The organism is Cellulophaga omnivescoria, assembly GCF_001999725.1.
GTDB classification, from domain to species: Bacteria; Bacteroidota; Bacteroidia; order Flavobacteriales; family Flavobacteriaceae; genus Cellulophaga; species Cellulophaga omnivescoria.
This window is the reverse complement of the sequence record NZ_MDDP01000014.1, coordinates 1-57,671: the sequence shown is the minus strand read 5'-3', so window position 1 is coordinate 57,671 and position 57,671 is coordinate 1. Positions and strand designations below refer to the sequence as shown.

Below are 57,671 nucleotides of genomic sequence, written 5' to 3'. Positions count from 1 at the left end.
AGAGTTACTATCGCAGTTAATTAAGTATAAAGAACCAGGTTTAGATGGTAGCAATGGCAGTGCTTACATTTTAGAATAATAAAGTTTGTTAGTTTCTGTAGGCACCAAAAAAAGATCGTATTTCTTTTTTTGGTGCTTTTTTGTATTTAGTAGTTATTATACGTAGAACTACAAACTATTTATTAAGGAGCACACATTTTTTACTGTTTTTAATGAATTTTATTTTATTAAAACCAAATAAGATTATGCTTCAGCTTACAACTAACTTTAAATTTTTACTTCTGCCTGTTATTAGTGCTTTTCTGTTTTTTAGCACAACCGTATTTGGCCAATCTAAAAAAAACAAAAAGAAACCCAATATCATTTATATAATGGCAGATGATTTGGGTTATGGAGATTTAAGTACTTACGGTCAACAAAAAATTAAAACACCAAATATAGATGCCCTTGCTGCAAACGGAATAAAATTTACACAGCATTACAGCGGTTCTGCTGTTTGCGCACCATCTAGATCATCATTAATGACTGGGCAACATACAGGACACACATTTGTTCGTGGTAATAAAGAAGCGGGGAAAGATTTACAAGGTCAAATTCCGTTACCTGACAATGCTTTTACCATTGCAGAAATGTTGCAACAAGCAGGTTATAAAACGGGTATGTTTGGCAAATGGGGTTTAGGTTTTGGTACCGGCGATCCAAACAACCAAGGTTTTGATGAGTTTTATGGTTACAATGATCAAAAACTGGCGCACCGCTATTATCCTCCGTATTTAAATCACAATCAAGAAATAGATTTTTTAGTAGGTAACAACTGGATTAAAACACAAACCTACGCCCAAGACAAAATACAGGAAGCTACGCTTAATTTTATAGAGGATAATAAAGACAAACCTTTTTTTGCATACGTACCTTTTGTATTACCGCATGCAGAGCTAATATCGCCTAAAGATTCTATACTAGCTAAATACAAAGGTAAGTTTAAAGAGGTTCCTTATACGGCAGAAGACAAGTACTCGTCTGACTATGGTCCTGATATTGTAAAATACAAGTACTGTACACAAAAAACACCGTATGCTGTTTTTGCCTCTATGGTAGATAGGATGGATGTTTACGTTGGCCAAATTGTAGCTAAGGTAAAAGAGTTAGGGCTAGAAGAAAATACTATTATTATGTTCACAAGTGATAATGGTCCGCATGATGCTGGTGGGGCAAATCCAGAATTTTTTAACAGTGCAGCAGGTTTTAGAGGTATTAAAAGAGATTTGTATGAGGGTGGTATAAGAGCACCATTTATAGCTTATTGGCCAAATACAATAAAAAAAGGAACTGTTACCAACCATATTTCTGCATTTTGGGACGTAATGCCAACTTTAGCAGAAGTTGCAGCAGTGCCAACGCCAAGTACAACAGACGGAATTTCATTTTTACCAACTCTGTTAGCTAAAAAGAAACAAAAACAGCACCCTTATTTATACTGGGAGTTTAATATTAAAAACGGACGGAAAGCTGTTAGAAGAGGAGATTGGAAAGCAGTTGTGTATAATATTAATAAGGACGGAAAAATGGAACTTTATAATTTAGCATTAGATCCATCAGAAAGTAATGATATAGCTAGTAAACACCCAAAAATTGTAGCAGAAATGCAGCAGATAATGAAGGTTGCACACACAAATTCTACTGCTTTTCCTATCAACTAAAACAGATTATAAATACATCAAACTATACCAAACAAAACCAAAAATAATGAGTAAATTTTATTTTAATGAGGAACAAGATTTTTATGATGCTATTGTTGTAGGCACTGGAATTAGTGGTGGTTGGGCAGCAAAAGAACTTTGTGAAAACGGACTTAAAACACTAGTGCTAGAGCGTGGTAAAATGGTAGAGCATATTAAAGATTATACTACAGCACATTTAGATAGTTGGGATTTTCCTAACGGAGGAAAATTAACTAGAGAACAAAAAGCACAGCAATTAAAGCAAACTAGAACAGGGCGTGTTAATAACGCAGATGTAAATAATTGGTTTGTAAATGATATAAAACACCCGTATACAGAGACAAAACCTTTTGACTGGGTACGTGGTTACCACGTTGGTGGTAGATCTATAATGTGGGGTAGGCATAGTTACAGGTGGAGTGAGATTGATTTTGAAGCAAATGCTAAAGATGGTCACGGTGTAGATTGGCCTGTGCGTTATAAAGATATTGCTCCTTGGTATGATAAAGTAGAAACGTACATTGGTGTATCTGGAGAAAATTTAGGTTTAGAACAATTGCCAGACGGACAGTTTTTACCTATGATGGAACACAACTGTGTAGAACAACATTTTAGAGATGGTGTTGGTAAAAATATGGATGGTAGAGTGGTAACTGCCGGCAGAATAGCGCACATTACTGGAGATAAAAAATTTGAAGGTCGTACCAAGTGTCAGTTTAGAAATCGTTGTACACGTGGTTGCCCGTTTGGAGGATATTTTAGTAGTAACTCATCTACTTTACCAGCAGCAGAACGTACTGGGAATATGACTTTAAGACCAGATTCTATTGTGTCTGAGGTTATTTATGATGCAGATACAAAAAAGGCAACTGGTGTAAAAGTTATAGATAGGTTATCAAAAGAAGAATACATTTTTAAAGCTAAAGTAATTTTCTTGTGTGCATCTTCAATGGCAACGGCATCAATATTATTACAATCTAAATCAGATCGTTTTCCTAACGGATTAGGAAACGACTCTGACCAGGTAGGAAGAAACGTTATGGATCATCATTTAGGAACTGGTGCTAGTGGAACTATAGATGGTTTTGAAGATAAATATTATAAAGGAAGACGTCCTGGTGGTATTTACATTCCTAGATTTAAAAATTTAGGAGGTACATCTAACAGTAAAAATTTTATAAGGGGTTATGGTTACCAAGGTAGTGCTAGCCGTAAAAACTGGAAAGATGCTGTGGCAGAACTTACAATGGGAGCACCATTAAAGGATGCTATTTTAAAACCTGGAGGCTGGGTTATGGGTATTGGCGGTTTTGGAGAAATACTACCATACCAAGATAACCGTATGTTTTTAGATTATGATAAATTGGATGAATGGGGTTTACCAACAATAAATTTTGATGCAGAAATTAGAGATAACGAGCATAAAATGAGAGAAGATATGGTAAACCAAGCAGCAGATATGCTTAAAAAAGCAGGTTTTAAAGATATTAAAGCCAGAAATGGCAAGTATAATATGGGCCATGGTATACATGAAATGGGAACAGCCCGTATGGGAAAAGATCCAAAGACATCTGTAGTTAATGCACACAACCAAATACACGCTGTACCAAATGTATATATCACAGATGGTGCTTTTATGGCATCTGCAAGTTGTGTAAATCCGTCTTTAACTTATATGGCTTTTACAGCAAGAGCAGCAAACCACGCAGCACAAGAACTTAAAAAAGGAAATTTATAATGGACAGAAGAAAAGCGTTAATGCAAATGGGAATGTCTTTAGGCTATGTTGTAGCTGTACCAACTTTTGTAAGTGTATTACAGAGTTGTAAAGACAAGAAAAAAGAAGTTTGGACTCCAATATTTTTTACTAAAGAGCAAGGTGTAACCTTAATTGGTGTAGTAGATTCTATTTTGCCAAAAACCGATACACCTTCTGCATCGGAAGTTAACGTGCACGTATTTCTAGACAATTTTGCCGCTAATGTAATGGAAAAAAAGCAGCAAAAAGACTTTAAAGCTATACTAGATTTAATTTCAGAAAAGGCTTTAAAATCTTCAGAGAAAGACAACATAGTAGCACTTACAGAAAAAGATATAGCACCAATAGTGCTTATGTTTTTAAAGGATAAGGAAAAAGATAAAGCATTTGCCAAAAAAGTAAGAGAGTTAACTATTTGGGGCTACAAATGCAATGAGTATGTGGGAGAAAAAGTATTAGCCTATTTACCTGTACCAGGAGAATTTATAGCTTGTGATAGTGTAGAAAAGTTAACTAAAGGCAAAGCTTGGTCTATTTAATCAATGCAAATTAAACTTATATGAAAAGAAGAAACTTTATACAAAAGTCTGCCTTGTCTGCTAGTGCATTAACATTAGGGAGTTCTGTTGCTTACGCGGCAACTAAGCAGCAGAAGATAGTAAAACCTACTTTTAACTTAAAGTATGCGCCACACATAGGAATGTTTGAAAATAGTGCAGGTAAAGACCCAATAGATCAATTAAACTTTATTGCAGACCAAGGTTTTACGGCTTTTGAAGATAATACAATGCGTAAAAGAGATGTTGCCTTGCAAGAGAAAATGGCTAAAACAATGCAAAAAAGAGGCTTAGAAATGGGTGTTTTTGTAGCTGTTTTTTTAAAAGAAGGTAATGTAGCTTCTGGAGATAAAAATGCACAAGAAGCTTTTATAAAATACTGTAAAGAGTCTGTAGAGGTTGCAAAAAGGGTTAATGCTAAGTGGATGACAGTGGTTCCAGGAAATACAGCTAAAAAAGTAAAAGAAGGATATCAAGAAGCAAATGTAGTAGAGACCTTAAAACGTGCTTCTGCTATTTTTGAACCCCATAATTTAACAATGGTATTAGAGCCATTAAACTTTTTTAATCATCCAGGGGCATTTTTAACAGATTCTCCACAGGCATATAATATTTGTAAGGCAGTAGATTCTCCGTCTTGTAAAATTTTGTTTGACATTTACCATCAACAAATACAAGAAGGTAATTTAATACCAAATATGGAAGCTTGTTGGGATGAGATTGCATACCTGCAAATAGGAGATAATCCTGGGCGTAATGAGCCTACCACAGGAGAAATAAATTACACTAATGTGCTTAAGTTTATTAACGATAAAAAGTACAATGGTATTTTAGGTATGGAGCACCGAAATTCTAAACCCGGAAAAGAAGGCGAAAAAGCGGTAATAGAAGCTTACAAAAAAGTAGATAGTTTTAAGTAAAAAACAATATAAGATGAAGAGAAGAAACTTTTTACAGAAATCTGCACAAACAGGAGCTTTACTTACCTTGGGTAGTTTGTTACCTAACACAATGTTGGGAATGCCTTTTACCAACACGGACAAAGATTTGTTTTTTAAATTGTCTTTAGCAGAATGGTCTTTTCATAGGGCTATAAAATCTGGAGAAATGGATCATTTAGATTTTGCTGCCAAAGCGCAAAGTTTTGGTTGTACAGGTGTAGAGTACGTATCTAACTTATTTAAAACTAAAGCAAAAGATAAAGAGTACTTAAAGCAAATGAATTCTAGAGCAGCAGATGCTGGTGTAGAAAATGTTCTAATAATGATAGGTGGCGAAGGTGGTTTAGCTCATACAGAAACTAGAGTGCGATTAAAATCTATAGAAAAACATTATAAATGGGTAGATGCGGCTCATTTTTTAGGATGTAAAACGGTACGTGTAGACTTAAGAGGTGGAAACAATAAAAGTGATGCTGCAAAAGCATCTGCAGCTTCTTTAGCAACATTAGCAGATTTTGCCAAAGGTTCTAATATAAATGTGGTTGTAGAAAATCACGGAGGTTTTTCATCAGATGGTGTATGGCTCGCTAATGTAATAAAACAAGTAGGTTTGGCTAACTGCGGAACGTTACCAGATTTTGGTAATTTTTGTATAGAAAAAGATAAAGATAAAAATTGTTTATCATCTTATGATATGTATAAAGGGATGAAAGAGTTATTGCCCTTTGCAAAAGGTGTAAGTGCTAAAAGTAGAAATTTTGCTGCCGATGGTACAGAGGCTGATATAGATTTTTATAAAATAATGAAATTGGTTAAAGAATCTGGATATACTGGTTTTGTTGGTATAGAGTATGAAGGTACCTTATTACCGGAAGAAGAAGGAGTACAAAAAACAAAAGATTTGTTGCTAAAAGTAGCAAAACAACTGTAAGATTATTGTTTGTTTTAAGTTTAAAAAGAAGGCTAGATACCTGTTATTTAGTCTTCTTTTTTGTTCCTCTTAGTTTATGCGTAAAGCTTAAAATAATATAACGCCCTAGGCTTTCAGATTCTGTTTCTTCAAAGTAGTTTATAGTACTTCTTCTTTCTATATTAATATTTTTATCTAATAAATCTATCAGTACTAATTTTAATATATTGCTTTTATTTTTAGAAAAAGCATAAGATATAGTTGAGTTCCACAGAGGTAGTTTTTGGTTAGATTTAAATTTATCATCAACAAAAACAAGATAATCTAACTGTGTATTAAAGCTAAGCTTTTTGGTAAAATCCTTATCAAACATAACAAAGTACTGCTGTTTTGTAAATTTTCTGTCTAAGTTGTTTTCTATAGAAAAAGTGGTATTGTTAGTGCTGTATGTTGCACCAGCTTTAACATCTAAAGCACTTTTAGTATTGTTTTCTAAAAGTAGGCTAAGCATAATATCTGTAGACATTACTTTATTGGTTTGTAAATTAACAATAGAGTTGGCACTGGTGTAGGTGTTTTTGTTTTTAAAGGTATACCTAAGTCCAATATCTTTTAGTTTTTGACTAAAGCTTATGTTGCTATTAAAACGTTCTTTTTTGCCACTGTTTTGGTAACTAATAGTTCTTATATAATCGTCATCTATGGTAATACTCCTAATAATTGCATCTGCTGTGTTTTGGTAGTCAAACCGGGTGTTAAAACTTAAGTCAGATTTAAAGTTATGTACTACCGTATTTATGGTAAATGCGTTTGTTTTTTCTGCATTTAACTCAGGATTTCCTTTTCGTATATTATATGGGTTTATATCATTAATAACAGTAGAACTCTGAAAACTATTAGGGTTGCGCACCGTTTTTCTGTAATTCAGTCTATATTTTTGACCTCTAACTGGTTTGTAAACAATGTTTGCCATAGGGTTAACATACAATTTGCTAGAAACTATATCTACTTCTGTTAGTACACCAAACGTTCTGCTTAGTTCTTGTAATTCTATTGCAGCATAGGTATTTAATTTGCCTGGGCTGTAGCTGTGTGCCAGTCTTGTTTGCGTGCTATTTTCTATATGCTTGTACTTGTAAGCAAGCAACTCGTCTTTGGCAGTTGTACTTATTGTAGTTTTAGATTGATGGACATCTTCATTATTAGTTCTGTTTCTTAAATATGTTTCTAATTTTGCATAGTGGTTGTTGCCTAAGGGTTCTGTATATTTAAAGTTGAGGTTTACCATAGTGGTTGAAAAACCTTCATCTCTAATGGCATCAATATTGCTAGTAGTTGGGCTATTTGTATTTTGTTTTCTGGTAATTAATGTTGTTTGGTTATTTAACCTGTTAGAGTTGTTAGCCGTGGTTCTTAATCCAACATTAAAACTACGACCAAGTTTAGCCAAACGTTGGTAAAAATTAATAGTAACGTCTGCAAGGTTTTTATCTCTTTTATTATTAGACGCCAGTATATTAGAGGTAGCTAATTCATTTAACTCGTTAAAATAAAAACCATCTCTATTGGTTGTATAGTCAATATTATCTTTGGTAAACTTGCCTTTAACTAACAAGCTATTGTTTTTGTTAGACTTATTTTTATAATCAAAATTTAGATTGTAATTGTTAGAGCTGTTATTAAAAGTATTTTCTGTTCTAAAATCAAAATTAGAGTTATTAGAAAAATTTATTCGTTTAGTGTTAGAAACTCCTTCATTATCAGACAAGTTGTAAAAAAAATCTATGTTTAAAGATTCTTTGTCTTTAAACTCGTGACCAACATTTATGCCTGCAACACCAGTTTTTAAATACCCGCTCAAGCTTTTGTTTTGTTGGTTGTTATCTTCCTCATCATCAGATTCATCTGCAATACCATTTACATTCTTTAAAAAGCCCTGTATGTTAGAGCCTGTTACGTTTATATTATTAAGTTTGCCTATTACAGAAAACTGAGTTTTAGAAGTAAATTTATTGTAATTAAGGTTGCTAAAATACTTACTGTCTAAACCCATCCCGGCAGATACTTTGCCAAAACCATTATTCTTTTTTGTTTTTTTAAGCGTAAAATTTATTACCATTTGCTTGTTGCCATCATCTACACCTGTAAGTTCTGCCTCATCACTTTTTTTATCTATAATTTCTATATTGGCAATAGCATCTGCAGATAAATTTTTTAAAACAATAGATGGGTCACCACCAAAAAACTCTTTACCATCTACCATTATTTTGGCAACTTCATTACCTTGAGCATTAATATTTCCGTCTGCATCAATTTCTAATCCAGGTAGTTTGGTTAGTAGTTCTTCTAAATTATCATCAGGATTTGTTTTAAACGAGTTTGCGTTGTAGGCTATAGTGTCTTGTTTTATTTGTATGGGTACAACAGCAGTTAATGTTATACCGTCTAAAGCAAAGGACTCTTCTTTAAGTACAATTGTTTTAAGGTCTAGCAAATCTGTATTATAATTAATATTTTTAAAAAAAGATTCAAATCCCATAGATGAGATTTGTAAAATGTAGTTTCCTTCCTTTGCTTTATCTAAATTAAAATAACCAGTAGTATTTGTAATAGTATAATCTATATAAGTAGAATCTTTTGGGTTAAGTAATGTAACTGTTGCAGCTTCAATTGGTTGGTTGTTTTCTTCAAAAACTTTGCCTATTATTCCATTTTTAGTTTGTGCTAAGCTTACAAATGATATAAAAAGTAATAATAAAACAATAAATGCTTTGGTATAAAAGACGTTAATTGTCATAATTGTTTTTGGTTGTAATTATGGTAAGGTTTGGTCAAATATATAGTGTTGTATGTAACAAAATGTAGTTAAAGGTAAATAGTATGTCTCAGTTAATTATAGTTTAGTTAAACTATGTAGGTTATAAAATTACGATAAAATACAGTTTTTTTACTTGTGAGTACAATCTTACTAAATATTCAGTTTAGATTTGAGCAGTAATTAAACAACCTTAATTTTACTATGATGAAAAACAATAACAATGCAAACAAAAAATTAAATTTTAATGGTTTAAAAACAAACTACTTTATTTTAGGGCTTTTAGCAATAGCTCTAATTTCTTGCTCTAATGATGAAAAAGATACTTTTACAGACGAGTTAAGTATTTTAGAAGAGAACAGTACAGAGGTAAAAGTTTTAATGCTTAATGAGACTGATTTTTACACACCACCTAATAATTATGCTGTTACTAAAAACTTGGTACAGGATTATGGTGTTGATAAAATTTTTGCCACAGATGATAGTAAAAAACTACAAGAAGCAATAAATGATGTGTCCTCTAAAGGAGGAGGCAAATTACTTATACCTAAGGGAGAGTATACAGTATCGGAAATAAAACTAAAGTCTAACGTACATATAGTTGTAAATAGCGAAGCTGTTTTTAGACCGTCTACAAGGCCTGATAACAAAAATTATGCAATGTTTACGTTTGGCAAAGAATCTGCGGTTGTTAAAAATGTAAGCATATCAAGTTCTAACGGAGAAAAGTTTACTGTAGACCTAACCAAGGCTAATAACAGTAACGTAGCTGTATTTAACTTAAATAATATATCTAATTTTTTAATTTCAGATTTTAGGGTTAAAGATGCGCTTACAAAGTTTTCTGCGGTTACAATGGGTATTACCGAGTTTAACAATAAGTATATGTGGCCAACAAACGGTGTAGTAAAAAATGCAGTTACTTTAAACTCAGATTATGGGTATGGTTTGGTGCAAGTACAAGCTGCTAAAAATGTATTGTATAAAAATTTAAAAGGTACGGGTGGTGTAACGCTTCGTTTTGAAACTGGTTGGACATTTATGAACGACTTACAAATTGGTGGAGTACATGATATGTACGGTGAAAACATTTCATGTACAAATGGTAATGCAGCTGTAATGGTGTCTCCTCATGCTATGCATAATGGTAAAGTTTATGTAAATGGCATAACAGCAAACAGTTGTGGTTTTGCTGTACGTATAGAGGGAGGCTTTGTTTCTAAAAAATACAGTGCACCAGGTTTGGTAGATGGCACTTTTAGTAAAGTTACAATTAACAATGTTAATGCAACTTATGGTAATAAAGATGCTCAATTAAAACCAAAACATTACAAATTTATGCCGTGTGATTTAAGAGATTTAATAGATGAAAATCCAATTACAGCAGGAGGCGAGTCATACTGGGGGCCATCAATAAGTGCGGTACTAAATACACCAAATTACAAAGTTGTTTTAAATAAAAAGACTGTTTCTGGAACAGGATTTAAAAATGGTTTTATTGTACAAACAGAAGAAGATGCCGTGAGTGATACAGACTGTAACTAAATAACAATGTGCATTATAATTTACGGAAAAATACATTTTGTAAACCACCAGATACATTTACTGTACACATATTAAAGATATTTACATTAAACATTTTTAAATTTTGAAAAGAGCATACATTTACAAAAACTCATTACTTGCTGTAATGGGTTTTGTATTTGTTTTTACAGCATGTAAAAACAAACCAAAACAGACAGAAAATATAGTTGTTAAGCAACCAGAAATAACATCTAAAAAACCAAACATTGTATTGTTGTTTGTAGACGATTACGGTTGGTCTGATATTGGGTATAGAAATCAAACTTTTACTACACCTAACTTAGATAAATTTAAAAAAGAAAGTTTAGACTTTACAAGGGCATATATACCAACACCTACTTGCAGTCCAAGTAGGTTGTCTTTGCTTACCGGTAAAGAAGCCATTAGGCTTGGTATGCCTAGGCATATTTCATTAAATAAAGATAATCCAGAAGCAGAATATAACTTATGGCCTACAGACCCTGTACAAATGCCTTCTAGAAATTATTTGCCATTAAAAGAAATAACGTATGCAGAGTGTTTAAAAGAATTTGGGTATTATAACATGTTTATTGGTAAATGGCATTTAGGTCACCCAGGACGTTACCCAAAAGATCAAGGTTTTGATGCAGAATATGGTACAACCAATGCAGGACACCCCAAAAGCTATTACTACCCATTTTTTAAGGCAGAAGATGATCCAAGAGGGTTTTTAAAATCAGGAGTTAAAAAAGGAGATTATTTAACGGATGTGCTAACAGATGGTGCGGTTAACTTTATAAAAGAGTATGATAAAGACCAGCCTTTTATGCTATCTTTTTGGTATTATTCTGTTCACGGACCATCTATAGGTCGTAAAGACTTGCTAAAAAAATACCAAGATGCTGGCCTAAAAGGAAAATATGCGCACCACGCTGCAATGGTAGAGGCTATGGATGAGTCTGTTGGCCGTGTACGCAAAGCATTAGAAGATAAAGGAATTGCAAATAATACAGTAATTATAGTATTATCAGACCAAGGTGGCGCGTATACAAATGCACCTTTAAGTGGTGGTAAAAAAGGTGGTAATACGTTAGGTGAAGGTGGTGCACGTGTACCATTACTTATAAATTATCCTGGAGTAACCAAAGCCAACACAGAGACAAATGTACCAGTACAATCTATAGATATTTATCCTACTTTAATAGAAATAGCCTCTGGTAAAAAATGCGAAGACACTCAAATTAACGGTGTTAGTTTATTACCGGTTTTAAAAGGTGAAACTTTAGAAAAAAGAAATTTATACTTTTTTAGAAGTTATGAAGATCAATATGCTGCTGTAATGGCAGGCGATTATAAATTGATTAAATATCACAGTGGTACCTACCAATTATTTAATGTAGCTAAAGATATAAGCGAGCAAGATGATTTAATGGGTAAAGGTCTTCAAATAGAAGAAGAGCTTAAAAATGACCTTGCAAATTGGGAAAAGGAAGCTGTTCCTGTTTATGCAAATTTAAATATTAAGTGATATGAAAAATTGTATTTTATCAATATTACTGCTTGCATTTTGTATCTCTTGCAATACTAAAAATAAAAAAGATATTGCCTTAGTTGCTTCTAGTGAGCAAAAGGAAAAACCTCAAACTAAAAAGCCAAATATTATTTTTTTATTGGCAGATGATATGGGCTATGGAGAGCTGGGTTCATACGGACAAAAAGTAATTAAAACCCCGTTTTTAGATAGTTTGGCTTCTGTAGGTATGCGTTTTACAGAATTTTATGCGGGTACATCTGTATGTTCGCCTTCTAGAGCTGTATTAATGACAGGCTTACACACAGGCCACGTTAGTATTAGAGGTAATAAAGGAGAGTACCCTAACAAATATGATAGGGTTCCTTTAAAAAAATCAGAAAAAACTATTGGAGAAATGCTACAGCAATCTGGCTACCAAACAGCTATGATTGGTAAATGGCATTTGGGTGTACCAGAAGATGTATCTACCTGGGCAAAAGGCAGAGGGTTTACCTATGCTGTACAAGAACAATGGGGAGAAGATGCCAATGGTAATGAAATAGATGAGCGTGTACATTGGGTAAATAATAACCAAGATTCTATTTTTTACAACTATAATAATTACAGTTGTTTAGATGAGTTTAGAACCAATTTTGCACTAGAGTATTTAGATAAAAAGGATGCTAGTAAGCCGTTTTTCTTATACATGTCTTATAGAACGCCACACGCACACGAGTTCTTTTTAAGTAAAAATGATTTGTACAGTGATAAAATACAAGAGTGGCCAGAGATAGAGCGCAGACACGCAGCTCGCATTACAATGTTGGACACACAAATAAAGCGCTTATTTATTAAACTTAAAGAAAGCGGTGAGTTAGAAAATACGTTAATTGTATTTTCTAGTGATAACGGACCAACCAATGAAAACCATCATGATTATACTTTTTTTAATAGCTCTGGCAATTTACACGGTTACAAAAGAGATTTGTATGAAGGAGGCGTAAGAGTGCCAATGATAGCCTACTGGAAAGGAAAAATAAAAGGAGGAGTAACCACTAATCATCCCAGTACTTTTTATGATGTTATGCCAACATTTGCAGAAGTAGCAGATGCAAAAGTACCTAATAAAACAGACGGTATTTCTTTTTTACCAGAACTTTTAGGCAACAAACAACCTAAACATGATTTTTTATATTGGGAAATTCAGGAAGGTAAATCTGTAAAAGGATTTAAGCAGGCTACACGTTTTGGTCACTGGAAAGCAGTACGTTATAAAGATAATTACCAAACAGAATTGTACAATTTAGAAACAGATTTGTATGAGAAAGAAGATGTATCTACCAAGCATCCAGAAATAGTAGCCAAAGCAAATAAAATTTTAAAGGAGCAGAGTGTGCCAATAGCGCATTATCCATTTTCTGGAGGCGTATTTAAAAATTAAGATTATGATTAAAGTAAAAGAAATTTTATGGTGTATGGCCTTGGCTTTAATGCTAATGGCTTGTGGAGGTAAAACCGATAAAAAAGCAACTGCTGTAAAAACACCTACAGAAACTAAAAAGCCAAATATTATTTGGATTATGGCAGAAGATATGAGCACAGATTTAGCGTGCTATGGTATGCCAGATGTTAAAACTCCGTTTTTAGATAAAATGGCAAAAGAAGGTGTGCTTTTTACCAATGCCTTTGTTACAAACCCTATATGTTCTCCTAGTAGATCTGCTATGATGGTGGGTACACATCAACTAAAAACAAATACACACAATCACCGTAGTAATAGAGAAGTTCCTTTAAATGCACAGTTTACACCTTTTACTAAGTTGTTAAGAGATGCTGGCTATACAACCATTTTAGGTAATCATGCTGTTTTAAATAAAGGAAGAAAAATAGATGTAAATTTTAAGCATGAAGCTATTGGTGAGTGGGATGGAAAAACTCAATTTGGTTTGTTTGATAAATATGATACTATTAAAAAAACTGATGAACCATTTTTTGCTCAAATACAATTACAAGTAACACACAGAGGAGATTGGTGGGACCAAATAAGAGAAGAATCTAAACACCCAGTAAATCCAGAAACACTTACATTGCCTCCATATATGGCAGATCATCCTGCGGTAAGACTAGATTGGGCTAAATATTTAGACCAAATAGAGTATATGGATAATGAGGTGGGTATGTTGTTTAAAGAATTAGAGGATAAAGGTTTGGCAGACAATACTATTGTTATTTTTATTGGTGATAATGGGCGTTGCAATATTCGTGGTAAAGGGTATTTGCAAGATCCAGGTTTGCGTATTCCTTTGTTAGTGCATTACCCAGCTAAATTTAAAGGAAACCAAGTTAGAGAAGATGTTGTTAGCGCAACAGATATTACAGCTAGTATTGTAGATTTTGCAGGTATAGATGTGCCAAGTTATATGACAGGGAAACCTATTTTTAGTGAAAATTTTAATAGAGAATACAATTATGGTGCAAGAGATTTGTGGGATGAAATAGAGGAGAAATCTAGGTCTGTAACCACAACAGAATGGTCTTATATACGTAATGATATGCCAGAGGTTCCTTATGATGCTCACCAAGCATATTTAGAATTTTACAGACCAGCTGTACATGTTATGCGTACCCTTTATAAAGAGGGGAAATTAAACAAAAATCAGGCTCCGTTTTTTGCTCCTACAAAACCAAAAGAAGAGCTGTACAATTTAAAAGAAGATCCTTACGAATTGGTAAATTTAGCAGAAAACCCTAAGTACAAAGACGTATTGCAAAAGCTACGCAATAAAACAGCTCTTTTAGATGAAGAAATGAAACCAGTTAGTGACATCTACAATCCTGTTATTACTAATGGACCAGAACTAATAGAGTGGGTTAAAAAGGAAAAACCAGAAGAGTATAAAAAAATGCTTTCTGGTGTAGAAATAGGACATAGTAAATTAAATAAAGAGTATAAGCAGGCATTAAAAAAAGAAACTAATAAATAAGAAATACCAAAAATGAATTACCTGAAAACTAAAACAGCTTATACTTTTTTTATTTTAGTATTAAGTTTAACAATACAGTCTTATGCTCAAGATAAACCCACTACAATTAACATTAATAAAAATTGGAAATTTAAAATAGTAGACGAGTCTAAAGTTGCTACTAAAGAATTATTTACAGCAGATTTTAACGATAAAGATTGGCAAAATGTACAATTACCGCATACTGCAAACATAGAACCGTTGGTAGTTAACAACCAATGGCAAGGCATTTGTTGGTACAGAAAATTAGTAAACATTTCTAAAGCAGATGCTTCAAAAAAAGTATTTTTTGAGCTAGAGGCCGCTATGAATTTTTCAAAAATTTGGGTGAATGGAAAATTAGTTTCTGAGCATCATGGCGGTTATTTACCTATAGCATTAGATTTATCAAACTATATAAAAGCAGGTGAAAATACTATTGCTATTAGACTCGATAATACCGATAATGAAATTACAGGTCCAAAACCATTAAAAAGGTTAGACTTTAATATGTATGGTGGTTTGTATAGAAACGCTAAACTATTGGTTAAAGAAAACGTATATATTTCTGATGCTGTATTAGCAAATAAAGTAGCTGGTGGAGGTATTTTTATAACATATCCTAAGGTAAACAAAGAGCTATCTACAATTAAAATAAAAACAAATATTGCTAATGATAGCAAAAAGGAGCAGAATGTAACCATTGTACAAAACATTATCAATAATGGTAAGGTTATAAAAACGTACACCTCACCAATTCTAAAAATAGAAGCTACCAAAAATGTAGATAATATTGCAGAATTAAGTTTAAACAACCCTAATTTATGGTCGCCAAATACTCCTAATTTATATGTGTTAGAAACCAAAGTTGTACTAAACGGTAAAGATGTAGATGTACAAAAAACAAAGTTTGGTATTCGTGAGTTTAAGTTTACAGACAACCAGTTGTTTATAAACGGAGAAAAAACATTTTTACGTGGTGTAAACAGGCATCAAGAGTATCCGTTTATTGGTTATGCGTTATCTGATAATGCACAGTATCGTGATGCTAAAAAAATAAAGGAAGCAGGTTTTAATTATATAAGATTGTCACACTACCCACAATCACCAGCTTTTATGGATGCTTGTGATGAGCTTGGGTTAGTAGTTATTGATGCAATAATGGGCTGGCAATATTATAATGACACAGATGCTTTTAGAGAATATTGCTACCGTTCTGCATCAGAATTAATACGTAGAGATAGGAATAGACCTTCTGTTTTAGCATGGGAAGTATCGTTAAACGAAACTAAAATGCCTATCTTTTTTATGGAGGAATTACACAAAATAGTACATACAGAATATCCTGGAGACAATGTATATTCTTGTGGTTGGATGGATGATGTGTATGATATTTATTTACAAGCTCGCCAACACAGAATTTTACATCCGCATGAGTTAAAAAACAAACCATACTCTGTTTCAGAATACGGAGATTGGGAATATTACTCTAACAATGCAGGCTTAAATCAGCATAAATTACCAAAAGATATTAGACTAGAAAAAAGTAGTAGACAATTAAGAGCAGACGGAGAGGTTAGGTTGTTGCAACAAGCATATAATGTGCAAGAATCTCATAATGACAATTTAAATACTCCTGCATATTCAGATAGTTATTGGGTTATGTATGATTATAACCGCGGTTACCATGATAACATTGAAGCATCAGGAATAATGGATATTTTTAGATTGCCAAAATTTGCGTATTACTTTTATCAAAGTCAACAAAGTGCGGAGCAAAATAAGATACTAAAAATTGCAACTTATTGGAACCAAGATTCTCCTACAGACGTAACAATTTTTTCTAATGTAGATGAGGTAAAGTTATATGTAAACAATAAATTAATTGCAACTCAAAAACCAGACGTAAATAATATTTCTACTAATTTAAAACACCCACCTTTTACGTTTAAGTTAAATTCGTTTACACCCGGTAAGCTTGTAGCTAAAGGGTTTATTAACGGTAAACAAGTGGCCGAAGATGTAGTGAAAACTCCAGAGTCGGCTACTAAACTAAAGGTTTGGGTAGATGAAAGCGGAAAACCTGCTACCGCAAATGTAAACGATGTATTGTTTGTTTACATAGCTGCAGTAGATAAAAACGGTACTATAGATCCTAATTTTAAAGGAGAAATTGCCGTTAATTTGGGTAATGGCTTAGAGTTAGTAAATGTTGGTGCTGTTATTGCCGAAGCAGGTATTGCTACAGCAGTAGTAAGAGTTGGTAATGTACCTGGAACCGTACCAATTAAAGTAACCTCTGATAGTTTGCAAACCACTTACAATTTTAAGATAAAATAGACTGTTTGGGGAACAATCTGTTAACAAAAGACAGTTTCTATGGGCTTTAAAACCTAATAGAGGCTGTTTTTTTTTGTAGAAGTTTAAAGTTATTAAGGTTCTACTTATTTATAGTTGTTTTTTAAAGCCGTTTTCTGTTTTAAATAAACAAATTTTTAATCTTTTAACGTGTTTTATAGAACTTAAATATTATTAATGTATAATAATTTTAGAGTGTAAACAATTGTTTTTTAGGTGTTTATGTGTTGTTTTACGGTAAGATACATTTCTTTTACGCGTGTAGACAATACTATTGTATAGAATTATCAATTTTATAAAACATTTAACAAATTAATAGTAAATAATGAACAAGCATTCTAAAAATAATACAAGTCTTAGGTTAGCGCTACTTTTTATCTTAGTTACTTTTGTAACTAGTTTTAATTATGGGCAAGTAGGAGCATTAGACAAAGTACTATTTAAATTAGATATAGCTAAAGATGCAACACCAAATGTTTTAGCAAGAATTTTAAAGGCCGATAAATTACCAATATCAGAAATTAGTTTTGAAAAAGGTACATATCATTTTTATCCGGACCTAGGTTTAGAAAAATATGTACATATATCTAACCATAATGATGTAATTATAAAAACTGCTTTTCCTATCCAAAATTTTAAAAATTTAACAATAGATGGGCAAGGATCTACTTTTATTTTTCACGGAAGAATGATACCTTTTTTAATAGATAATTCTACAAATATTACAGTTAAAAATGTAACGGTAGACTGGGCAGTGCCCTTCCATAGTGAAGCTACTATAGTTGCTAATAATAAGGAAGAGCATACTTTTGATATTAAAATATCTGATGAGTATCCTTATGAAATTAGAAATCAGCAATTAATTTTTGTTAAAGAATATTATGAACATGATTTTGGACAAGCAATTTTGTTTGACCCAAAACGCAAAGCAATTTCTTTTAATACAGAAGCGTATACTTCTTTGGCATTGTATAAAAAGGTAAGTGTAAGTAGAAATTTAGATAAAATAAACTATAAATATCCTACAGATAAGTTAGATCCAGATAAAAGAATTATTAGTCGTGAGTCTAATTTAATTTTTAAAGAAATAAAACCGGGTATTGTACGCATTTACAACCATAGAAAGAAACTGCCAGAGGTTGGTAAAATTATAGTTAGTAAAGGAGAACAACAGCATAATAGATTAGCACCAGCATTTAGAGTGTCTAACGTTATCGGTTTTTTTGCTACTAATGTAAATGTACACCACGCTGGTGGTATGGGGTTAATTGCAGAAAACTCAGAAAACTTAATTTTAGATGGTTTTAATGTAACAGCTTCTAACGGGCGTATGGTATCTACAAGTGCAGATGCTACACATTTTGTAGGTTGTAGAGGTAAAGTGGTATTAAAAAATTCTACTTTTTCTAATCAGTTAGATGATGCTACAAATGTACACGGTACGTACCAAATTGTACAGGATATTAAAGATGAATATACTTTGGGTATTAGAATGGGACATTTTCAGCAGCAAGGTTTTGTAATAGGTAGAGCTAATGATAAAATAGGTTTTTTACGTTTAAGTAATTCTTTTTTCCCTTATGCAGAAAATTCTATAAAGAGTATTCAAAAAATAAATAGTAGGTATCAAATTATCACTTTTAATAAAAAATTACCAGAAAATCTTAACGTAGGAGATTTAATAGAAAATTTAGATGCGTATCCAGAGTTAACAGTAGAAAACTGTACAATAAAAAATAACAGAGCACGTGGTTTATTAATATCTACACCTAAAAAAACAGTTATAAAAAATAACTTTTTTAGTACAGAAATGGAAGCTGTTTTAATTCCTGTAGAAAGCGGACATTGGTATGAGTCTGGCAGTGCTAGTGATTTGTTAATTACAGGAAACACTTTTCAAGATTGCCAACACAGTGGTTTTAATAGAGGAGTAATTAGGTTTGATACAGATGATGATAACGCTAATATTGCTTTTAAAAATGTAACCATAGAAAACAATACTTTTAACCAGTTTGATAATTTAATACTTCAGGTTAAAAATACAGATGGGTTGTTGTTTACAAAAAACATAATTACCAATTCCGGTACTTTTCCTCAGTTGCACACAAATAATCCTGCAATACGTATAAGTCATTCAAAAAACATTCAGTTTAAAAAAAATATTTACAAGGGTAAAGCATCTAAAATATTAGAAACAGATGCATCTGTAGGTAAATTAACATTTAAATAAGTAGTAACTAAAACAAAAAAAATATGAAGTAAAAATGCATTGATAATAAAACTAACAAAACTAAAAAACTAAACTTAAAGGAAATGAAAAACAAAACAAAAACAATAAAACCAAGTAAGGCTTTTGGTTTAAAAATACTACCAACGGTATTGTTGTTGTTCTTCACATTTACAGCAATTGCACAAAATATTGAGGTAAAAGGAACAATTACAAGTTCTGATGATGGCTTACCAATTGCAGGAGTATCTGTAGTAGAAAAAGGAACTACTAATGGTGTAGCAGCAGATTTTGATGGTAATTATGTTATAAATACTAAAATAGGAGCCATTTTAGAATTTAGTTTTATAGGTATGGAGCCAAAATCTATAAAGGTAACCAGCAGTAAATTAAACGTTGTTTTAGACACAGATTTAGAAACTTTAGATGAAGTAGTTGTTATTGGCTACGGTACTGTTAAAAAGAAAGAACTTACTGGTGCTGTAGCACAAATAAAATCAGAAGCGGTAGAACAATTTATAACACCAGATTTAGCTTCTGCTTTACAAGGCCAAGTAGCAGGTGTTAATATTACTGCAAACTCTGGGGAACCAGGAGAACAGTCTAGCATACAAATTAGAGGTATAACATCTTTATCTGGTAGTAATACACCATTATTTGTAGTAGATGGTATACCACAACAAGGAGACCCTAGGTTAAGTGCTAATGAAATAGAAACTATAGATGTACTTAAAGATGCCGCTTCTGCCGCTGTTTACGGTACACGTGGTGCTGCAGGTGTAATATTAATTACAACTAAAAAAGGTAAAGAAGGTGCAATGCGTGTAGAGTTTAATCACTCTTACGGAATACAAGATTTAGGTAAAAACATACCGTTACTTAACACTAAAGAACAGGTGTATTTTGAAACTCAAATAAAAAGATACTATCCGCAAGCTTTTGATCCGGGACCAAACAGACCAGAATGGTTAAATAATGATAACGATTTAAGAGATATTGTATTAATAAATAATACAGAAAGTAAAACATACAATTTAAATATCTCTGGCGGTACAGATAAGTTTACGTACAACGTAGTAGGTGGTTATTTTGATGCCGATGGTGTTTTGGTAGGATCTTCTTTTAAAAGGTACAATGGTAGAGCAAATACTACATACAATACAAAAAACTGGAAAATAGATACAAGTATTGGTTACATTTTAGAGGACCGTAACAGAGCAACAAATAGTTTGTTAACCAATGCAATACGTTACAAACCCTATTTTCCTATAATAGATAGGGACTCTGATGTATTTTTTACAGAATCTGGACAAGGTGGTGTAGAAACACCGTTAAATACACTTGCACAAAACCTTAAAAGAAAGGATAACCAAAAAACAGATAAAATAAATGTAAGCTTAAGTGTAAACAGAAGAATTACAGACGAATTAGATTTTACTACTAGAATTGGTGCCAATATAAATAACTCTGTAAGAAACATTTTTAGACCTAGGTTTGAACTTTTTGATGTTACTACAGAGACTTCAGAAGTAGACCCATTAAAAAGTGGTGTATCTGCAGAATCATCTAGATTAAGCGTTTTTAGTTGGGATGGTAGTTTAAACTATAAAAAATCTTTTGGAGATCATACCGTAACTGCACTTGCAAGTACTTCTTTTGATGAAAGAAATTTTCAATCTTTTTTAGCATCAAGAAACGGTGTTATTTCTAATGAAGTAGAAGTTATAAATAACGCTGGGCAAGATCCATTAGCAGAATCTGGTATTAATTATGTTAGAAAAAACATAGGTTTAATAGGAAGGGTACAATACAATTACAAGGGCAAATACTTATTATCTGGTTTAATAAGACGAGATGGGTCTAGTAAGTTTGGAGAAAATTACCGTTGGGGTAACTTTCCTTCTATTTCTGGTGCTTGGAACGTTTCTAGTGAAAATTTTTGGAAATCTTTAAAGGCAACAGTTAACAATTTTAAAATAAGAGCCAGTCACGGTACCGTTGGTAATGATAGTTTTAACGATTACCAATTTGCATCTGTAATAGCAGGTGAAAGAGACTATATTTTTGATCCTAATGATGCGGTTGTAAACTTAGGTTCTGCTGTAGTTGCTTACTCTAATCCTCAAGTAAAGTGGGAAACATCAATATCAGACAATATTGGTATAGATTTAGGTTTCTTTAAAAATAAATTTACCTTATCTGCAGATTATTACGTTACAAAAAAGGAAGATATGTTGTTTCCTGTTAGGTTACCTGGTTCTACAGGTGTAGTATCTGGTCAACCACAAAATGTAATTTTAAATATTGGTAATATGACCAATAAAGGTTTAGAAATAGGAGCACAGTACAATGAGAAGATAGGAAAAAGTAAAATTACTATTGGCGCTACATTTACTAAAAACTCTAATGAAATTACACATATTGTAGATGGTGTAGATATTATTTACAATTCTAATTCACAAGTATTACTATCTCCAGTAACCGTTTTTAAGGTGGGTAGAGAAGCTGCCTCTTTTTGGCTGCACCAAACACAAGGAACTATTAAAACCGAAGAGCAATTATTGGCCTACCAAGAATTAGACGCTAATGCTAGACTGGGAGATTTAATTTACACAGACCAAAAAACTGTAGATACAGATAATGATGGTATTGCAGATGCTGGTGATGGCAAAATTACAGATGATGACAGAGTGTACTCTGGTAGTGGATTACCAGATTTTGAAGCTGGTTTAAATTTAACTTGGGCTTATAAAAACTTTGATTTTTCAATGAACTGGTATGCTTCTGTAGGTGCAGAAATTATTAACGGTACCAAAGCAGATGCTTTTACAAGAGGGCGTCATAGAGATTTGTATAATATGTGGACACCAGACAACCCTACGTCTAATATTCCTTTTTATATAGATCGTAATGGTAGGCACCCAAATTATGATGGTGATACAGATTTATGGGTAGAAAACGGAGATTATTTAAGACTAAAACAAGTTTCTTTAGGCTATAGCTTAGATAAAGATATGCTAATGAAAAATGGAATTTCTAAATTAAGACTTTATTTTTCTGCGCAAAACCCATTAACAATTACTGGTTATGATGGTTATGACCCCGAGGTAGGTGGGGGCAATGTAGCACAAAGAGGACTAGATTTATCTAGGTTTCCTTTAACGTCTTTGTATTCACTTGGTATTAATATAAGCTTCTAAACACAATATTATGAAAAAATATATAATTATAATCGTATTAATTGCGGCAGGACTTTTTCAATCTTGCTCAAATTACCTAGAAGAAACCAACCCTAACTTTTTGTCTTCAGATACTTATTGGAGAACATTAGAGGAATCAGAATCTAACCTAACATCAATATATGGCGGTATGTTAGATCATTATATATTAGATTTAGAAGAAGAGTTTTACCGTACAGATTTGGCACATCCAGGACCAAGAAACAACCCAACAGGAGCATATTTACCTTGGTACCAACACCGTTTAACTTTTGATAATCTTGTAGTGCAAAAACGTTGGGATTCTAAATACCGTATAATTTGGAGAGCTAACCAAGTTATAGAGGGTTTAAATTCTATGACAGATGATTTAAAGTCTAAACAAAGATGGACAGAACAAATGGCACAAGCGCGTTTTTTTAGAGGTTTAATGCATTTTTACCTGCACTCAACTTTTAATGAAGGAAAAATAATAATAAGAGAATCTGTTCCAAAATCTACGGCAGACTACTCTAAGCCTTTATCTACATCTGAAGAAGTAATAGCTTTTTTTACAGAAGATTTAGAATATGCCTACAATAATTTACCATTACAAATGGAGCCTAAATCTAGAGTAGATGCAGGTGCCGCAGCTACTATTTTAGGTACTAGTTATTTGTATAGAGGTGAGTATGACAAAGCCAGTACTTATTTTAATGATATTATTAATAATGTTAGAGGAGATTATGGGTATGAGTTAGAACAAGATGTATCTAAAATGTTTACAACAGCAGGTGAGTTTAACTCAGAGTCTATTTTTGAAATTAACTATGCTAATGACCAACAATTAGAAGATGGCTTTTTTGATGAAGAGTCTTTTGCAAACAGACTGGCTCGTAGATGTGCGCCAACTGCAAAACACGCAGAAGAAAAATTAGCAATAGGTGGACAAGCGCAGTTATTGCCATCTGCTTGGCTAACGTATGAGTATACTACAGAACCTATGGATACCCAAGATCCTAGAAATTATATAGATGGTGATATTACCGGGGAATTAAGAACTATACCATTAAGAGCAGCACAAACTATTGCTGTTGTTAATGATGAAATTTCTGAGTATTACAAATATACAGCACCACAAACTACAACGTTTGGTAACACAAGATTTTCTAATTATAAAAAATATACCAACCATATTGGGCATATAACCGAGTTTGAAACCTCTACATCTCCTTGGAAATCTGGAAGAAATGTAGTTGTTAATCGTCTCTCTGGCGTGTATTTAATGCAAGCCGAATGCTTTTTACAAGCCGGTAATGTAAGTGGAGCCTTAAAACTAATAAACCAAATACGTAGTCGTTGGGGATTGCAATTGTTAGGTATTCCAGATGGTAGCGCACACGATTTTGATGGTGTTACGTATTCATCATCATCTTTAATGGAGCATTTAATGTATAAAGAATATCCACTAGAGCTTTCCTTAGAAGGGTTTTCTACAAGAACTATAGATTTACGTCGTTGGGGAGTTACGTTAGAAAGATTTCAAGATTTAAGCACGCAAGTATTTTCTGTAGCAGATTATACGTATACTAGAACTAATGGAAAAGAGGGTGTGCGTAAGCAAAGCTTGTTACAAAAAGGGAATGGTCCTAAAAAGTTTTCTGAGTATATAGATGCAGCAGCAGCTTGGTCTGCTGGGCAAACGGGTTATTTTGATATTCCTCAAGGAGAAAGGTTAAATAACAATAGAATTGATGATTAATTTTTAAAACATAAATTAATGAAAAATATACAAAAAATAGTAAAAATTACTCTGTTACTAATGTTTTTTTGCTTGGCATTTAGCTGTTCAGAAGAAGATGATTATGAACCACCATACGGAGACTTTTCTAGTTTAACAGTTTGGACCTCTTTTGATCTTGATGAAGATGAACAAGAAAAAAGAGTTATCGGTTTAAATAAGTACGTTGCGTTTAACGACCTCTCTAGGGGCTTAGTTAGCCATCAATGGGAAATAGAAGACGGTATGCACTTTATAAGTGGTAATTTTACCGCTGCAGATACTTTAAATTATGCGCGTTTTATAAAACCCAACGCAGGTAAAATATCTACAGATAATTTAGTTTACGTATTATTTACAGAACTTGGAGAAAAAGATATAAAACTTGTAAATATCTTTAAAGACTCTGTGGCAGAATCTGTTAAAAGTGGTGATGTCTGGAAAGTAGATAAAACCATAACAGTTACAGTTTTAGAAGAGTAAATTACAAGAATTCCGTTTTAGTTTTATAGTAAAGTGGAATTCTTTTTTTTATGCCCCACAAATAAGTTTATTTAAAATTAGAACAATCACTTTATGAAAAAAATACTTAACCTAACAGTACTATTTCTTATACTAGTAAGCTTTAGTTGTAAAGAAAAACCTAAAGAAACCAAAGTCGTTGCAACTGCAGAAAAGGAAAATACTAAGCCCAATATTGTTGTCATTTATTTAGATGATTTAGGATACGGTGATATTAGTTCTTATGGAGCAACAGAATTAAACACCCCAAATATAGACGCCTTAGCCTCTGGAGGCTTAAAGTTTACAAATGGTTATGCAACTTCTGCAACCTGTACACCTAGTAGGTATGCGTTGCTAACAGGTGTGTATCCTTGGCGCAATAAAGATGCTAAAATACTGCCTGGTACAGCACCATTATTAATTAGTACAGAACAACAAACATTACCTAAAATGCTTAAAAGCCAAGGGTACCAAACTGCAATTGTTGGCAAGTGGCATTTAGGTTTGGGAACAGGAAATGTAAATTGGAATGAGCGTGTTTCTCCAGGTCCTAATGAGGTTGGTTTTGATGATGCTTATATACTTGCTGCAACGCAAGACCGCGTACCAACGGTATACATAGACAATGGTAATGTTGTAGGCTTAGATCCTAATGATCCTATAGAGGTAAACTATAAAACTAATTTTGTGGGCGAACCAACTGCTGTAGATAACCCAGAAATGGTAGATATGAAATGGCATCACGGGCATAACAATAGTATTGTAAATGGTATTGGTAGAATTGGGTATATGAAAGGTGGTGAGGCTGCTAAATGGAGTGATGTAGATATGGCAGATCATTTTTTAGCTAAAGCTAAGGACTATGTAAAAACACATAAAAACGCTCCGTTCTTTTTATATTATGCAATGCAACAGCCACACGTACCACGTACTCCGCACCCAAGGTTTGCAGGTAAATCTGGTTTAGGCCCAAGAGGTGATGTTATTTTAGAAGCAGATTGGTGTATTGGCGAGTTTGTAAAAACATTAAAGGAAGAAGGTATTTTAGAGAATACTTTAATAGTTTTCTCTAGTGATAATGGTCCAGTTTTAAACGATGGGTATCATGATGATGCTGTAGAGAAACTAGGAAATCACGATCCTAAAGGAGGCTTAAGAGGTGGTAAGTACAGTTTGTTTGAGGCTGGTACACGTGTTCCTTTTATAACGTATTGGAAAAATCATATTACGCCTGGGGAATCTGACGCTATTGTGTGCCAAGTAGATTTATTAGCTTCTATAGCAAATTTAGTAGGTACACAAGAAAGTTCTACAGATAGTAAAAATATTTTAAAAACATTTTTGGGTGAAGAAAAAACGGGAAGAGATAATTTAATTATAGAGGCAACCTCAAGAACAGCATTACGCAGTGGAGATTGGTTAATGATACCGCCTTACAAAGGCAAAGCATACCAAGAAAAAGTAGATATAGAAACAGGTAGTAGTCCAGATTTTCAGTTGTATAATTTAAAAGAAGATAAGGCACAACAAAATAATCTGGCAAAAGCTAAACCAGAAAAGTTACGGGAAATGATTACTGAGTTTGAGGCTATACGTGGTAAAAACTACAATAATATTCAGCAACTAAAACTTAGATAATTACAATAAACTTATTAAATTTTAATAAAATGAAATTGAATAAATTAAGCTATTCTAGTTTTGTTTTTGTGGCAACATTGCTTTTATTTTTAGCTTGTAAAGAGACCAAAAAGGAAGCCATATCTGCAGTTAATACAAACAAAAAAGAAAAAGTAAAACAAAGACCTAATATAATTTATATTCTTGCAGATGATTTAGGTTATGGTGACTTAAGTAGTTACGGTCAGGTAAATTTTAAAACACCAAACATAGATGCACTTGCTGCAAACGGAATAAAATTTACACAACATTATACAGGTTCTGCGGTTTGCGCACCGTCTAGATCTTCTTTAATGACAGGTCTGCATACTGGGCACACACCAATTAGAGGCAACAGAGAATTAAAGGATCAAGAAGGGCAGGAGCCCATACCAGCTTCTAGTGTTACTATAGCAGAAGTGTTAAAAGAAGCAGGCTATGTAAATGGAGCTTTTGGTAAATGGGGTTTGGGTTATATTGGTTCTACTGGAGATCCAACAAACCAAGGTTTTGATGAATTTTATGGTTACAATTGTCAAAGACAAGCACACCGTTATTACCCAACGCATTTATGGAAAAATGATAAAAAAGTGCTTTTAAAGGGTAATGATTATACCAATACCGTGACCTACGCACCAGATCTTATACAAGATGAAACTTTAAAGTTTATAGAAAAGAATAAGGATACAACTTTTTTTGTTTATGTACCACTGGTCCTTCCACACGCAGAGCTAATGGCACCTAAAGATTCTATTTTTAAAAAGTATGATGGTAAGTTTAAAGAAGTACCGCATACCACTAAAGAACGTTATACATCAGACTACGGACCACATATTAACCCAACAGAATATAGTTCTCAAAACAAACCATATGCAATGTATGCATCTATGGTAGATAGGTTAGATGTGTATGTAGGGCAAATTGTTGCAAAGGTTAAAGAATTAGGCATTGCAGATAATACTATTATAATGTTTGCTAGTGATAATGGTCCACATAAAGAAGGTGGCGCAAACCCTGCATATTTTAATAGTGGAGGCGGATTAAGAGGAGAAAAAAGAGATTTGTATGAGGGTGGTATACGTACACCATTTATAACAGTATGGCCTAACAAAATTAAAGCAGGTACAACCACAAATATGGTATCTGCTTTTTGGGATATTTTACCAACCGTAGCAGATATTACAGAAACTATAATTCCGGCTGAGGTAGATGGTGTTTCTTTAGTGCCAACATTATTAAACCAAGGAGAGCAAAAACAACATAAGTATTTGTATTGGGAATTTAATATACAAAAAGGGAGAAAAGCAGTAAGAAAAGGCGATTGGAAAGGTGTATGGTATAAAATAAATGCAGAAAAGCAAGGTAAGTTTGAGCTGTATAATTTAGCTACAGACCCTAAAGAAGAATACAATGTTGCTTCTACAAACTTAAATATAGTAGCAGAGTTAAAACAAATAATGAAAGATTCTCATACAGAGTCTAAGTTATTTCCGTTTAAGTAAACTTACTATTTTACTACATATAAAAGTCGTGCTACAAAGCACGACTTTTTGTATTTACAGCACTAAGTTTTTTTAGGACGATTCTCTAACAATAAGCTTAGCCTCTAATATCTTTTTATTTAATTGCTGTGTAGTTGTTTTTTGGTCAGCATATTCTAAAAAGGTTTGTGCAGCAATTTTGCCAATTTCAGCACTGTGTTGGTCTATTGTGGTAATAGTTGGTGTAACCATTGTGGTAAAGGGTTCGTTACCAAAACCAACAAGCGCAATAGTTTTAGGTACCGCTATTTTTTCTTCTTTTAAAACTTGCAAAGCACCCAATGCAGCATAATCACTAGCAGCATATACAGCATCTGGTGGGTTTTTAAGCGCTAACAATTTTTTCATTTGTGCTCTACCATCTTCAATAGTAAGGTTGCTTTCACTTACATAATCATCAAACAAAGTAAGCTTGTGTTTTTGCAACGCATCAATATAACCTCTAATTCTGTTATTAAAAATACGTGTGTGTTTAAATCCGCCTATATGAGCAATATTTTTACGACCTTCTTGTACCAAGTGGTTCACAATCATATGGCTACTATCATAATCGTTAATACCAATATAATCTACATTTAGGTTGTTTTCACCTCTATCAAACAAAATAAGTGGTATACCTTTAGACTTAATTTTTTCAAAGTAATTTAAATCTATAGTTTCATTTGCCATAGATGCTATAATGCCATCTACTTGCGTAAAAAGTAAGGTGTCTATATTGTTACATTCTTTAGTGTAAGACTCGTTAGACTGTGTTACAATAACGTTATAGCCTTTACTGTTTAAAACCTCTTCTATATTTTGTAAAACCGATGAAAAATAAGAGCTACTTGTGCTTGGTACCATAACACCCACCAAGTTGCTTTTACCACTACGCAAAGCACTAGCAAGGTTATTTGGTTGGTAATCTAAATCTTTAGCTATTTTTTTTACAGCCTCTTTTGTCTTTTTGCTAATTCTAGAATCGTTACGTAAAGCCTTACTAACAGCAGCCGTAGATATATTTAATTTACCGGCAATATCTTTAAGGGTGGTTTTTTTGTTTGACAATTTTTAATATATTTGCTTAATCGATTAACCAAAAGTATTGAAAATACACTTATAATCAAAGCTATAGTTGTTTACAACGCGGTTTTGATTTTATTTTACCCCAATGCTTAATCGATTAACCAATTGCCAAACTTTTAAAAGTATAAAAATGAGTAAAGTAGTCACCTTTGGAGAAATTATGTTGCGTTTGTCTACGCAAAGACATTTGCGTTTTTCACAAGCAAATAATTTTACAGCTACCTATGGCGGCGGAGAGTTTAATGTAGCTGTATCTATAGCTAACTACGGTTTAGAGGTCGAGTTTGTTACACGCTTACCAGATAATGACTTAGGCCAAACGGCCCTAATGGAAATAAAAAAACGTAATGTACAAGCTAAAAATATTGCTTTTGGTGGTGATAGGTTAGGGGTGTATTTTTTAGAAACCGGTGCAGGTACAAGAGGTAGTAAGGTGGTGTATGATAGGGCTAATAGTGCAATGGCAACTATAACTCCTGGTACTATAAATTGGGAGGAAGTTTTTAAAGACGCTACCGTTTTTCATTGGAGTGGTGTAACGCCAGCAGTATCGCAAACGGCAGCAGATGTGTGTTTAGAGGCTGTAAAAGCTGCTAGTAAAATGGGAGTTTTTATAACATCAGACCTTAATTATAGAGCAAAATTGTGGCAATATGGTAAAGAACCAAAAGATATTATGCCAGAGCTATTATCTTACAGCAATGTAATTTTGGGAGATTTAGACACCGCATTTTTTATGTCGGGATTGGCACAAGAAAATCCAGATTACAATAACAAAGAGTCCTTACCAAGCTTGTATAATAAATTATTTACATTGTATCCTAATTTAGAAAAAGTAGCTACAACATTACGCTACTCTATAAGCGCATCTCACCAGCAAATTGGTGGTATTTTGTATGATAATGGAGAGCTTTATAGCGCCGCAATTAAAGATGTTACGCCTGTTGTAGACAGGGTAGGTAGTGGAGATGCTTTTATGGGAGGTTTAATTTATGGCTTATTAAATAAAGAATATAACGCACAACAAGCAGTAGATTTTGCAGTGGCAGCCTGTTGTTTAAAACATACTGTATCCGGAGATATTAATTTGGTTACTGTAGATGAAGTAGAAAAATTAATGAGTGGCGATGCCTCTGGTAAAGTAGCACGCTAACACTTTAAAATAATAAAAACACAGCATACAATTATGGCACAATATAGCAGAATAGAAGTTTTTAATATAATGAATGAAACCGGTTTGGTACCCTTATTTTACCATTCTGATGTAGATTTAGCAAAAAACATTTTAAAAGCTTGTTACAATGGAGGCGCACGTTTAATGGAATTTACCGCACGCGGCGATTTTGCTTTTGAAGTATTTTCTGAGTTAAACAAATACGCCATAAAAGAATTGCCAGGTATGGTACTAGGTGTAGGCTCTGTAACAGATGCAGCAGCAGCCTCTTTGTATATGCAAATGGGAGCCAATTTTATAGTAACACCTTCTTTTAGAGAAGACATTGCCATAGCGTGTAACAGGCGTAAAGTGATGTGGTCTCCTGGATGTGGTTCTTTAAAAGAAATAAACACTGCAGAAGAGTTGGGCTGTGAGGTAGTAAAACTATTTCCTGGTGCAACCTACGGAGCAGATTTTGTAAAAGCTATAAAAGGCCCACAACCGTGGACAAACGTAATGCCAACAGGTGGTGTAACCACAGAAGAAAATAATTTAGCAGCTTGGTTTAATGCAGGTGTTACTTGCGTTGGTATAGGCTCTAAATTAATAAGTAAAGACATTATAGCTAATAAAGATTATAAAGGTTTAGAAGCTACCGTAAAACAAACTATAGCAGTAATAAAAAAGCTAAAGAAAAAATAAATTATCCCATTTTAGGGCTATACTAAACACAAACCATAAAACCATACTTGTAGTAAAGTATGGTTTTTTTTATCCTTAAAAGTTAAAAGTATTTTACATTTTAAGTTACAATAGCTGCCATTTATAAACTATTTTAATACAATTACACATATCTGTATTTGTACTACAAAAAATGTTTTTATATTGTAAGAAAATTAAGCGATAAAAGTAAAAATGTGCGTTTATTACACCAATATGGGTGAATAAACGCAATGATTTGCGTTTATATGTAGTTAGCTACTATATCAAAAAACGCAAACTGATAAATTAAAAATGGAGGAATTTAAAGTTCTTAATGGGAAAGGTTATGATTGGAAAACATTCATTTATATAATGCAAGACAATGAAGGTTGTAAGTTTGGCATCACTAACAATATTGAGCGTAGACAAAAACAATATAAAAAAGAACGCCCTTCATTAAAGTTAAAATATTGTAAACCATTAGAAAATAGAAATATTGCTAGACTGATAGAATATAATATGAGAATTAAATTCCCTATTATAAGTGGTCGAGAAACAACAAGTGCAACTCTAATTGAACTAATTGATTTTATTGAATCATCTAACACTAATCTAGATGAGGCTATGCTTGAGTTAAATAACATCTCAGAAATAAAAATCAATAAACATAACCCTGTAACACTTCAAACTGACAAATCGTATTCACTTGATGACAAAAGAATAAAGCATCCAAACGCTTATATGAAATGGACAAAAGATGATGACAACAAACTGGAGTCTCTTTTTTGTCAAGGAAAATCTATTAAAGAATTATGTGAAATTTTTGAACGTAATAATGGAGCTATAAGGTCAAGGATAAAAAAACTAGAACTAAAAGAAAAATACAGTAGCTAACAATGTATAAAAAACATAGGGCATTTGTGCTAAGCCGAAAAGTCTGTGTTTATTCGCAAAGTCGCCAAATATAAAATTTGGCGTTTACTAAAAATGATAAAAGCAAAATATTTATATTTGGCTTAGTACAAACTCGGAACGTATTGCTTATCATCGCCCTACGTTTCTTATACGAGACGTTGTAATGCATAATGACATAACACAGTCCTGAATGAAAAACCTATCCGTTTTAATAATTACTTTTCTTGCTTTTGGATGTCACGGACAGAACCGAATGTTCGAGAAAGAAGAGAAAAAGGCGACGGAATTTATGGAATCCAAAATAGTGGAAATCTATAACGACCAGTTCAAAACAGAATTCATCGGAACTTGGCACGAGTTTGGAAAAATTTATGGGTTTATATTTTATATCATTGAAAATAATGACTATCCTATTGCAGTCGAATACAATCTTGGAAAACAAGAGCCTTTTGAGTTTGACAAACAAGGATTTGAAAAAGAATATGAGGCAATTAAAGTAAAAATCAAAGCTTCCAAAAAACTTGAAAAGGATATACGAGTTTATTTTCCAAACGCAAGAGCGATTGCAAATCGGATTGCAAATCGTGATGGAACTTATCGTTGGGTAAATAATATTTACACTGCTCAACCATTAGATAAGGAAAAAGAAAAAACATTCACGGAATTAAATAAATTATGTAGTTCATTGACAAATAAGTTAATTGAGGAAAAATCATTTTATAACTTCTACTTCCCAAAAGAAATAGATAGAACGGAATATACTGGCAATCGATTTTCTTTCTTCGAGTTCGATAATTTTAGCCAAAAGCACATATACCATTATCGAGTTGACTACATAAAAAGTGGAGAACAATTCGAGATATCAAATCAAAAGCTTTATGATAACTTAAAAGAGGAACAATCAGAAAAACTAAAGGACTCAATTGAGAAATGGAAAAATGAAAACGGATTTGAGAACTGGGAAATATCATTACTCACCGAAAGTAGTATTGATAGAGACCTTGATTTTAAGAAGTTTATGTTAGGCTTAAACGGAGAGAAAAAATTCGGATTTATAAATATAGAAACGGAAGAATTAAAATTTGTAGAATAAAATTACGCATTACAACAATGCCTATAATTAATACGGGTTTTAGGCTTTAAGCTAAGGTCTGCCTATATTTAGAGTGTCCGCCAAATCTTTTGGATTTGGCTTTTTAAATAGAAAAAATAAAAACAAAATATAAAAATTCGGCTCTGTGTTAATCCAAAAAGTTTGTGTCTTTTTGCACGATACGTTTCATACACAAACCGTTAGGCTGCATTGAATCACTTAAAAACCGTAAAACCATCTTCACTAATTCTGCTCGCCTCTTTTAGTATTAAATCGGAAAGCGAAATTGAAGTTTTTTTATAATATATTCTATTTGCTAACGCCCTTGTAATAGTAATTTCATTAAAGCTTTCAAATGATTCGCCATAACGATATTTACCATCTCTGATTCGATAAAAACCATCTTTTTGTATGTGGGAGGCAACTGTCGAATAAGATTGAATCGTATCAGAATCAAAGCTATCATACAGTTCCTTTAAATTTGTATAAAAAGCGTGGACCTTGATTAAGCTATTATACTCAGATTTTGACTGATTTTCTAAATCAATTTTTACGCCTTTTAATATATATATTCTTATTTCTCTTTTCATAACATATTCACAATTTAATAGAATATATCGATATATTCTACCGTAAATAGAATAAAAATAGGATATCTTATTAATATAGTAGTAATTTATGCTATATATTCCAAAATATTGTTGATAACAAAATACGTAAACACTTAATAGTTAGATGATTATGTGTTAATTTTGGTTTGCAGAAAACACGTAATATATGATTTCAAAAGAAAAAAGGAAGATGATAAAAAAATATCAGTTTGAGACTAAACGCTGGCAAAGACAAATTCTTATCACGGTTATCTCAATATCTGTTATTAATTGTTTTCTTCTTTCTATCTTTTTCTTTGGTTCGGTTCTGCCAACGTCGGTAGCGTCACCTTACTTTATTTTTACAATAATCACTTTAATTTCATCACCTTCTATATATTATCTAAGATTCTGTATTCGAGAATATAGAATAAGCAACGCTTGTAGAAATTCTCTCAAACTGAATAATTTTGTCATCAGAAAAGATGAAACTAAATTACCTAGAACAAACGCAGTCTAACAATGTATATAAAAAATAGGGCTTTTATGCTAACTCGAAAGTTTTGTGTTTACTTACAAAGACGCCAAATATAAAATTTGGCATTTAAACGAAAAATAAAAGTAAAACGTTTATATTTAACTAAGTGATAAACCGAAACGAAAGTGCTTGTTTACTGCGCTACGTTTCTTATACTAACCGTTATGCATAATACCTCAAAACAGTAGAATTCAATGAAAAACCTAAATGGCACTTGGTTAAAAATTAAAACGGGAGATGGTTACTATCAGCTTGAATTTAATAATGACTAAATTGTACATTTTGAACTGTTTTATGGATCTTTCTTTAAAGTAATTTAATTGAATACAGCATTAGTTATTAGCCAATACTATAGAAATTCCCATAAGTATAAACGCAATACCGCTTAGCCTGTTTAACCACAAATTAAAATTTGGGTTATTATTAATTTTCTGTGTAAAACTACTTGCAAAAAATGTTAGTGCTACGTACCAAATTGTACCTAGTATGGCAAAAGTTGTACCTAGTATTATAAACGGTAATGGATTTTTAATTTGTGTTGGGTTTATAAACTGAGGAAAAAAAGCTAAAATAAATAATGCAACTTTTGGGTTTAATGTGTTTGTGATAAAGCCAGACCAAAAATCACTTTTTTGTTTCTTTGGCTTCTTATGTTCTTCAAGTTTTAATGCTTTATTACTGTTTTTTAGTTTGGTAATTCCTAAAAATAGTAAATAAATAAAACCAGCATATTTTATTGTAGTAAAAGCATAATTAGTCTTAGATAACAATACAGATAATCCCAAAGCTGCAAAAATGGTATGTACTAAAATTCCAGTATTTATGCCTAATGTAGCGCGTATTCCAGACTTTTTACCTTGAGTAATAGATTTGTTTAGTACAAAAATAGTATCTAAGCCAGGGGTTGCTATAAAAATAAAAGCAGTAAATAAAAATGTTATAAAATTTTCTACACCCATTATTTCTTCAATTTTAATAATTAAATTAATTTCTAATGCAAAAGAACTATTATGCTGTAGACTATAAAATACTTATTTTTGGTTTATTAATGCATAAAACGCATTAGATATGACAATTCAGCAAATAAAATACTTTTTAGTACTCTCTAACGAACTCCATTTTTGGAGAACGGCAGAGAAGGTGTTTATATCTCAGTCGGCACTAAGTAGGCAAATACAGTCCTTAGAAGAAGAAATGGGCCTGCAACTTTTTGAAAGAGACAAAAGAAATGTAAAGCTTACAGATGCTGGCAAGTTTTTACAAGCAAAATGGTCTGTTTTAATTAATGATTTTGATCTTGTTACGCAGCAAGCTAAAAAAATAGATGAAGGCACCTCTGGTTTTGTGTCTATAAGTTACCCTGGTTCTATAGCATTTAAATTTTTGCCCAATTTTCTAGAGGCTTTAAATTTAAATTTGCCCAACTTAAAATTAGAACTAGTAGAACCAACAGATGAAAATCACGAGCAATTATTGCTAAATTATACTACAGATATAGCATTTAGTAGAGATAAAATAAAAAATACCAACATAGTTTCAATACAACTATTTTCAGAGCCAATAGCATTAGTTGTACCCAACAATCATTGGATAAATAAAAAATCTTTTAATGGTTTAAACGAGTTAAAAGATGAGCGGTTTATTATATCTGGTTTGCATAATAAAACTTTTTTTGCATCGCTTTTAAGAAACATTTTTGAGAAAAATAATTTTCAGCCCAAAACAATAATTGAGTCAGACTTTGGAGGTATGATTTTAAGTTTAGTATCTAAAGAACTTGGAGTATCCATTTTGCCTTCATCATTTAAATTTTCTAAATCTAAAAATGTTAGGTTTATAGATTTAGACGAGCAAATTTCTTTGTTTATCAATTTTAGAAAAAACGATCCTAATAAAATTATAAGCAAAGTTGTAGATTATGCCAAGTCTTTAGAATATTAATATCTTTTAATTACAATTACAGTAGATGATAAATATGGTTTGTTTTTCTTAGATTAAGTTACATTTTTTTTGAGTTGGTTATTCTATATTTTGATACAAATAAGCGCTAAACCCTTACAAATATAAATTACTACTTATTTTATTGCTTAGTTGTAGGTATTATTGATAGGAAATTAAATATCAATTCTAATGAAAAAAATTATAATACTTCCTGTAATGTTATTTTTTATAGGTTGTACAGCTCCTATTGATAAACAATATGATGATGCAAGTGAAACTGAAGATTTACTGGCAATTAGGAAAGAGATAACAGTTTATGATTATAAAGTACTTAAATGGCAGCTGGCATTTTTAAAGCAAAATAACCAAGATTTATCTGGTAAAAGATATTATGAAATGTTGACTACAGGTCAGCAAAGATGGAAAGATACATTAAAGATGCGCGAAGTTGTACTTGAAGAGAAAAAGCAACGAGAAGAAGAGGCTCGTATAAAACAAAAAATGCAGCTTTTTTGTAATACTAAATGGGGTATGTATTACTATAAACCAGATTATTTGGACGTTAATCCAGATGTTGTAGAATCTAATCCAGAATTAGCAGCAAAAGCCTTTAAGTTAGACCCAAACAATAGTTGGATTATTTTTTATGAAGACGGAACGTGTGAAGTTAAATTTAATGATCCAGATAAAACAGCTATACAAAAATGGTCTTTTGTTGATGATGAAATTGTTTTTTCTTATGGATGGAAAGATGAAAAAGGTGTTTTGTCAAGAAATAAAACTAGGTTTAAAATTCTAGATTTAGAAGACGAAATTTTTAATGTAAGTGAGATTGAAGAATCTATTAATTTAGTTTTAAAGAGTACAATTAAGATGAGAAAAATTGAATAGTTGTTACGTATTAAACTAGAGTCATAACCTAACATTAGCAAATAAAATATACGTATATGAAAAAACTAATTGCGCTCTTTATATTGTTTGCTGTAAGTGCAGGCTTCTGTCAACCTCCAAATCTAGAGTTAAATCAATTTCCTCTTTCAACATATTTAGAGGCAGAAAAAAACTTTACTGGAGGTCAAATATTAAATTCTGATTACTATACCGTTTCAAATGATTTGGGACTGATTTCATTTATAAGAAAAGATAATTTAATTACAGATGTAGATGTAATAGCTAGATATGTTTATTTTAAAAAAGATAGTCTTATTCTTGAAATTATTAATGAATGGGATGTAGCCAATCACAACCAAAAATTGAATAATAAAAAGGACTTAGAGTTTAGAAAAAAGATGCTTAGTTTTTACCTAAAAGGAGAAAAAGCAATGATTGCTTCTATGGGTGATGGTAAGGCAGAAGGAAGTATTCCTTTAGAAATTAATGATAGCACTAGTTATTACAAAAGTACAGCGTGGAATTTAGAAAACACATTGGTTAAAATAAGTATTACTATGTCTAACATCTACAATAAAGCAAAAGGCGAGTTTCCTACGCACAAGGTTGTTGTGAGTATGAAAGCAACAAATATAACAGATAGGCCAACTTACGCAAAAAATGAGTTGATTAAAAGAGATAGAAAAGAAATTCCGCTTATTGAGCACCCTGTTACAGGTAATAAAGACCCCATTTACCCGGGTTGCGAAAACAGTGTTGACAAAGGAATTTGTTTGCGTAATAGTGTTAGAAAAAGAATACTTAAAGAATTAGAGCTTGAAGATGTAGTAATTAAAAATGCCACTTTAAAATTAAAATTTTTGATTACAACAGACGGTAGTGTAAAACCTTTTGCGAGTAATATAAAGTCTAATAATAGTAAATTAGAAGAAATAGGAATAAAAACAATTAATGAGCTACCAAGGATGACACCCGCTTATTCTAAAAGTATGGACCAAAATGTTACTATTGGTAGTAGTTTTTATTTGGTTATAAAAGAAGGTAAAATAGCTAACTTGGAGTAGTAAATTGGTTTTTTATTTAAAGTATAAAATACAAATTAGTAATAGTTTCTATAATTTATACTTATGTAATTGCAAATATGTACTGTACACTATCAAATATTAACTGCTGCTTTGTGCTTTAGGTAATTACATTTACTATTGTTTAAGTGTTTGGCGTTAATATAAGTAATACAACTTTAAAATATTTAATATGCAATTAGATAAACTCATTTTAGTATTAGTAATAACAATTACTTTGGGTATAGTTAAAACTCAAGCTCAAAAAATTTGGAAGGGAGATTTGGCAATAGAAAATTTAGAAGATTTTACTTCAGGGGAGTATACAGAAGTTGATGGTAATATTATTATTGAAGAGTACCAAGGTACAGATTTAACAGTGCTTACAAAACTTGAAAAGTGTTCTGGTAATATTGTTATAAGTGATAATAAGAAGTTAGAATCTTTAAAAGGCTTAGAGAATTTAAAAGCAGTGGGCGGTAGTTTTTCATTAATAAACAACCCTGAATTATATAGTTATTGCGCTCTTCAAAAAGAACTTGTTACAACAGGAATAAAAGGAGTAGAGATAACAAAAGGAATTATTGAAAAAATTGAAACCCAGGATAATGGCTATAACCCATCTATAATGAGTTTACAAAATAATAAATGTTCAGCAGTAAAATTTAGAGACTTCTGTTTCTCTTGTTAAAATTCTAACTCATGAAAAATAGTTTAATATTAGTATTAGCATATGTCGTATGTATATTTAATCTAAATGCTCAAGAGTCTGGTGTTTGGGAAGGAGATTTATTTCCAAAAGATTTTGATAAGTTTAAATCTGGCGCATACACGTCCTTACATGGAGATCTAAAAGTGTATGGTTCAAAAATTACAGACCTAGCACAACTCAAGTCCTTAACATCTGTAAATGGTAACGTATATATTGGTATTGATAATTATAAAATTAATTTAAATGAAGGTAATAAGTACATTACTTCTTTAAATGGTTTAAACAACTTAAAAGAAATTTCTGGCGAACTAGAAATTAATGACAATAAATTACTAATTGATATATCAGCCTTAAAAAAGTTAAAAAAGGTTGATAAATTAAATGTTTCATACAACCCAGTACTTACAAGTTTAGAAGGGTTAAATAGCCTTTTAGGAAGTATACCAAATGGATTGGAGATTAGTAAAAATAAAAGATTGCAAGATATTTCTCAATTGTCTGGTATTAATAGTGTAGGAGAATATATAGCAATTACTTCTAATTTATCACTACAAAGTTTAGAGGGGCTCCATAATATTAAGGCTACAATAAATGGTCATTTACAAATTATTAGTAACAATTACCTTAAAGATTTAAAAGGGTTACGTAGTTTAAGTAAGGTAGATGGCGAAGTTCAAATACGATTAAACCCTGATTTAGAAAATTTTAAAGGCTTAGAAAAACTTACAGAGATTAAAAATTTTCTCCACATAAAAAATAATGATAAACTAAAAAACTTAGAGGGTTTAATATCTTTAAAAAGTGTAGGAGAAGACTTTTCTATTACAGGAAATAAATCGCTAAATAGTTTAACTGGTTTAAAAAAATTAATAACAATAAAAGGAGATTTAAGCATATCAGAAAATCCTTTGCTAACTAATATTAACGGCGTTAATACAGTAAAAGATTCAATAACTAGAATTGCAATTTATAGAAATGAATCTTTAACAGAGCTAACTGGTTTAAATAATATTACAGTAGTAAAAGAAGATGTATTGCTTTCTATAGATGTTTTACAGAAAGGAACAGGATTTAATAATATTAAGTATATAGGAGGAAATTTAAGTATAAACTTAAATCAAGTTAAAGAAATGAATATGTTTAACAACCTTGTGAAGGTTGGTAAAAATATGGGAATTGGCACAAAATTGACTGTGGTAGACTTAACTAACTCTTTTAAAAAACTTACACATATAAATAATAATTTTTATCTGCGTAGCACAGAAACACTAGAGCATTTTAGTGGCCCCAATGAATTAGTGGATATAGAAAATATTGTTGTTACAGGAAATGAAAAGTTAATTTCTTTGCAGGGTTTTAATGGTCTTAAAACAATAAGAGGAGGTATAAAAATAGAAGACAATATTACGCTTACTGGTGTAGAAGGTTTTAATAGTTTAAAAACAATAAATGAAAGATTTTCTATAGAAGACAATCCTGTTCTGGTAAGTATTAATGGATTTAAAAGTTTAGAGTATATAAACTATCTGTGGGTAGATGAAAATGATAAGTTAGCAGACTTAAGTGGTTTTAATAACATAAAGAGTGCTAATAAAATATATTTAAGAGGTAATCATGCATTAGAAGACTTAACAGGATTTGGTAGTTTAGAGACCGTTAATGACGAATTAGACCTGCATAATAATAGTGAACTAAAATCTTTAAAAGGATTAGAGAATTTAGCGGATGTTAAAAAATTATTAGATATCACAGGTAACAGCAAACTTGTAAATTACAATGCTTTAAGTGAGCAGTTTATTAATTCTAAGACAGACAGAGAGTTGTGGTTTTCTAATAATGCATACAACCCTAATAAAAATGAACTTCTTATACATAATAAACTAGATACTAAAATAATACCAGAGTCTTATTTAAAACCTAAAAGTAGATGGTGGCTTTCATTATTACGTAATGAAATTTTTGCAAGAAAAGGTTTTATTTTTAAGAATGGAGATACAAAAGATTATTTTGATAAAGAAGGTTGGTATAAACCTCAAAAAGATGTAGAGATTATTTTAAATGATATAGAAGAAGAAAATGTACGTCTAATAAAAATGTATGAGCAACAACACATTGATAGGGCTGTTGGAGCTATAAATAGTTTAAAAAATAAATACCATAACAATCTTAATTTTCCGGAAGATTATAAAAAATATTCTCCAATATTTAAAAAATTTATTAAGTATATAAAAATTAATGATGTTGCTAAATCTAATAAGCTTACTTATTCTGTGCCAGCAGATTTAGAAGACCTTTCTATGTATGATGAAACAGCAGGTATGAGAAATGAAGATGTAGATAGGTTATCTATTGTCATTAATAATAAAACACTAATTATTAGTATTAATGACAATAGATTGGTAGAGGATGAGTATGAAAGCTGGGAGGTTAATGAGGTTATTAATTTTGAGTTTAACATTAATGATGACTTTTCCGTAGAGTTTGCTAATGTAACTAGTGATTATAATTAGCCTTTTTAAAAAAAACAACTATGCTTAATTCATTATAAATTAGTACAAATGAAAACAGAAGAAAACCTCTCAGAAGAGCTAATAAAAAAGTTAAATGATTGGCATAACACCGGCAATCATTTAAAAGTAGTGCTAGAGTTAAAGTCTTTTCCAGAAACAAGTAACTCTTATATATTAACAAGCCTTTTGGCTAGAGCATTAAATAATCTTAATCTTTATGAAGAAGCGTTAGGTTTGTTACAAAATGTTAGCCAGCAAGGTAAAGAAGATAAAGACTGGTATTTTAGAGTAGGTTACTCGTTATTTTATTTAGACGGTAGAGAAACAGAAGCTATTCCTTATTTTGAAAAAGCTATTGAGTTAGGTGATGATTATCCTTCAACTTATGAATTGCTATTAGAGGCCAAATCCTTTTTAGAGGAAGAAGAGGAAAATGATGAAGTAATTGAAGAAGAATTTGTTTTTGAACCTATGGCCTATGCTCAATTGTCTTTAAATATGAAACTTCAACCACAACATCGTGGTCATATAGAAGATTCTTTAGATTATATGCTTCGTAAAAAAAAGTGGGGATCTGTTAGTGGTGGGGGCACTTTAATTGGTAAAAATGGAGAGCCAGAATCCTGCGATATAGAAATTGATTTAGTATCGTATTCTCAAGAAATGAAAGAAAATATAATTTTTGTTGCAAAAAATATTGAAGTAGCAAATGGTTCCAAGTTAAAATATTATGCAAAAGACAAAAATGCTAATTCAAGTTTTGATGTGGAATATCCAATTGGTAAATTGGTTGGTTTAGGAGTATATGTAAAAACAAAGTTTTTGCAAGAAAAAGATATTAGTATAGACACAGTTATAGAGTTATATAATTCTCTTATTAAAATTCTTGGTAATAATGGAGCTTTAATACCTAGTTATAGTGAAAATGAAAATGAAATTGCATTGTATTTTTATGCAGAAAGAGATTATGACTATTTGGTAAATAAAATTACTTCATTTCTTAAAAATAATTTAGTAGGTAAAGAATGTGTTGTTAAGCAAATAGCATAAATTTATACTAAAATTTTATAGTATTGTGCTTAATAATTAAGTATAGTAGTAAAAAGAAAAAAGCTTGCTAAATATAAGATTTAGCAAGCTTTTAGTGACCTCGACAGGATTCAAACCTGTTTATATTATCCTTTCTTTATAGAGGCTTGTGCTAAATTCTATGTCTATATGTTGACGAATTGCGAACTTTATTATAAACTCAATACTATTGAAGAACTTTGTCATAACAAAAATATAATAAAAAAGCTTAAGTTATTTTTGAACACTTAGTAAAGTTAAGAAATTAGCTATATGACTACATATAAAATTTTAACAAGGGATTTTATCTTTTTTATAACTATCGACCTAAATTAACATTTGGATCAATAAATTCATTTGCATCAATCTCATCTTGAGGTATTTTTAAAATAAACTTTACATCATCTGGTTCTAAATCCAAAAATACTCTATGGTTTCCGGTTCTAGTAATTCCTTTTCTATATCTTTTAGCATCAAACCATTCTACTCCAAACTCAGCATACAATTCCTTTCTTCTCTCTACTAGAATTTCATCTAATAATGCTTGTCCAGTATTGCTAGATTTTATGGCATTTACGTCTCTGTTAGATTGTAAAGCGTACAGTAAATTATGTGCTCCAGCAGTATCTCCATTATGATATTTAGCTTCTGCTTCAATAAGAATCATTTCAGGAGTTCTCATATACGGAATGTCCGCATCAAACGCAAAATCAAATTTATCTGTAACCCAATGACGGTAACTAGTTTCAGCAGCATTATAATGATTTCTAAACAGTTTTCTAACATCTGTATCTGTGAATAAGTCTACAAAATCATTATTTATAAAAGTTCCATAATACGATAGAACCCTATGGTCAGAAATTACATGGGGAGCTCCTGCCCAACCTTGGTTTTGATCTTCAGTTTGTATAGCTCCCCACATCCATTCATTACTTTCTGTAATGTCATCAAAACCATTATTGTATTCTCCAGGGAATAATGCATTAGAAGGTACTCCTCCATATGCTTTGTTAGCAGCTTCTTCAGCACCAGTCCAGTTATTCATTGTTTGATAAACACGTGCCAAGATACCATTAGCTACATTAACATTAACGTATGACTTGCTAATACGATCTTCTGTTAAGTTGTTTACAGCAAATGTTAAGTCTTCTATAATAAAATCATATATTTCTTGTATAGTACTCATTCCTATAGGTCCCGTGTTTACTGATGGTTCTGTATATAAAGGAGGAGCAGGTAATGATGGGTCATAAGCATACGTATGTTGATATTCCAATGCCAATTCAAAATAAGCCAGAGCACGCATAGCTTTTGCTTGTGCAATTAACGGGTTTTTACTTACATCAGGAACTGAATTTGAATTTTCTGCTCCTTCTATAAAAACATTAGCTTCATCGATTAATATATAGAGTCTTGACCAAGTAAATGTAGTTCTTCTCCATGTTGGATCGTTTCTATAAATATGATCATAATCATATTGAAAAAATGTTTGCCTATTTATTATATCGTTACCTTTAACGGAACGAGCATAGTATATAGAATTTAAAGATGCTGCATCTACACTTCCACCAATTCTTAGCCATCTTACCATGCCAGACACATGAGCTTCCATACCTTCAACCGATTTAAAAATGACAGTAGGAGGTAATCCAGTTGATTGCGGTTCTTCTAGAAAGTCTTTTTCACAACTTGTTATATTAAAAGTAACGAGAACTATTAATACTATTTTTATATTTTTCATATTTTTCATATTTTTAAAATTCTAGTTTAACTCCAAAAGTATAGATTCTTTGTCCTAAGGCTCTTTGATTTGTTGAGCTTCCAAATCCTTGTTCAGGATCAACACCTTTATGACTTTGAAAGGTTAGTAAATTATCTCCTTGGAAGTATACTCTTAGAGCTGAAGCTCCAAATGATTTAATAGCATCTTTAGGTAAATTATAACCAAAATTCAATGCTTTTAACCTTACATAATCATTTTTAAATAAAAATCTATCAGATCTGGAGTTAAATGAGTTAGGACTTGTTTGAAGTCTTGGTACATTGGTAATGTCTCCAGGTTGTCTCCATCTATTTTTAAGATCAACAGAGGCAGCAGTACCTTGAGATTTAAAACCATTCATTAATAGAGCATAGTCAGAATCATACAAATAACTTCCAAAACTGTAATTGAGTAGAATGTTAAGATCAAAATTTCCTAAACGAAAATAGTTGTTAAAACCACCCGTAAAATCTGGAATAGATTGTTTCCCTGTGTAATACCTTGTGGCAGAACTATAATCTGTAGTGGCTTCTTTTTCACCTGTTGGCTTGTTATCTGTGTCTAGTATATCCTTATACCATTGAGCTTCACCTGTATCAGGATTTACACTCGCATATTCTCTCATATAAAATTCAAACCTAGAACCACCTTCTTGCAAATTTGTATCTCCACTATTAACATCATTAAGAAGTTCTATTATTTCACTTTTAAGTGTAGAAATATTAAAATTACTAGACCATTCAAATTTTTTGTTGGAAACATTTTGTGTATTTATGGATACTTCCCAGCCATAGTTCCTAAGGCTTCCATTATTTGTGGTAAATTCAGAATAGCCAGTAGATGGAGCAGAAGGAACATCATAAAATAATTTATTGGTTTGCTTATTAAAATATTCAACAGATGTATTAAAAAAGTTAAACAATTTAAAGTCTACACCAAAATTTGTTGCAGCAGCTTCTTCCCAAGTTATATCTGGATCATTAGGCCAAGCTAACAAAACTCCAGGATTATTACCTTCATTATATGAGCCAGCTATGAAGGGAGTAAGATATAAAAAATAGCCACTATGAGATTCGTTTCCTAATTCTCCATAAGATGCTTTTAATTTTAAATAGTTAAGAATATTATTGTTTTTAAGAAACGGTTCTTCTGAAACTACCCATGACCCACCTACAGAATAAAAATCACCTTTTCTAGCATGTTTGGCAAATCTTGAAGATTGGTCTGTTCTATATGACCCTTCAACAAAATACTTTTTTTTGTAATCATATGAAAGTTTTCCTAAATAACTTGTAATTCTATGTAATACATCACCTCCAGAAACATTTGTTGGTGTTGTTGTCGTTCCTAAGGTATTACTAGTAGCTATTAAGCCTTGACCAGTAGCACTGAGTTCTCCATATTTGTATTTATAAGCTTCTTGTAACAACAAGGCATTAATACTATGATCCCCAAAACTCTTATTGTAAGACAAAGAGTTATTTATAGTTGTTGTTAAAGATGTGTTTTTATTTTGAGTTATGCTACCACCTACACTAACAGAAGATCCATATTTATTACTAGAATAACCATAATAATCATTTACATAATATGTATGGGCTACACTTGTTTTAAAACTTAGTTCTGGTGTTAGGTTTATTTTTATGTTCCCGTTTAAACTAATATTATCTCTTATTGTATTTTGATCATTAAAAAATAATTGACCATAAGCATGTTGATTTGGAGCATACGGTCTTGTTCCGTTTATCAATTGTAATGATCTAGCTCCAAGGTCATATATTAGATTTCCACCAGGATCTTTCATAAGCTGCCCATTTTCATCACGTTGATATACAGGGTAAATTGGAGATAAACTTAATGCCCATGCAGTTGCACTTGTAGTACTTCCACCAGTTTGTATGGGTACATTTTGTTGAGATGTTGAATAAGTAACTCCTAGTCCAGCGCTCAACCATTTATTTGCTTGGGTATCTACATTTAAGCGAGTTGTAATACGTTCAAAGTTAGATGTCTTTACCGAACCGTCTTGATTTAAATAATTTCCTGATAAAAAATAAGTCGTATTTTCATTACCACCAGATACAGAAAAGCTATGTTCTGATCTTATTGCCGCACCATTAAAAATAACATCTCTCCAATCTGTTTCCCAAATTTTGTTTGTTGTAACTAAATTACCATCTATGCCAACAGGATTAGGTACATTTGGTCCATACGGATTGTAACCTATAAATTCCAACAGCCCACTAGTGGCTCTTGTAGCAGATGTTGTTACATCATTACCAGAAACATATTGTTCATTGTTTTTTATGGCTTCCCAAGTATATGTAAATTGATCATCTATATTTAAAATCTTATGCGGCTCTACCGTATGATTTGATACTCCAATTTGTGTTCTTAAGGTGACTTTGGGAGCTGTGTTTTTACGACCTTTTTTAGTTGTAATTATTATAACACCAGCTGTAGCCCTAGATCCATAAAGAGCAGTTGCTGAACCATCTTTTAAAACACTAATTGACTCTATTTGGTCTGGGCTAAAAACATTTATATTACCATTATAAACAGCTCCATCTACAACAAACAGAGGAGAATTACTTCCATTTATTGAACTGAATCCTCTTATTCTAATTATTGGATTAGATCCTGGTTGTCCACCGACAGACATCACATTTACACCTGCTGTTGTTCCTTGTAATGCCGTTGTTACTGTTGTTGCTTGTTGTTTTTCAAAAGTTGCTGAATCTATGGAAGCAACTGAACCTACTATTGATTTTTTGGTTTGTTTGCCATAAGCAACTACAACAACTTCATCTAGGCTTTCAGTATCTTCTTCCAAAGTTATATTAATAATATTAGAATTAGTAACAACCTTTTCTATAGTTTTCATTCCAATAAATGAAATAACTAAAGTCTGTCCTGTTTTGGCTTTAATAGTATAATTTCCCTCGAAATCTGATTGTGTACCAACGGTAGAGTTTTTAACAATAACGGAAACACCCAACAATGGTATTTCATTTTTATCTGTTATTTTACCTTGTACATTTACTTTATCTTGTGCATACATACTCGTAATGAGTGTAAATAAGAAAAAGCAAAGAATGTTTTTTTGTTTGCTAAAATAAAAACAGTCTGGTTTGTGGTGTTTCCTGAGTTTTTTATTTGTCATAATTTTGAGTTTTAGTTAGTTTTTTGTAAGATAGTTTCTCTTTAGTTCATAAATACTTAGGTATTTGTGAACTGTGTAGTTTTTTGTGTTTTTCTTTACATTATTGATGATTTTTTTGAGTTATAAATTAAAATATATTTAACTAATTTTAGTATATTTTTATAAAATGGATAATTGTGGAGTAGTTTTTTTTATTGAAATGAAATTTATTCTAAAACTGGATGTTTAATTGTTTTATTACAGGATTTTATTCGGGCTAGATCAATCTTGAACTCTAAAAATGAAGTAAATTATTATTCACTTATGTATTTAATTTAGAACTTAAAAACTACGACTTGTTTTAAATAGAAAGGAGTTGTCTATTTCTTTAAAAGATAAAAGAGTTTGTACGTTAATATTAACTATTTACAAGATATTTTTTAGATAAAATCTCTCTTTTTTACGAATATTGTTTTGGGATTTTTTTAATTCACTGCTCAATACGGAATCTTTTTCGGTTTTTACTTTTTACTTTATATTTCAATACTATTAATTGTTAATTAAATATATTTTTAGTAAAAAATCAATTATAAAAATATGTTATATGTATTTTTTTATGATATATACATATATGCTAGTGTATATTCGAAATCTGGTTTTTTGTACTTATGTTAAATAAATTTAATTATTATGAAAAAAAATGTATTATTTTATTCACTTTTAGTGATTACGATGTATTCCTGTGATAATGAGGAATTACTAGCAACAGAGAATATTAGTAGAGAAAAAGAAAATTTAATTTCCATAACTCATCTTAGTGATGAAGATTTATTAGGAGCAGCATCTGCTACTCCTTTCAATACAGGGAGCTATGGTGGTTATAAAACAAGCAAAATGTATCAGGGGCAAGTTTATATTGAATGGGCAGTTCCTAATTTAAAATGGTTTTTTGGGGTTAACCCAACTGTTTACAATTGGAGGGGAAATAACACAAATAATATGCTTGCCTATTCTAATCCAAATAGAGTTTTTATAGGAGAAACTTGGTGGAATAGTATGCTTAATAATTATGACGCTTATGCTGCAAAAGCTATTATTGCTCATGAGTTTGGTCATATTCTTCAGTATGAAAATAACTGGTATTGGGCTAGTGGAAAAAATCAGGAAATAGGAGCCGATTTTTTTGCAGGGTACTGGTTGGCCAGTGATGTCGGTCAGAATATTAGTTGGGCAGACGCAGCTACTACTTTTCAAAATTTTTATGATATCGGGAGTGGGGTTACTCATGGTACATCAACCGAAAGACAAGCAGCAGTTAAGTTAGGTTACTATACAGGTTTTTATGCAAATTCTAAAGGATTTTTAGGATGGGATAAAGTATATAATCTATTAGTTAGGTTTTGGAGTTATATTGGTGAAGGAACTTATTGGTATGATGAAAGTCAATATTATAAAGAGAATTTAAATTCAGAAATGTATAAAGGGCTTACCAATGAAGAAGCTGAATATTTTGAATTTATGATGAGTAACTTTAATGAAATCTTAAAAATTGAAAGAGGAGATGTAATAGTTGAAGAGTATTTAAAATTTAATATTAAACAAGCTAAATAGTGGGCTTACTTAATTCTATTATATATTTAAAGCACTAATGCTTTTTATCATCAATTAACATAAAATCTATGTTTATAAAATTGGCTTAAACATATCTTAAAGTAGATAATGCTATTATCATAAAGATAAAAAAAGTGATATATTAAGAAGACTAATTTTTAAACTTCAAATTTGTTAAGTAATCCAACTCTTGTTCTATTTATATTAAATAGAACAAGAGTTTTATAGTATTACATTGTTGTATGATAAGTTATGTAGACACTCACTATGATAAATTATAGAAGACTCAATATGATCAATATAACTAAAGTTAGCTAATTCATCCATAATAAATGATCTTAAGCTATTAGAGTTTTCAACAGCTACATGTAGCATAAAGTCAGTATCCCCAGCAAGGTGATAAAATCGTATAATCCCATCCAAGGATTTTAATTTTTTAATAAATGAATTCACTATTTCTCTTTCGTGTCTTTTTAAACGTACCGCTACCAAGACTTCTATATTAATTCCTAACTTTTTTAAATTTAAGTCTGCGTTAAATTCTTTAAAATAGCCTTCTTGTGTTAATTTTTTTAGTCTTTCATGACAAGTAGATGGTGCAATGTTTAATTCAGCAGCCAGCTCTTTATTAGAAAGTCGTGCATTATTCTGTAATAACCGTAATATTTGAATATCCTTCTGGTCTAGTTTCATTTTTTTAGTTTTTCTAGAATTATTTTCATTTTATTAAAAAAAAATAAGATTATAATTCTTATTTGTGACAAAAATACGGAATATTGTTCAGTGTAAAAATTATAAATTTAAAAAAATGAACATAGGTATTATAGGCCTTGGAACAGTAACTCGAGGATTTATTGAGATTTTATCTGAAAAGGGTAATTGGATGCAAGAAAAATACGGAGAAAATATTAAGCTTGTAGCGGTTAAAGATATACAGAAAGGAAACATATATAATTCCAATGGTATAAATTTAGTAGAGCTTTTAACTAAACTTAATAATGATGAAAATATTAGTGATGGGAGCTTGTCTGAGGTTAAAACTGTGGCATCTATAGAAGATGTAGATTTAATAGTAGAAGCTACCTATAGTGATTATAAAACTGGAGACCCTGCTTATACATTTATTAAAGATGCTCTTTTAAGTGGTAAACATGTTGTTACAACAAATAAGGGTCCTGTTGCTTTGCATTTTACAGAATTAAATAAGATAGCAGAAAAAAATAAAGTATCACTTCGTTACGAGGGTACAGTACTAAGTGGTACTCCTACATTTTCTCTTATTGAAGAATGCTTGGCAGGGGATGAAATTCTTGAAATTAGAGGAATACTTAACGGTACTAGTAATTATATCCTTTCAAAAATGTCTGAAGGTGATGCTTTTGAAAGTGCCTTAAGTGTTGCTCAGGAAAAAGGATATGCAGAAGCAGATCCTACAAATGATGTGAAAGGTTATGATGCAAGAGGGAAAGTAGCAATATTATCTCACAAAGTTTTTGGGGTAGATCTAGGCTTAGATAATATACCTACTGTTGGAATTGATAATATTTCTAAGTTAGAATTAGATACTGCCAAAAATGAAGGAAAGAATATTCGTTTAGTAGGGAGTTTAAAGAAAGATGGAAATGGGGTAACTGGAAAAGTACAACCTGAAGCTTTAGCAATCTCTGATGCGCTTTCTAACATAGGAGGGGTAACCAATGCTATTGAAATCACTACAAAATATTTAGGAAAAGTAATGATAACAGGACCAGGAGCAGGTAAACTAGAAACAGGATATTCTGTTTTCTCTGATGTATTATCAATAATGAAAAACAAATAAATTATGTCAGTAGATTTATTAGAAAAAATAAGCTCAAAAGGAATGCTTATAGGGGAGAATTGGATTGAAACAACAGATAAATTAGCTGTTTTAAATCCATATTCAGGAAAAGAAGTATATACAATTTCATGTGCTACCAAAGAGCACGTTTACGAAGCATTAGCATCTGCTGAAAAAGGGAAAGTAATATCTAGAAACTTATCTCCTTATGACAGAAGTGAAATTATAGTAAAAGTAGCTTCTTTGTTAAAAGAAAGAAAAGAAGAGTTTACACAGACTATCGTAAATGAAGGTGTTAAAACAAAAGTTGAAGCAGGTAAAGAAGTAGAAAGATGTATTAATACACTTACTCTTTGTGGAGAAGAAGCAAAAAGAATAACAGGTGAAACTGTTCCTTTTGCTGCATTTGCAGGAGCTTCTACAAAAAAAGGACACTATGTGTATAATCCCGTTGGTATCGTTACAGCAATTACTCCATTTAATGATCCATTAAATTTAGTAGCTCATAAAATTGGACCTGCTATAGCCGCAGGAAATGCAGTTATATTGAAACCTTCAAATTTTACGCCAATTTCTGGTATAAAATTAGGCGAGTTGTTTATAGAGGCAGGTTTGCCATTTCATATTCTTAATATAATTACTGGCCCTAGTAGTAGTTTTGGAGATATTTTAGTTACTGACCCAAGAGTAAATATGGTAAGTTTTACAGGAGGTTCTAAATCTGGGGAGGCTATTGCTAAAGCTGCTGGCGTCAAGAAAGTAGGTATGGAATTAGGGTCTAGTTCACCTGTAATTGTTATGGATGATGTAGATGTAAACGCTGTAGCAGAAAACTGTGTCGGTGGTACGGTATGGGCTGCTGGACAAAACTGTGTTGGTGTAAAACGTATGTATGTGCACGATGCAATTTATGACGCTTTTAAAGAAAAGGTTGTTAGCCTTTCTAAAGCTGTAAAATTAGGAAATCCTGAAGACGCAAGTACTGATATGGGACCTATTATTACAAGTCAAGCTATTGATGTAATCGAAAGAGCAATTTCTGACTTAGAAAAAGGAGGTTATACTGTACTATGTGGCGGAAAACGTGTTGGTAACGGTTTCGAAGCTACTATTATAGAAGGTGATTTTGATAATGCATTAAACGGTAAAGAAGAGATTTTTGGCCCAGTTGCTACAATATCGAGAATAAGCTCATTAGAAGAAGGTATTACTGCAAGTAATGATTCTCCTTATGGTTTACATGCTGGAATTTTCACGAATAATATAGAATATGCATTTAAAGCTACCAACGAACTACAATGTGGTGGAGTAATGGTAAATGATTCTTCTGACTATCGTATTGACATGATGCCTTTTGGAGGTATTAAGCAAAGTGGAATTGGACGTGAAGGTGTTAAATCTGCAATCCAAGAAATGAGCACAACTAAAATAATTTGTTTCAACCTTAAATAATAAATAAAATGAGTAATATAAATAATTCAAAGGTTTTATCGCCAAAAAGAAACTCTACACTTTGCACAACTGTAGAAGAGTTAGCAGCAGAGCAGTTAGCATATTTTGATATAGATGCTAATAGTGCTTACGGAGAAACATTAAAAAAAGCAGCTATAGATATTTATACTGCACAAGCAGATATTTCTAAATTACAAGAAATCACTTTTGACACTGTAAGTAAGTTAGATGCTAGTGAAAAAGTAGCTTATTTTAATGCTAAGCGTTTTATGTCTTTTCAAATCGCTAAAGTTTTGGAAACTTTACAAGGTCCACTAAAGAAAACATACGAGTCATTGGGTCAATCAGATGCTACATTAAATGCAAAAGGACCAGTGCCTATGTTTAATAACATCGCTGCATTATTTTCTGCTACACCAGTAATTGCTCGTACATCTACTTACGATTACTCATGTACAGAATGGATTGATGATGCTTTTAATGGTAAAGAATCTATTCACCACATATATTCAAGATCATTAAACCCAACATCTATGGCTCTTGGTACGCACATAGTACACCTAGAGGCTGGTAAATATGCAGATCAATATACTGCTTGGAACTTTAATAGTGGTATGGCAGCTATCGATGCGTTATTATGTAATGTATTAAGCTACCAAGATATTATGATTGTGTCTAGGAACATTTATGGTGGAGCTTACCAGTTGATCGAAGATTTCTTTGCAAAAAAGAATAAGATGGACATTAAGGTTGTTTGGTTTGATGGATATACACTAGAAGACTTTAAACCTGTAATGGATCAAGCTAAAATAGATTATAAAGATCAACTAGCTAACGGTAAAAAGATACATGTATATATTGAGTCTCCTTGTAACCCTCATGGTTATATGCTAGATGTTCCTGCAATTTGTAAGTACTCTAAACAAAATGGTTCTATGGTAATGCTAGATGGTACAGTAGCAACTCCATTTTTAATTAAGCCACTACAACAAGAAGATGAGGATTGTAGACCAGATTTCTTATTCCATAGTTATACAAAAGATATTACTGGTTCTGGTAATGCAATTGCAGGTGGTATTATTGGAAAAAATAGCTTAATGTTCGTGCCAAAAGGAGAGAAAATTGATGGTGTTAACTGGGATGAGTCATTATTCTGGAATGTATACTACATCAAAGGTGCTTTCTTAAATGCAGATGCTGCTTTTGAAATCCTATCAGGAATGAAGACAATGAATTTAAGAATGACTCAAAAATGTGTAAATACATTAGTGTTGGCTAAATTCTTTAACTCTAATCCAGAGATGTCTGTTATCTGTAATGCTCTTGAGAGTAGTCCTAACAATGCTATTATGAAAAAAGTTAGCAAGTATCAGTTAGCAGCTCCATTATTTACTATTGATTTTGAAAAAGCAGGAGTAAGTGATAATGCATTCAAAAAATTCTTTGATACTCTAGCTCCAGCCTTTGGTTTTCAAGTAAGTTTAGGACAAATTAACACAACATTGTTATGTCCAGCATTTACTTCACATTCAGAATTAGATCAAGAAGCTTTATTGAAATCGGGAATTCATAAAACAACAATGAGAATATCTGTAGGTAATGAAAATCCTAAAGAATTAGCAAAGCATTTTATCCAGTCTGTAAAATTAATGATTGATCCAGAAAATCCTGGATTCTCTGACGCATTTATGTCTATAGAAGAAATAGATAAATTATATGCAGATACTTATATGGAAGTGCAAAAGCAACTAATTGAAAACGGTTACTTGAATTAAATATATCACAATAATTTTTAAAAATTAATATTATGATTAACGGATTAAACTTAGATGCATTAGGAGCTTACAAAGAAACTGTAGAGAAGGATGCAAAAAATGGTATGTACAACGGTGGTATTAAAGCTACTTGGATGGGCGGTACTAAAGTAGGAGTAGAAACTAAAGCTTTGCAATTAGGAGATGAAAAAATCCCTCACGATTTTTCATTTACTATTGATGAGCCAGAACAATTATTGGGAGCACATTCTGCACCAACTCCTCAAGATTATGTATTAGGTGGTCTTTCTGGATGTATGATGGTTACTTTTGTAGCAATGTGTTCTGTTAAAGGAATTGAACTAGAGTCTGTTACTTTAGATATTAAGTCAGGACTAGATTTACAAGGCTTCTTAGGTATTAATGAAACTTCTCCAGTAGGTTTTGATACTATCGAGTATGCGTTTACTGTAAAAGGAAACGGAACAGAAGCTCAGTACCAAGAAGCAGCTGATGAAGTAATTAAATTTTCACCTAATTATGCTACTATGGTTAATAAAGTGAAAATGAATGCTACTTTAAATATTTTATAAAAAAGAGTGGTATTCTGCTTTATTATATTAAGGGCTTAGAAATAGGCCCTTAAAACGTTTTATGATTAATTTATATATTATGGAAAAATTTATAAAAGATGACCTATGTATTATATGGGATGCATCTAAATGCATACACGCTGGGTGTTGTGTTAAACTTTTGCCAAATGTTTATAAACCTAATGAAACTCCTTGGATAAACACAAAAAATGCCTCCAAAGAGAAAATTAAGAGCCAAATTTCCAAATGCCCCTCAGGAGCATTGACAATAAATAATAATTAAATAATTGAATATGACAATTACTGTTTGGTCAGATATAAGATGCCCTTTTTGTTACATCGCAAAAAGAAAATTAGAGAATGCAATTTCTCAATTCAGTCATAAAGATGAGGTAAATGTAGAATGGAAAAGTTTTGAATTAGATCCTAGACTGCAAACGAATACATCTATTAGTACTATAGATTATTACGTAAGTAAAGGAGCTAGTAAACAGCAGATGACAGATTTATTTTCTAACGCTACTAAGATGGCTAAAGAAGTAGGGATTACTTTTAATTTAAATGATATTGTTGTTGCAAATTCTTTCAATGCCCATAAATTAGTTCACATAGCTAAAACAATTAACAAGCAAAATGAAGCAAAAGAACTATTGTTAAAAGCTTATTTTACTGATGGTTTAAATATTGATGACATAGATGTCTTATTGAATATAGGAGCTTTATTAGGCTTTAAAGCTAATGACTTAGCTTCTAAATTAATGGATAAAGAAATAGCTAATAATGTATCTAAGGACCAGAAACTTGCTAGAGAAGCAGGTGTTTCTGGAGTTCCTTTTTTCGTGTTTAACAATAAAAAAGTAATTTCAGGAGCTCAACCTGAAGAAGTTTTTTTAGAAATGATAAAAAAAGCATACAATGAATAAGTTTGTAGTCAATGTAAAAGGTCTTGATTAAGAACTAAATATTTAAAGTAGAAAGTAATGACAGATTTTATAGCTTTTGGAATTTTAAGCTTCACCTCATTTATTACATTAATAAATCCTTTTGGAACTATGCCTATTTTTATGACTATGACAGCCGAATTGGATAGTCAAGACAGAGCTAAGACAGCAAAAAAGGCTTCTATTGCTTCTTTTATTACGATTATACTTTTCGCCTACTCAGGGCAATTACTATTTAATTTTTTTAGAATTTCTGTTGATAGCTTTAGAATAGTGGGGGGGGTTATTTTCTTTTTAATGGGGATGGATATGTTACAAGCAAGATTAGGGAAAGTAAAGGTGAAAAAATCAGAAGTGAAGTTATATATAGATGATATATCTATAACACCATTAGCAATTCCGATGATTTGTGGACCTGGAGCGTTAACTAATGCTATTGTAATGATGGAAGACGCTAATTCAATTGAGAAAAAAGTGACTTTAGTTATAAGCGTTTTACTAGTTATGCTCTTAACTTACTTAATACTTTATAGCTCCTCAAAAATAATAAACGTATTGGGACAAACTGGAATTAACATTATGATGAGATTAATGGGACTAATTGTTATGGTTATAGCAGTAGAGTTTTTTTTTGCAGGTTTAATTCCTATAATAGATGGAATTGTAAATTAAAAAAAACATTATTAAATAGTATCCAGAAAAAACTAGGACTAGACTTAAATCAAAGTTTAGTCCTAGTTTTTTTCTGGATATAATTAAATTACGAACTAAGATAAAGTGTAACGTATCTAAGGTTTAATTGACTAGGTGCTTTTTTTGATGATTTATCTCACCTCCAAAAACATGTAGGATCAATTTCAACTCCTAGATTTAAACTACATAATCTTTTTATAATGTCAATATCAATAAGAATGTCTTTGTTTGTATTTAAATATTGCTTTCTATGTATGGAAATTTTTGCTTGAGACAATTCTGTTAACTTTTTTACTCCTTCAAGGTCTTGTTCTAATATAGACAGAAATAATTTTATTGCAGCCTCTATATTATATGCTTGACTCTTAAGTGGTTCAAATGTTATTTGACTAAAATTATAATATTTCCCATTATGAACTTTTGTGCCCTTATTCATATTCCAACCAGAGAAACCATTTAAATTTGTTAATTTGGAGAGTTCATCAAAAGTTAGGCTATATGAAGTTGCAGTTAAATATATTTGATTTCCATTTTCTATAGAAACCCTAGTTATTTCATTATTTTCTTTAGAAAAGTAAATGCTAAAAAAAAAGGATTCATTTTTAATAGAAAAATAGACAACATTACTTTTCTTAAATGATTTAAAGTCGACATGCTCGACTCTTGGTAATTCGTTTTCTAATTCTATTGAATGAATCTCAAGATATTGTTGAGTTGCAATTAAAGTAGGGCTTTTCAGCTCTAAAATTGCTTTTTTTATCAATTCGTTTTCCATACTTGTTTTTATAAATGGGTTGGTAATATCGATAGTCATTTAGTCAAGATAAGGGTAACGGAAGAAGACTATTTTAATAAATACTCTTTTAAATCCTCATAGTTTGATATTGTAGTTGCTATTTTATCTTTTTCAATTACAGATTGAATTTGTTTAGGTAATGGCTGTTTCTTTTTTATAATATCTTCGACTATATCCAAAAATTTTGAAGGATGGGCCGTTTCCAAAAAGACACAATATGCATTTGGATTTTTTTTTAAATGAGCTTTACATCCTAAATAACCAACTGCTCCGTGTGGATCCGAAATATAATTGTATTTTTCATAAATTTCTAAAATGGCATCTTTAGTTTCATAGTCTGAAAAACTGTAAGCAGACATATTATTTTTTAAGATTTCAAACTTGTTTTTATAAATTTCCTGGATGCGAATAAAATTACTAGGATTTCCTACGTCCATAGCATTACTTATAGTTTCCACTGAAGGCTTAGGGGTGTATAACTGAGACTTTAAATACTCAGCAACGACATTATTTTTATTGTTTGACGCTATAAAGTGGTTAATTGGTAAGCCTAGCTGCTGTGCCATCATGCCCGCACACAAATTTCCAAAATTGCCACTTGGGACAGAAAAGACAATATCCTTATACTTGTGGTGTAGTTTTTTGTAAGCAAACATAAAGTAAAACAGTTGAGGTAGCCAACGTGCTATATTTATAGAATTTGCAGATGTTAGTTGTATTTTACTAGTTATATTTTTATCCAAGAAAGCAGTTTTTACCATAGCTTGACAATCGTCAAATGTTCCCTTAACCTCTAGCGCATTAATATTAGAACCAAGAGTTGTTAATTGCTTTTCTTGT

General features: G+C 31.6%; 44 protein-coding genes (1 of these 44 running past the window's edge). 35 read left to right on the top strand and 9 right to left on the bottom strand.

Going from position 1 to position 57,671, the window contains the following annotated elements:
• The 6 genes from BFJ87_RS08695 to BFJ87_RS08670 all read left to right on the top strand — a co-directional run.
• Window positions 1-79: the 3' end of a sulfatase family protein gene (locus tag BFJ87_RS08695; protein ID WP_077402885.1), read on the top strand. It extends 1,388 nt beyond the left edge of the window; 79 of the gene's 1,467 nt are visible here — the last part of the coding sequence; its start codon lies off the left edge, out of view; its stop codon occupies window positions 77-79.
• Between the two features lie 166 nt (window positions 80-245).
• A complete protein-coding gene (locus tag BFJ87_RS08690) occupies window positions 246-1,700 on the top strand; it encodes an arylsulfatase (RefSeq protein WP_077402928.1) in 1,455 nt (484 codons plus the stop codon).
• A gap of 46 nt (window positions 1,701-1,746) precedes the next feature.
• Window positions 1,747-3,459 (top strand): GMC oxidoreductase, encoded by a 1,713-nt coding sequence (locus BFJ87_RS08685; protein ID WP_077402882.1) that lies wholly within the window; start codon window positions 1,747-1,749, stop codon window positions 3,457-3,459.
• A complete protein-coding gene (locus BFJ87_RS08680) occupies window positions 3,459-4,019 on the top strand; it encodes a gluconate 2-dehydrogenase subunit 3 family protein (protein ID WP_077402879.1) in 561 nt (186 codons plus the stop codon). Before BFJ87_RS08685 ends, BFJ87_RS08680 begins: the two co-directional genes overlap by 1 nt.
• A 20-nt stretch (window positions 4,020-4,039) precedes the next feature.
• On the top strand, window positions 4,040-4,957 hold the full coding sequence (locus tag BFJ87_RS08675) for a hydroxypyruvate isomerase family protein (protein ID WP_077402876.1): 918 nt from the start codon (window positions 4,040-4,042) through the stop codon (window positions 4,955-4,957).
• A 13-nt stretch (window positions 4,958-4,970) separates the two neighbouring features.
• A complete protein-coding gene (locus tag BFJ87_RS08670) occupies window positions 4,971-5,909 on the top strand; it encodes a sugar phosphate isomerase/epimerase family protein (protein ID WP_077402873.1) in 939 nt (312 codons plus the stop codon).
• Window positions 5,910-5,952: 43 nt separating this feature from the next.
• Here BFJ87_RS08670 and BFJ87_RS08665 read toward each other — a convergent pair whose 3' ends face one another.
• A complete protein-coding gene (locus tag BFJ87_RS08665) occupies window positions 5,953-8,685 on the bottom strand; it encodes an outer membrane beta-barrel protein (RefSeq protein ID WP_077402870.1) in 2,733 nt (910 codons plus the stop codon).
• A 222-nt stretch (window positions 8,686-8,907) separates the two neighbouring features.
• Between BFJ87_RS08665 and BFJ87_RS08660 the strand changes: the two genes are divergently transcribed.
• The 11 genes from BFJ87_RS08660 to BFJ87_RS08610 all read left to right on the top strand — a co-directional run bounded on the left by BFJ87_RS08660 (window position 8,908) and on the right by BFJ87_RS08610 (window position 27,987).
• Window positions 8,908-10,248, top strand: a complete 1,341-nt coding sequence (locus BFJ87_RS08660) for a glycoside hydrolase family protein (RefSeq protein WP_139344225.1) — start codon at window positions 8,908-8,910, stop codon at window positions 10,246-10,248.
• A 103-nt stretch (window positions 10,249-10,351) separates the two neighbouring features.
• Window positions 10,352-11,776 carry a sulfatase gene (locus tag BFJ87_RS08655; protein ID WP_245799611.1) on the top strand — a complete coding sequence of 475 codons (1,425 nt, stop codon included), beginning with the start codon at window positions 10,352-10,354 and terminating at the stop codon, window positions 11,774-11,776.
• Between the two features lies 1 nt (window position 11,777).
• Entirely contained in the window at window positions 11,778-13,202 is a 1,425-nt protein-coding gene (locus BFJ87_RS08650; protein WP_077402863.1) for an arylsulfatase, read from the top strand.
• 4 nt (window positions 13,203-13,206) lie between these two features.
• Window positions 13,207-14,745: a sulfatase family protein gene (locus BFJ87_RS08645; RefSeq protein WP_245799610.1), complete on the top strand. Its 1,539-nt coding sequence runs from the start codon at window positions 13,207-13,209 to the stop codon at window positions 14,743-14,745.
• 12 nt (window positions 14,746-14,757) lie between these two features.
• Window positions 14,758-17,103, top strand: a complete 2,346-nt coding sequence (locus BFJ87_RS08640) for a glycoside hydrolase family 2 protein (RefSeq protein WP_077402861.1) — start codon at window positions 14,758-14,760, stop codon at window positions 17,101-17,103.
• Between the two features lie 343 nt (window positions 17,104-17,446).
• Window positions 17,447-19,351: an alpha-1,3-galactosidase-related protein gene (locus BFJ87_RS08635; protein WP_077402858.1), complete on the top strand. Its 1,905-nt coding sequence runs from the start codon at window positions 17,447-17,449 to the stop codon at window positions 19,349-19,351.
• Window positions 19,352-19,434: 83 nt separating this feature from the next.
• Window positions 19,435-22,548, top strand: a complete 3,114-nt coding sequence (locus tag BFJ87_RS08630) for a SusC/RagA family TonB-linked outer membrane protein (RefSeq protein WP_077402855.1) — start codon at window positions 19,435-19,437, stop codon at window positions 22,546-22,548.
• Window positions 22,549-22,558: 10 nt separating this feature from the next.
• Complete coding sequence (locus BFJ87_RS08625; protein ID WP_077402852.1) at window positions 22,559-24,307, top strand: RagB/SusD family nutrient uptake outer membrane protein; 1,749 nt, start codon at window positions 22,559-22,561, stop codon at window positions 24,305-24,307.
• An 18-nt stretch (window positions 24,308-24,325) separates the two neighbouring features.
• Complete coding sequence (locus BFJ87_RS08620) at window positions 24,326-24,808, top strand: hypothetical protein (protein WP_077402849.1); 483 nt, start codon at window positions 24,326-24,328, stop codon at window positions 24,806-24,808.
• Window positions 24,809-24,901: 93 nt separating this feature from the next.
• A complete protein-coding gene (locus BFJ87_RS08615) occupies window positions 24,902-26,467 on the top strand; it encodes a sulfatase family protein (protein WP_077402846.1) in 1,566 nt (521 codons plus the stop codon).
• 29 nt (window positions 26,468-26,496) lie between these two features.
• A complete protein-coding gene (locus tag BFJ87_RS08610; RefSeq protein ID WP_077402844.1) occupies window positions 26,497-27,987 on the top strand; it encodes an arylsulfatase in 1,491 nt (496 codons plus the stop codon).
• 72 nt (window positions 27,988-28,059) lie between these two features.
• On the opposite strand, the gene BFJ87_RS08605 is transcribed toward BFJ87_RS08610, so the two are convergent.
• Entirely contained in the window at window positions 28,060-29,073 is a 1,014-nt protein-coding gene (locus BFJ87_RS08605; protein WP_077402841.1) for a LacI family DNA-binding transcriptional regulator, read from the bottom strand.
• 148 nt (window positions 29,074-29,221) lie between these two features.
• On the opposite strand from BFJ87_RS08605, the gene BFJ87_RS08600 reads away from it, so the two are divergent.
• From BFJ87_RS08600 to BFJ87_RS08585, 4 genes are all read left to right on the top strand, one after another.
• Complete coding sequence (locus BFJ87_RS08600; RefSeq protein ID WP_077402838.1) at window positions 29,222-30,244, top strand: sugar kinase; 1,023 nt, start codon at window positions 29,222-29,224, stop codon at window positions 30,242-30,244.
• Between the two features lie 33 nt (window positions 30,245-30,277).
• Window positions 30,278-30,949, top strand: a complete 672-nt coding sequence (locus BFJ87_RS08595; RefSeq protein WP_077402835.1) for a bifunctional 4-hydroxy-2-oxoglutarate aldolase/2-dehydro-3-deoxy-phosphogluconate aldolase — start codon at window positions 30,278-30,280, stop codon at window positions 30,947-30,949.
• Window positions 30,950-31,261: 312 nt separating this feature from the next.
• Entirely contained in the window at window positions 31,262-31,843 is a 582-nt protein-coding gene (locus BFJ87_RS08590) for a GIY-YIG nuclease family protein (protein WP_077402832.1), read from the top strand.
• Window positions 31,844-32,054: 211 nt separating this feature from the next.
• Window positions 32,055-32,957: a hypothetical protein gene (locus BFJ87_RS08585; RefSeq protein ID WP_077402829.1), complete on the top strand. Its 903-nt coding sequence runs from the start codon at window positions 32,055-32,057 to the stop codon at window positions 32,955-32,957.
• A gap of 215 nt (window positions 32,958-33,172) precedes the next feature.
• Here the strand turns inward: BFJ87_RS08585 and BFJ87_RS08580 are convergent, their stop codons facing one another.
• Window positions 33,173-33,547, bottom strand: a complete 375-nt coding sequence (locus tag BFJ87_RS08580; RefSeq protein WP_077402826.1) for a hypothetical protein — start codon at window positions 33,545-33,547, stop codon at window positions 33,173-33,175.
• Window positions 33,548-34,417: 870 nt separating this feature from the next.
• Window positions 34,418-35,044 (bottom strand): LysE family translocator, encoded by a 627-nt coding sequence (locus BFJ87_RS08575; protein WP_077402823.1) that lies wholly within the window; start codon window positions 35,042-35,044, stop codon window positions 34,418-34,420.
• A gap of 109 nt (window positions 35,045-35,153) precedes the next feature.
• Here BFJ87_RS08575 and BFJ87_RS08570 point away from each other — a divergent pair, with 109 nt between their 5' ends.
• From BFJ87_RS08570 to BFJ87_RS08545, 6 genes are all read left to right on the top strand, one after another.
• Window positions 35,154-36,026, top strand: a complete 873-nt coding sequence (locus BFJ87_RS08570; RefSeq protein WP_077402820.1) for a LysR substrate-binding domain-containing protein — start codon at window positions 35,154-35,156, stop codon at window positions 36,024-36,026.
• Between the two features lie 189 nt (window positions 36,027-36,215).
• Entirely contained in the window at window positions 36,216-36,917 is a 702-nt protein-coding gene (locus BFJ87_RS08565; protein WP_077402817.1) for a hypothetical protein, read from the top strand.
• 56 nt (window positions 36,918-36,973) lie between these two features.
• The gene (locus tag BFJ87_RS08560; RefSeq protein ID WP_077402814.1) at window positions 36,974-37,981 is read left to right on the top strand and encodes a hypothetical protein; all 1,008 of its coding nucleotides are present in this window, start codon (window positions 36,974-36,976) and stop codon (window positions 37,979-37,981) included.
• A gap of 190 nt (window positions 37,982-38,171) precedes the next feature.
• Window positions 38,172-38,669: a hypothetical protein gene (locus tag BFJ87_RS08555; protein ID WP_077402811.1), complete on the top strand. Its 498-nt coding sequence runs from the start codon at window positions 38,172-38,174 to the stop codon at window positions 38,667-38,669.
• Between the two features lie 11 nt (window positions 38,670-38,680).
• Window positions 38,681-41,200, top strand: a complete 2,520-nt coding sequence (locus BFJ87_RS08550; protein WP_077402808.1) for a YARHG domain-containing protein — start codon at window positions 38,681-38,683, stop codon at window positions 41,198-41,200.
• Between the two features lie 48 nt (window positions 41,201-41,248).
• The gene (locus BFJ87_RS08545; protein WP_077402805.1) at window positions 41,249-42,250 is read left to right on the top strand and encodes a tetratricopeptide repeat protein; all 1,002 of its coding nucleotides are present in this window, start codon (window positions 41,249-41,251) and stop codon (window positions 42,248-42,250) included.
• 337 nt (window positions 42,251-42,587) lie between these two features.
• On the opposite strand, the gene BFJ87_RS08540 is transcribed toward BFJ87_RS08545, so the two are convergent.
• Complete coding sequence (locus tag BFJ87_RS08540) at window positions 42,588-44,009, bottom strand: RagB/SusD family nutrient uptake outer membrane protein (RefSeq protein ID WP_171974489.1); 1,422 nt, start codon at window positions 44,007-44,009, stop codon at window positions 42,588-42,590.
• Between the two features lie 13 nt (window positions 44,010-44,022).
• Window positions 44,023-47,193, bottom strand: a complete 3,171-nt coding sequence (locus tag BFJ87_RS08535) for a SusC/RagA family TonB-linked outer membrane protein (RefSeq protein WP_077402799.1) — start codon at window positions 47,191-47,193, stop codon at window positions 44,023-44,025.
• Between the two features lie 702 nt (window positions 47,194-47,895).
• Between BFJ87_RS08535 and BFJ87_RS08530 the strand changes: the two genes are divergently transcribed.
• Complete coding sequence (locus BFJ87_RS08530) at window positions 47,896-48,783, top strand: ImmA/IrrE family metallo-endopeptidase (protein ID WP_139344224.1); 888 nt, start codon at window positions 47,896-47,898, stop codon at window positions 48,781-48,783.
• A 222-nt stretch (window positions 48,784-49,005) separates the two neighbouring features.
• Here BFJ87_RS08530 and BFJ87_RS08525 read toward each other — a convergent pair whose 3' ends face one another.
• Window positions 49,006-49,476 carry an Lrp/AsnC family transcriptional regulator gene (locus tag BFJ87_RS08525; RefSeq protein ID WP_077402793.1) on the bottom strand — a complete coding sequence of 157 codons (471 nt, stop codon included), beginning with the start codon at window positions 49,474-49,476 and terminating at the stop codon, window positions 49,006-49,008.
• A gap of 115 nt (window positions 49,477-49,591) precedes the next feature.
• On the opposite strand from BFJ87_RS08525, the gene BFJ87_RS08520 reads away from it, so the two are divergent.
• The 7 genes from BFJ87_RS08520 (at window position 49,592) to BFJ87_RS08490 (ending at window position 56,014) form a co-directional block, all read left to right on the top strand.
• Window positions 49,592-50,602 (top strand): homoserine dehydrogenase, encoded by a 1,011-nt coding sequence (locus BFJ87_RS08520; protein WP_077402790.1) that lies wholly within the window; start codon window positions 49,592-49,594, stop codon window positions 50,600-50,602.
• A gap of 3 nt (window positions 50,603-50,605) precedes the next feature.
• Window positions 50,606-52,054 carry an aldehyde dehydrogenase family protein gene (locus BFJ87_RS08515; protein ID WP_216352843.1) on the top strand — a complete coding sequence of 483 codons (1,449 nt, stop codon included), beginning with the start codon at window positions 50,606-50,608 and terminating at the stop codon, window positions 52,052-52,054.
• Window positions 52,055-52,062: 8 nt separating this feature from the next.
• A complete protein-coding gene (locus BFJ87_RS08510; RefSeq protein WP_077402787.1) occupies window positions 52,063-53,829 on the top strand; it encodes a PLP-dependent transferase in 1,767 nt (588 codons plus the stop codon).
• Window positions 53,830-53,861: 32 nt separating this feature from the next.
• Window positions 53,862-54,401 (top strand): OsmC family protein, encoded by a 540-nt coding sequence (locus tag BFJ87_RS08505; RefSeq protein WP_077402784.1) that lies wholly within the window; start codon window positions 53,862-53,864, stop codon window positions 54,399-54,401.
• A gap of 61 nt (window positions 54,402-54,462) precedes the next feature.
• Window positions 54,463-54,684, top strand: coding sequence for a (4Fe-4S)-binding protein (locus tag BFJ87_RS08500; protein ID WP_338064791.1), 222 nt, complete (start codon window positions 54,463-54,465; stop codon window positions 54,682-54,684).
• A gap of 10 nt (window positions 54,685-54,694) precedes the next feature.
• A complete protein-coding gene (locus tag BFJ87_RS08495; protein WP_077402782.1) occupies window positions 54,695-55,324 on the top strand; it encodes a DsbA family oxidoreductase in 630 nt (209 codons plus the stop codon).
• A 57-nt stretch (window positions 55,325-55,381) separates the two neighbouring features.
• Complete coding sequence (locus BFJ87_RS08490; protein WP_077402779.1) at window positions 55,382-56,014, top strand: MarC family protein; 633 nt, start codon at window positions 55,382-55,384, stop codon at window positions 56,012-56,014.
• Window positions 56,015-56,171: 157 nt separating this feature from the next.
• Here the strand turns inward: BFJ87_RS08490 and BFJ87_RS08485 are convergent, their stop codons facing one another.
• Both BFJ87_RS08485 and thrC read right to left on the bottom strand, forming a co-directional pair.
• Window positions 56,172-56,849, bottom strand: coding sequence for a hypothetical protein (locus BFJ87_RS08485; protein ID WP_077402776.1), 678 nt, complete (start codon window positions 56,847-56,849; stop codon window positions 56,172-56,174).
• Window positions 56,850-56,878: 29 nt separating this feature from the next.
• Window positions 56,879-57,671: threonine synthase (thrC, locus tag BFJ87_RS08480; RefSeq protein ID WP_139344223.1), on the bottom strand; the 793-nt coding region annotated here is incomplete at its 5' end.

Coding starts and splice junctions, on each gene's coding strand:
- BFJ87_RS08690 (WP_077402928.1), top strand. CDS start 246: ATGCTTCAGCTTACAACTAACTTTAAATTTTTACTTCTGCCTGTTATT.
- BFJ87_RS08685 (WP_077402882.1), top strand. CDS start 1,747: ATGAGTAAATTTTATTTTAATGAGGAACAAGATTTTTATGATGCTATT.
- BFJ87_RS08680 (WP_077402879.1), top strand. CDS start 3,459: ATGGACAGAAGAAAAGCGTTAATGCAAATGGGAATGTCTTTAGGCTAT.
- BFJ87_RS08675 (WP_077402876.1), top strand. CDS start 4,040: ATGAAAAGAAGAAACTTTATACAAAAGTCTGCCTTGTCTGCTAGTGCA.
- BFJ87_RS08670 (WP_077402873.1), top strand. CDS start 4,971: ATGAAGAGAAGAAACTTTTTACAGAAATCTGCACAAACAGGAGCTTTA.
- BFJ87_RS08665 (WP_077402870.1), bottom strand. CDS start 8,685: ATGACAATTAACGTCTTTTATACCAAAGCATTTATTGTTTTATTATTA.
- BFJ87_RS08660 (WP_139344225.1), top strand. CDS start 8,908: ATGATGAAAAACAATAACAATGCAAACAAAAAATTAAATTTTAATGGT.
- BFJ87_RS08650 (WP_077402863.1), top strand. CDS start 11,778: ATGAAAAATTGTATTTTATCAATATTACTGCTTGCATTTTGTATCTCT.
- BFJ87_RS08645 (WP_245799610.1), top strand. CDS start 13,207: ATGATTAAAGTAAAAGAAATTTTATGGTGTATGGCCTTGGCTTTAATG.
- BFJ87_RS08640 (WP_077402861.1), top strand. CDS start 14,758: ATGAATTACCTGAAAACTAAAACAGCTTATACTTTTTTTATTTTAGTA.
- BFJ87_RS08635 (WP_077402858.1), top strand. CDS start 17,447: ATGAACAAGCATTCTAAAAATAATACAAGTCTTAGGTTAGCGCTACTT.
- BFJ87_RS08630 (WP_077402855.1), top strand. CDS start 19,435: ATGAAAAACAAAACAAAAACAATAAAACCAAGTAAGGCTTTTGGTTTA.
- BFJ87_RS08625 (WP_077402852.1), top strand. CDS start 22,559: ATGAAAAAATATATAATTATAATCGTATTAATTGCGGCAGGACTTTTT.
- BFJ87_RS08620 (WP_077402849.1), top strand. CDS start 24,326: ATGAAAAATATACAAAAAATAGTAAAAATTACTCTGTTACTAATGTTT.
- BFJ87_RS08615 (WP_077402846.1), top strand. CDS start 24,902: ATGAAAAAAATACTTAACCTAACAGTACTATTTCTTATACTAGTAAGC.
- BFJ87_RS08610 (WP_077402844.1), top strand. CDS start 26,497: ATGAAATTGAATAAATTAAGCTATTCTAGTTTTGTTTTTGTGGCAACA.
- BFJ87_RS08600 (WP_077402838.1), top strand. CDS start 29,222: ATGAGTAAAGTAGTCACCTTTGGAGAAATTATGTTGCGTTTGTCTACG.
- BFJ87_RS08595 (WP_077402835.1), top strand. CDS start 30,278: ATGGCACAATATAGCAGAATAGAAGTTTTTAATATAATGAATGAAACC.
- BFJ87_RS08590 (WP_077402832.1), top strand. CDS start 31,262: ATGGAGGAATTTAAAGTTCTTAATGGGAAAGGTTATGATTGGAAAACA.
- BFJ87_RS08585 (WP_077402829.1), top strand. CDS start 32,055: ATGAAAAACCTATCCGTTTTAATAATTACTTTTCTTGCTTTTGGATGT.
- BFJ87_RS08580 (WP_077402826.1), bottom strand. CDS start 33,547: ATGAAAAGAGAAATAAGAATATATATATTAAAAGGCGTAAAAATTGAT.
- BFJ87_RS08575 (WP_077402823.1), bottom strand. CDS start 35,044: ATGGGTGTAGAAAATTTTATAACATTTTTATTTACTGCTTTTATTTTT.
- BFJ87_RS08570 (WP_077402820.1), top strand. CDS start 35,154: ATGACAATTCAGCAAATAAAATACTTTTTAGTACTCTCTAACGAACTC.
- BFJ87_RS08565 (WP_077402817.1), top strand. CDS start 36,216: ATGAAAAAAATTATAATACTTCCTGTAATGTTATTTTTTATAGGTTGT.
- BFJ87_RS08560 (WP_077402814.1), top strand. CDS start 36,974: ATGAAAAAACTAATTGCGCTCTTTATATTGTTTGCTGTAAGTGCAGGC.
- BFJ87_RS08555 (WP_077402811.1), top strand. CDS start 38,172: ATGCAATTAGATAAACTCATTTTAGTATTAGTAATAACAATTACTTTG.
- BFJ87_RS08550 (WP_077402808.1), top strand. CDS start 38,681: ATGAAAAATAGTTTAATATTAGTATTAGCATATGTCGTATGTATATTT.
- BFJ87_RS08545 (WP_077402805.1), top strand. CDS start 41,249: ATGAAAACAGAAGAAAACCTCTCAGAAGAGCTAATAAAAAAGTTAAAT.
- BFJ87_RS08540 (WP_171974489.1), bottom strand. CDS start 44,009: ATGAAAAATATAAAAATAGTATTAATAGTTCTCGTTACTTTTAATATA.
- BFJ87_RS08535 (WP_077402799.1), bottom strand. CDS start 47,193: ATGACAAATAAAAAACTCAGGAAACACCACAAACCAGACTGTTTTTAT.
- BFJ87_RS08525 (WP_077402793.1), bottom strand. CDS start 49,476: ATGAAACTAGACCAGAAGGATATTCAAATATTACGGTTATTACAGAAT.
- BFJ87_RS08520 (WP_077402790.1), top strand. CDS start 49,592: ATGAACATAGGTATTATAGGCCTTGGAACAGTAACTCGAGGATTTATT.
- BFJ87_RS08515 (WP_216352843.1), top strand. CDS start 50,606: ATGTCAGTAGATTTATTAGAAAAAATAAGCTCAAAAGGAATGCTTATA.
- BFJ87_RS08510 (WP_077402787.1), top strand. CDS start 52,063: ATGAGTAATATAAATAATTCAAAGGTTTTATCGCCAAAAAGAAACTCT.
- BFJ87_RS08505 (WP_077402784.1), top strand. CDS start 53,862: ATGATTAACGGATTAAACTTAGATGCATTAGGAGCTTACAAAGAAACT.
- BFJ87_RS08500 (WP_338064791.1), top strand. CDS start 54,463: ATGATTAATTTATATATTATGGAAAAATTTATAAAAGATGACCTATGT.
- BFJ87_RS08495 (WP_077402782.1), top strand. CDS start 54,695: ATGACAATTACTGTTTGGTCAGATATAAGATGCCCTTTTTGTTACATC.
- BFJ87_RS08490 (WP_077402779.1), top strand. CDS start 55,382: ATGACAGATTTTATAGCTTTTGGAATTTTAAGCTTCACCTCATTTATT.
- BFJ87_RS08485 (WP_077402776.1), bottom strand. CDS start 56,849: ATGACTATCGATATTACCAACCCATTTATAAAAACAAGTATGGAAAAC.